Source organism: Streptococcus huangxiaojuni (genome assembly GCF_040930515.1).
Classification (GTDB): domain Bacteria; phylum Bacillota; class Bacilli; order Lactobacillales; family Streptococcaceae; genus Streptococcus; species Streptococcus huangxiaojuni.
This window is the reverse complement of the sequence record NZ_JBFQEG010000015.1, coordinates 1-51,246: the sequence shown is the minus strand read 5'-3', so window position 1 is coordinate 51,246 and position 51,246 is coordinate 1. Positions and strand designations below refer to the sequence as shown.

48 protein-coding genes, 1 pseudogene and 1 riboswitch are annotated in these 51,246 nt (G+C 42.2%); of the genes and pseudogenes, 29 read left to right on the top strand and 20 right to left on the bottom strand.

Annotated elements, in window-relative coordinates; translation table 11 throughout:
* Positions 1–194: 194 nt before the first annotated feature.
* The 3 genes from AB3329_RS08540 to AB3329_RS08530 all read right to left on the bottom strand — a co-directional run bounded on the left by AB3329_RS08540 (position 195) and on the right by AB3329_RS08530 (position 2,172).
* Positions 195–1,010 carry a TIGR03943 family putative permease subunit gene (locus AB3329_RS08540; protein ID WP_368395513.1) on the bottom strand — a complete coding sequence of 272 codons (816 nt, stop codon included), beginning with the start codon at positions 1,008–1,010 and terminating at the stop codon, positions 195–197.
* Complete coding sequence (locus AB3329_RS08535; protein WP_368395512.1) at positions 1,010–1,912, bottom strand: permease; 903 nt, start codon at positions 1,910–1,912, stop codon at positions 1,010–1,012. Before AB3329_RS08535 ends, AB3329_RS08540 begins: the two co-directional genes overlap by 1 nt.
* A 110-nt stretch (positions 1,913–2,022) precedes the next feature.
* Complete coding sequence (locus AB3329_RS08530; RefSeq protein WP_368395510.1) at positions 2,023–2,172, bottom strand: SPJ_0845 family protein; 150 nt, start codon at positions 2,170–2,172, stop codon at positions 2,023–2,025.
* 245 nt (positions 2,173–2,417) lie between these two features.
* Here AB3329_RS08530 and AB3329_RS08525 point away from each other — a divergent pair, with 245 nt between their 5' ends.
* From AB3329_RS08525 to AB3329_RS08495, 7 genes are all read left to right on the top strand, one after another.
* On the top strand, positions 2,418–4,550 hold the full coding sequence (locus AB3329_RS08525) for a Tex family protein (RefSeq protein ID WP_368395508.1): 2,133 nt from the start codon (positions 2,418–2,420) through the stop codon (positions 4,548–4,550).
* Entirely contained in the window at positions 4,537–4,968 is a 432-nt protein-coding gene (locus AB3329_RS08520; RefSeq protein WP_368395507.1) for a SprT family protein, read from the top strand. The genes AB3329_RS08525 and AB3329_RS08520 overlap by 14 nt, the downstream gene beginning before the upstream one ends.
* 358 nt (positions 4,969–5,326) lie before the next feature.
* Positions 5,327–5,599, top strand: a complete 273-nt coding sequence (locus tag AB3329_RS08515; RefSeq protein ID WP_368395505.1) for a PspC domain-containing protein — start codon at positions 5,327–5,329, stop codon at positions 5,597–5,599.
* A 251-nt stretch (positions 5,600–5,850) separates the two neighbouring features.
* Complete coding sequence (gene hprK, locus AB3329_RS08510; protein ID WP_368395503.1) at positions 5,851–6,786, top strand: HPr(Ser) kinase/phosphatase; 936 nt, start codon at positions 5,851–5,853, stop codon at positions 6,784–6,786.
* On the top strand, positions 6,779–7,564 hold the full coding sequence (gene lgt / locus AB3329_RS08505; protein ID WP_368395501.1) for a prolipoprotein diacylglyceryl transferase: 786 nt from the start codon (positions 6,779–6,781) through the stop codon (positions 7,562–7,564). The genes hprK and lgt overlap by 8 nt, the downstream gene beginning before the upstream one ends.
* Before the next feature lie 23 nt (positions 7,565–7,587).
* Positions 7,588–8,019: a DUF948 domain-containing protein gene (locus tag AB3329_RS08500; protein WP_368395500.1), complete on the top strand. Its 432-nt coding sequence runs from the start codon at positions 7,588–7,590 to the stop codon at positions 8,017–8,019.
* Between the two features lie 2 nt (positions 8,020–8,021).
* The gene (locus AB3329_RS08495; RefSeq protein ID WP_368395499.1) at positions 8,022–8,492 is read left to right on the top strand and encodes a YtxH domain-containing protein; all 471 of its coding nucleotides are present in this window, start codon (positions 8,022–8,024) and stop codon (positions 8,490–8,492) included.
* Positions 8,493–8,520: 28 nt separating this feature from the next.
* Here AB3329_RS08495 and AB3329_RS08490 read toward each other — a convergent pair whose 3' ends face one another.
* A complete protein-coding gene (locus AB3329_RS08490) occupies positions 8,521–8,805 on the bottom strand; it encodes a DUF3270 domain-containing protein (RefSeq protein WP_368395498.1) in 285 nt (94 codons plus the stop codon).
* 971 nt (positions 8,806–9,776) lie between these two features.
* Between AB3329_RS08490 and AB3329_RS08485 the strand changes: the two genes are divergently transcribed.
* Positions 9,777–10,703, top strand: coding sequence for a peptidase U32 family protein (locus AB3329_RS08485; RefSeq protein WP_368395496.1), 927 nt, complete (start codon positions 9,777–9,779; stop codon positions 10,701–10,703).
* A 110-nt stretch (positions 10,704–10,813) separates the two neighbouring features.
* Positions 10,814–12,100: a peptidase U32 family protein gene (locus AB3329_RS08480; RefSeq protein ID WP_368395494.1), complete on the top strand. Its 1,287-nt coding sequence runs from the start codon at positions 10,814–10,816 to the stop codon at positions 12,098–12,100.
* Between the two features lie 74 nt (positions 12,101–12,174).
* Here AB3329_RS08480 and AB3329_RS08475 read toward each other — a convergent pair whose 3' ends face one another.
* Complete coding sequence (locus AB3329_RS08475) at positions 12,175–12,501, bottom strand: hypothetical protein (RefSeq protein WP_368395492.1); 327 nt, start codon at positions 12,499–12,501, stop codon at positions 12,175–12,177.
* A 120-nt stretch (positions 12,502–12,621) separates the two neighbouring features.
* Here AB3329_RS08475 and AB3329_RS08470 point away from each other — a divergent pair, with 120 nt between their 5' ends.
* On the top strand, positions 12,622–12,840 hold the full coding sequence (locus tag AB3329_RS08470; RefSeq protein WP_368395491.1) for a YdbC family protein: 219 nt from the start codon (positions 12,622–12,624) through the stop codon (positions 12,838–12,840).
* 3 nt (positions 12,841–12,843) lie between these two features.
* Here the strand turns inward: AB3329_RS08470 and AB3329_RS08465 are convergent, their stop codons facing one another.
* The 3 genes from AB3329_RS08465 to lysS form a co-directional block, all read right to left on the bottom strand.
* Positions 12,844–13,380, bottom strand: a complete 537-nt coding sequence (locus AB3329_RS08465; protein ID WP_368395490.1) for a biotin transporter BioY — start codon at positions 13,378–13,380, stop codon at positions 12,844–12,846.
* A gap of 534 nt (positions 13,381–13,914) precedes the next feature.
* Entirely contained in the window at positions 13,915–14,049 is a 135-nt protein-coding gene (locus AB3329_RS08460; protein ID WP_368395489.1) for a hypothetical protein, read from the bottom strand.
* 3 nt (positions 14,050–14,052) lie between these two features.
* Positions 14,053–15,543 (bottom strand): lysine--tRNA ligase, encoded by a 1,491-nt coding sequence (gene lysS, locus AB3329_RS08455; protein WP_368395488.1) that lies wholly within the window; start codon positions 15,541–15,543, stop codon positions 14,053–14,055.
* 175 nt (positions 15,544–15,718) lie between these two features.
* On the opposite strand from lysS, the gene AB3329_RS08450 reads away from it, so the two are divergent.
* On the top strand, positions 15,719–16,627 hold the full coding sequence (locus AB3329_RS08450; protein WP_368395487.1) for an HAD family hydrolase: 909 nt from the start codon (positions 15,719–15,721) through the stop codon (positions 16,625–16,627).
* A 169-nt stretch (positions 16,628–16,796) separates the two neighbouring features.
* Here the strand turns inward: AB3329_RS08450 and AB3329_RS08445 are convergent, their stop codons facing one another.
* The 4 genes from AB3329_RS08445 to AB3329_RS08430 all read right to left on the bottom strand — a co-directional run bounded on the left by AB3329_RS08445 (position 16,797) and on the right by AB3329_RS08430 (position 19,761).
* On the bottom strand, positions 16,797–17,453 hold the full coding sequence (locus AB3329_RS08445) for a histidine phosphatase family protein (protein ID WP_368395485.1): 657 nt from the start codon (positions 17,451–17,453) through the stop codon (positions 16,797–16,799).
* 22 nt (positions 17,454–17,475) lie between these two features.
* A complete protein-coding gene (locus AB3329_RS08440; RefSeq protein ID WP_368395484.1) occupies positions 17,476–17,949 on the bottom strand; it encodes an aminoacyl-tRNA deacylase in 474 nt (157 codons plus the stop codon).
* A 177-nt stretch (positions 17,950–18,126) separates the two neighbouring features.
* Entirely contained in the window at positions 18,127–18,684 is a 558-nt protein-coding gene (thiT, locus tag AB3329_RS08435; protein WP_368395483.1) for an energy-coupled thiamine transporter ThiT, read from the bottom strand.
* 47 nt (positions 18,685–18,731) lie between these two features.
* A riboswitch (TPP riboswitch) is annotated at positions 18,732–18,828 on the bottom strand.
* A gap of 81 nt (positions 18,829–18,909) precedes the next feature.
* Complete coding sequence (locus tag AB3329_RS08430) at positions 18,910–19,761, bottom strand: glycoside hydrolase family 25 protein (protein ID WP_368395482.1); 852 nt, start codon at positions 19,759–19,761, stop codon at positions 18,910–18,912.
* A 214-nt stretch (positions 19,762–19,975) separates the two neighbouring features.
* Between AB3329_RS08430 and AB3329_RS08425 the strand changes: the two genes are divergently transcribed.
* From AB3329_RS08425 to AB3329_RS08415, 3 genes are all read left to right on the top strand, one after another.
* Positions 19,976–21,109, top strand: a complete 1,134-nt coding sequence (locus tag AB3329_RS08425; protein ID WP_368395481.1) for a 5-methyltetrahydropteroyltriglutamate--homocysteine S-methyltransferase — start codon at positions 19,976–19,978, stop codon at positions 21,107–21,109.
* Positions 21,110–21,422: 313 nt separating this feature from the next.
* Positions 21,423–21,956, top strand: coding sequence for an ECF transporter S component (locus tag AB3329_RS08420; protein WP_368395480.1), 534 nt, complete (start codon positions 21,423–21,425; stop codon positions 21,954–21,956).
* A complete protein-coding gene (locus AB3329_RS08415; protein ID WP_368395479.1) occupies positions 21,940–22,326 on the top strand; it encodes a DUF4430 domain-containing protein in 387 nt (128 codons plus the stop codon). Before AB3329_RS08420 ends, AB3329_RS08415 begins: the two co-directional genes overlap by 17 nt.
* 335 nt (positions 22,327–22,661) lie before the next feature.
* Here the strand turns inward: AB3329_RS08415 and AB3329_RS08410 are convergent, their stop codons facing one another.
* Positions 22,662–23,138 (bottom strand): glutathione peroxidase, encoded by a 477-nt coding sequence (locus tag AB3329_RS08410; RefSeq protein WP_368395514.1) that lies wholly within the window; start codon positions 23,136–23,138, stop codon positions 22,662–22,664.
* A 375-nt stretch (positions 23,139–23,513) separates the two neighbouring features.
* Here AB3329_RS08410 and ppc point away from each other — a divergent pair, with 375 nt between their 5' ends.
* The 3 genes from ppc to tuf all read left to right on the top strand — a co-directional run bounded on the left by ppc (position 23,514) and on the right by tuf (position 29,284).
* A complete protein-coding gene (gene ppc / locus AB3329_RS08405; RefSeq protein ID WP_368395478.1) occupies positions 23,514–26,339 on the top strand; it encodes a phosphoenolpyruvate carboxylase in 2,826 nt (941 codons plus the stop codon).
* A 196-nt stretch (positions 26,340–26,535) separates the two neighbouring features.
* Positions 26,536–27,786 (top strand): cell division peptidoglycan polymerase FtsW, encoded by a 1,251-nt coding sequence (ftsW, locus tag AB3329_RS08400; protein ID WP_368395477.1) that lies wholly within the window; start codon positions 26,536–26,538, stop codon positions 27,784–27,786.
* 301 nt (positions 27,787–28,087) lie between these two features.
* Positions 28,088–29,284, top strand: coding sequence for an elongation factor Tu (gene tuf, locus AB3329_RS08395; protein WP_368395476.1), 1,197 nt, complete (start codon positions 28,088–28,090; stop codon positions 29,282–29,284).
* Positions 29,285–29,406: 122 nt separating this feature from the next.
* Here the strand turns inward: tuf and AB3329_RS08390 are convergent, their stop codons facing one another.
* Positions 29,407–30,441, bottom strand: coding sequence for an acyl-CoA thioester hydrolase/BAAT C-terminal domain-containing protein (locus AB3329_RS08390; protein ID WP_368395475.1), 1,035 nt, complete (start codon positions 30,439–30,441; stop codon positions 29,407–29,409).
* A 614-nt stretch (positions 30,442–31,055) separates the two neighbouring features.
* On the opposite strand from AB3329_RS08390, the gene tpiA reads away from it, so the two are divergent.
* The 3 genes from tpiA (at position 31,056) to AB3329_RS08375 (ending at position 33,946) form a co-directional block, all read left to right on the top strand.
* Positions 31,056–31,814 (top strand): triose-phosphate isomerase, encoded by a 759-nt coding sequence (gene tpiA / locus AB3329_RS08385; protein WP_368395474.1) that lies wholly within the window; start codon positions 31,056–31,058, stop codon positions 31,812–31,814.
* A gap of 616 nt (positions 31,815–32,430) precedes the next feature.
* The gene (locus AB3329_RS08380; RefSeq protein ID WP_368395473.1) at positions 32,431–33,264 is read left to right on the top strand and encodes an ABC transporter ATP-binding protein; all 834 of its coding nucleotides are present in this window, start codon (positions 32,431–32,433) and stop codon (positions 33,262–33,264) included.
* Positions 33,254–33,946 (top strand): ABC transporter permease, encoded by a 693-nt coding sequence (locus AB3329_RS08375; protein ID WP_368395471.1) that lies wholly within the window; start codon positions 33,254–33,256, stop codon positions 33,944–33,946. The genes AB3329_RS08380 and AB3329_RS08375 overlap by 11 nt, the downstream gene beginning before the upstream one ends.
* A gap of 156 nt (positions 33,947–34,102) precedes the next feature.
* On the opposite strand, the gene AB3329_RS08370 is transcribed toward AB3329_RS08375, so the two are convergent.
* The 4 genes from AB3329_RS08370 to AB3329_RS08355 form a co-directional block, all read right to left on the bottom strand.
* A complete protein-coding gene (locus tag AB3329_RS08370) occupies positions 34,103–35,335 on the bottom strand; it encodes an aminoacyltransferase (protein WP_368395470.1) in 1,233 nt (410 codons plus the stop codon).
* Positions 35,335–36,546 carry an aminoacyltransferase gene (locus AB3329_RS08365; RefSeq protein WP_368395469.1) on the bottom strand — a complete coding sequence of 404 codons (1,212 nt, stop codon included), beginning with the start codon at positions 36,544–36,546 and terminating at the stop codon, positions 35,335–35,337. The genes AB3329_RS08370 and AB3329_RS08365 overlap by 1 nt, the downstream gene beginning before the upstream one ends.
* Complete coding sequence (yidA, locus tag AB3329_RS08360; RefSeq protein ID WP_368395467.1) at positions 36,546–37,355, bottom strand: sugar-phosphatase; 810 nt, start codon at positions 37,353–37,355, stop codon at positions 36,546–36,548. The genes AB3329_RS08365 and yidA overlap by 1 nt, the downstream gene beginning before the upstream one ends.
* Before the next feature lie 212 nt (positions 37,356–37,567).
* Positions 37,568–38,872 carry an HD domain-containing protein gene (locus AB3329_RS08355; protein ID WP_368395465.1) on the bottom strand — a complete coding sequence of 435 codons (1,305 nt, stop codon included), beginning with the start codon at positions 38,870–38,872 and terminating at the stop codon, positions 37,568–37,570.
* 83 nt (positions 38,873–38,955) lie between these two features.
* Here AB3329_RS08355 and AB3329_RS08350 point away from each other — a divergent pair, with 83 nt between their 5' ends.
* The 3 genes from AB3329_RS08350 to AB3329_RS08340 all read left to right on the top strand — a co-directional run bounded on the left by AB3329_RS08350 (position 38,956) and on the right by AB3329_RS08340 (position 41,211).
* The gene (locus tag AB3329_RS08350; RefSeq protein ID WP_368395464.1) at positions 38,956–39,342 is read left to right on the top strand and encodes a YwiB family protein; all 387 of its coding nucleotides are present in this window, start codon (positions 38,956–38,958) and stop codon (positions 39,340–39,342) included.
* A 51-nt stretch (positions 39,343–39,393) separates the two neighbouring features.
* The gene (locus AB3329_RS08345; RefSeq protein WP_368395463.1) at positions 39,394–39,693 is read left to right on the top strand and encodes a PTS sugar transporter subunit IIB; all 300 of its coding nucleotides are present in this window, start codon (positions 39,394–39,396) and stop codon (positions 39,691–39,693) included.
* Positions 39,694–39,933: 240 nt separating this feature from the next.
* Positions 39,934–41,211 (top strand): SLC13 family permease, encoded by a 1,278-nt coding sequence (locus AB3329_RS08340; RefSeq protein WP_368395462.1) that lies wholly within the window; start codon positions 39,934–39,936, stop codon positions 41,209–41,211.
* Positions 41,212–41,297: 86 nt separating this feature from the next.
* Here AB3329_RS08340 and AB3329_RS08335 read toward each other — a convergent pair whose 3' ends face one another.
* Positions 41,298–43,076 carry a PrpR N-terminal domain-containing protein gene (locus tag AB3329_RS08335; protein WP_368395460.1) on the bottom strand — a complete coding sequence of 593 codons (1,779 nt, stop codon included), beginning with the start codon at positions 43,074–43,076 and terminating at the stop codon, positions 41,298–41,300.
* Between the two features lie 173 nt (positions 43,077–43,249).
* Here AB3329_RS08335 and AB3329_RS08330 point away from each other — a divergent pair, with 173 nt between their 5' ends.
* The 6 genes from AB3329_RS08330 (at position 43,250) to AB3329_RS08305 (ending at position 50,312) form a co-directional block, all read left to right on the top strand.
* On the top strand, positions 43,250–44,506 hold the full coding sequence (locus AB3329_RS08330; protein WP_368395459.1) for a four-carbon acid sugar kinase family protein: 1,257 nt from the start codon (positions 43,250–43,252) through the stop codon (positions 44,504–44,506).
* The gene (locus AB3329_RS08325; RefSeq protein ID WP_368395458.1) at positions 44,507–45,664 is read left to right on the top strand and encodes an iron-containing alcohol dehydrogenase; all 1,158 of its coding nucleotides are present in this window, start codon (positions 44,507–44,509) and stop codon (positions 45,662–45,664) included.
* Between the two features lie 593 nt (positions 45,665–46,257).
* Positions 46,258–47,157 carry a 4-hydroxy-tetrahydrodipicolinate synthase gene (gene dapA, locus AB3329_RS08320; RefSeq protein WP_368395457.1) on the top strand — a complete coding sequence of 300 codons (900 nt, stop codon included), beginning with the start codon at positions 46,258–46,260 and terminating at the stop codon, positions 47,155–47,157.
* A gap of 180 nt (positions 47,158–47,337) precedes the next feature.
* On the top strand, positions 47,338–48,363 hold the full coding sequence (gene pdxA / locus AB3329_RS08315) for a 4-hydroxythreonine-4-phosphate dehydrogenase PdxA (protein WP_368395455.1): 1,026 nt from the start codon (positions 47,338–47,340) through the stop codon (positions 48,361–48,363).
* Between the two features lie 315 nt (positions 48,364–48,678).
* Positions 48,679–49,143 carry a NanQ anomerase/TabA/YiaL family protein gene (locus AB3329_RS08310; protein WP_368395454.1) on the top strand — a complete coding sequence of 155 codons (465 nt, stop codon included), beginning with the start codon at positions 48,679–48,681 and terminating at the stop codon, positions 49,141–49,143.
* Positions 49,140–50,312 (top strand): sialidase family protein, encoded by a 1,173-nt coding sequence (locus tag AB3329_RS08305; protein ID WP_368395453.1) that lies wholly within the window; start codon positions 49,140–49,142, stop codon positions 50,310–50,312. Before AB3329_RS08310 ends, AB3329_RS08305 begins: the two co-directional genes overlap by 4 nt.
* 692 nt (positions 50,313–51,004) lie before the next feature.
* On the opposite strand, the pseudogene AB3329_RS08300 reads toward AB3329_RS08305, so the two are convergent.
* Positions 51,005–51,246 (bottom strand): annotated as a pseudogene (locus AB3329_RS08300) (IS110 family transposase); the annotation flags it as partial.

The following is a 51,246-nucleotide window of genomic DNA, read 5'->3' as shown; positions in this document are numbered from 1 at the left end:
AATACTATCAAGTAAGTGAGATTTAATCTGATGTAGCATGATTTTTCCCTTTTTATTTTTAGTCTAGCATAGAAAAAAGTAACCTACCACAAAATATGATAGGTTACTTATCTTAATGACATTGGACACAGATCCTGCCTGATTTTTTAGCAAATTGTGCTAATTAAAATAAACTCATCCGTATTTTTGCTGCTTTAAAAAACTCGGTAAACATAGGGATTATCCGGATCCTTGCTCTCTGTGGATTCAGTGATATGCAAAACAGGCAGACTTTGCTCCAGAGCTTTATTGTATTCAATAGATAGGGTCCCCTTTACTGTGACCCAGGTATTGTCGGCATAGGACTGCTCATTTCCTGTCGTCAGCAGCCCGTATACTCCCGAATCAGCTATGCAGTGGATAATTCCAAAACGAAACAAAAATTGATAGCCCTGGTGCTTTGGTTCATTGTAAACAAAACCGGTATACTGAATTTCCCGATTCATAAATTCATCGGGATAAAGGTAAATCAGTTCCATCACTTCCATATAATTTTCTGTAGTGATTTTTAGCTCATTCTGCCCTCGATATTTTTTAAGCTCCTTTTGCATTTCCCTTTCATAAGCGGTCTCTGTAAAGTAAAGGCTGGTATCAGGTTTTAAATACTGAATAGCAGTCCCGTCTTCACTCTGTCCGCTTTTTGATGTTCCGGCTGCTAAGGGGAAGGTATAGCCCTTGGCAGAAACGGTAGTGGAATCAAGAGTAGCAGTCGGAACAAGGAGCCCAACTAAAACAGGAAAAAGCAGAATAAGGGGGCTGCTCAGTTTAGCCAGTTTTCCGGATAAGTGGCTGGGGGATTCCCACCTTTTCATCCAGATAGTCAGTTGAATAAGGGCTAAAATAAAGGACAGCAGCATAGAAAGATAAGCCAGATAAGAATAATGGATGTTGATGTATTGATCCAATTTTCCCGATAGCTGCAGATACATGGACAGTTCAAAATAACCTGCCAGAATTAAAAAACGACTCATTACAGCACCCCCACAAGCAGACAATAAGCAATAATGATCAGCGCCGATACGGTAATAAACTGTAGGATAAAGCGCCCCTTAAAGGATTTAGCCATCATCATCAAATTTTTAATATCAATCATCGGCCCGAACAAAAGAAAGGCAAGAACCGGCGCTAGGCCAAATGTCGAAAGCAGAGAAGCACCGATAAAAGCATCCGCTTCACTGCATAAGGATAAAATAAAGGCCAGCAGCATCATGACTAAAATAGCTGTCAGCGGATTTCCGCCAATTGTTGTTAAAATACGTGTCGGAATATAAATCTGCATGCCTGAAGCAACCAGGGTTCCAAAGACCAGATAACGCCCGGTGTCAAAAAATTCGTCAATAGCATGAGCTAAAGACAGAAATACCTTTTTTCCGGCTTTTTCACCTGAATAATCATGACTGTGGACTGGCTGGGCTGCAGGCTTTAGAATATTGTCGTCAACAAAGTAGGCCAGCATAATTCCTAAAACAAGTGCAGTCAGAACGGCTCCTGCAAGACGCAGGGCCAGAAAGCGCAGCGAATTGCCGAAGGCAGAATAGGTTGCAAATAAAACAATAGGGTTAATGATGGGAGCCGTTGCCAAAAAGGGAACAGCAGTGTAGCTGGGAACCTTCTTTTCTAAAAAACGGTTGATGATTGGAACAATTCCGCATTCACAAGATGGAAAGACAAAACCGATAAAGGTCCCGAAAACAATGCGCAAAAACTTATTTTTCGGGAGATAGCGCTGTACCAAATCAGGCGTGACATACACCTCTATAAAACCAGCTAAGATAGCACCTAAAAAAACAAAAGGCAGAGCCTCAATGATAATGGATAAAAAAATAGCCAGCCACTGAAGGACGCTGTCCGGCAGCTGATTAAAAATCGCCATTCATTATTCTCCTTTTTCAACTAAAACAAAAGAACTGCTTTTCCTGAAGGTCACAAGGCAGAAAAAATATTGATCCACACTTGAAGCTTTGCACTGCTTCGGCGCATTTCTTAATCCGCTTCGTCTGACTCAGACTGCTCAGCTTTCTTTTTGTTCTTATCTTTAGAGTCTTTTGCCTCAGCTTTATCTGAATCCGGCAGAGTAGCGAAGTTTTCCAGCATTTTTTCTAAGGTATCTTCACGTTTATATGTTATTGCCATAAAAGTAAACCAACTTTCTACAAAATTCTATTACCATTATACTATCAAATCAAAAAATAGTGTGATTTTAACTGACGATGGTCCTATTTAATCACTGAGCCTGCAGCTCCGCTGTCTTCAAATCCTAAAAAAATGATGAACTCGCTTTTTTTTGACTCTTAATTTCGTTTTTCTGCGGAAATAAGGGAAAAATCTTGATAATTTGCGTGACTTTTTGCGAACTTGTATGCTAAAATAGTAGCGTTATGGAAAATTCAAATACGACAACAATCGCTCAGGATTTGGACGTCAAAGACGATCAAGTTAAAAAAGTTTTGGAACTGACACTGGAAGGTAATACTATCCCTTTTATTGCCCGCTACCGTAAAGAAATGACAGGTAATCTGGACGAAATCCAAATTAAAGCCATTTTGGATTTGGATAAAAGCTTAACGGCTCTGTCAGAACGAAAAGCAAAAGTTCTCGCTAAGATTTCTGAAGCTGGTAAGCTCACTCCTGAACTGCAGCAGGCTATTGAGGATGCAGCCAGACTGGCTGATGTGGAAGAGCTGTATTTGCCTTATAAGGAGAAGCGCCGGACCAAAGCAACTGTTGCGCGTGAAGCCGGTCTTTTCCCGCTCGCCCGGCTTATTCTGCAAAATACGGATAAGCTTGAAAGTGAGGCTGAAAAATTTGTTACAGAAGGTTTTGCTGACGCTGAGGCCGCTCTTGCCGGAGCTGTTGATATACTGGTAGAAGCGCTGTCAGAAGATGCTAAGCTTCGGTCATGGACCTACAATGAAATTTGGTCCTACAGCTCGCTTGCTTCTCAGCTTAAAGATGAGGCTGCTGACAAAGATAAAATCTACCAGATTTACTATGATTTTTCAGAAAAAATTGCAAAGCTGCAGGGATATCGTGTTTTGGCACTAAACCGCGGTGAAAAACAAGGGGCTCTGAAGATTCATTTTGTCCATAATATTGACAAAATGCTTCGTTTTTTTGCGGCTCGTTTCAAAGAAAGAAATATCTATATTGATCAGGTTATCACGCAGGCTGTCAAGAAAAAGATTGTTCCGGCAATGGAACGGCGGGTTCGGTCAGAATTAACAGAAGCGGCGGAGGATGGGGCTATCACGCTTTTTTCAAATAATCTGCGCCATCTGCTGTTGGTTTCACCGCTCAAAGGTAAAACTGTTTTAGGCTTTGATCCGGCTTTTCGAACGGGAGCAAAGCTGGCAGTTGTTGATCCAACTGGAAAACTTTTAAGCACACAAGTGATTTATCCTGTCCCGCCTGCCGGTTCTGCTAAGATCGCACAGGCTAAACTGGACTTGGCTGCTCTTCTTAAAGAATTTGCTGTGGAGATTATTGCTATCGGCAATGGAACAGCCAGCCGTGAAAGTGAGGCTTTCGTCGCAGATGTCCTTAAGGATTTCCCTGATGTTAGCTATGTGATTGTCAATGAGAGCGGTGCCTCAGTATATTCTGCTTCAGACCTGGCCAGACAGGAATTCCCTGATTTGACTGTTGAAAAGCGCTCGGCTGTCTCAATTGCCCGGCGTTTGCAGGATCCTTTAGCCGAATTAGTCAAAATTGAACCTAAAGCCATAGGTGTTGGTCAGTATCAGCATGATGTCAGTCAAAAGAAACTGGCAGAAAATCTGGATTTTGTTGTTGAAACTGTCGTCAATCAGGTAGGTGTTAATATTAACACTGCCAGTCCCGCTCTTTTGTCTCATGTTGCTGGGCTCAATAAATCTATTTCAGAGAATATCGTAGCCTACCGGGAAGAGCAGGGAAGAATTAAATCGCGTGATGAAATCAAGCAAGTTCCCCGTTTAGGTGCTAAAGCATTTGAACAGGCAGCCGGCTTTTTGCGTATTCCGGAAGCAGAAAATATTTTAGATAATACCGGAGTGCATCCGGAAGCTTATGAGGCTGTTGAGAAGCTCTTCTCCATGCTTGATATTCAGGTACTGGATGAAGCGGCTCAGCTGAAATTAAAAGACATCGATGTTTCAGCTATGGCGCAGGAATTGGCTTTAGGACAGGAAACGCTTAAAGATATTCTTGCAGATCTCCTTAAGCCGGGCCGTGACCTGCGTGATGATTTTGACGCTCCTGTTTTACGGCAGGATATCCTTACTATTTCGGATTTAGAAATCGGCCAGCAATTGGAAGGTACGGTGCGTAATGTCGTTGATTTCGGTGCCTTTGTCGATATTGGCCTGCATGATGATGGACTTATTCATATTTCTGAGATGAGCAAGAACTTTGTCAAACACCCCAGCCAGCTTGTTTCTGTCGGGGATATTGTCACAGTATGGGTTTCCAAAATTGATCAGGAACGGGAGAAGATTAACCTCTCCTTGGTAAATATCAATGAATTTAACTGATTATGTACAAGAAGTTTCTCAGGAAGACTTTGGTAAAGATTTTAAACATCAAGCTCTATGGAATAGGCGGCTGCGGACAACCGGCGGCCGTTTTTTTCCATCAGACGGCCATTTAGAATTTAATTACCGCCTTTATCAGGAGTTAGGCCCAACTGTTTTCCGAAAGATTGTCCGGCATGAACTTTGCCACTATCACCTTTTCTATGCTAATAAAGGCTACCGACACAGAGATGCCGATTTTAAAAAACTTTTAGAAAAAGTCGGTGGTCTTCGCTATACACCGCCTCTTCCCTCGCAAGCAGCTGTTTACTGCTATGCCTGCAGGCAATGCGGCCATATTTACCAGCGGCGCCGCCGAATCAATCCTCAAAACTATGTCTGCGGACAGTGCCGCGGCAAATTAATCTCCCTTAACTGAACACGGCCTAAACGCTTCGGGAAAAAGATGTCCTGACTTAGAATCTGGTGATTCGTCAGTCAGTCCCCTATTTTCCTTTTGCGTTTTTAACGGCCTTTGTAACTTGTGAATCGAACACGGCCTAAGCTCTGTGCAAAAAAGAGACGCAGTCGTAGGAAGCGAATGCTGACGTACGAATGTGGCTGCTCTGTGAGTGCAGCCCTCTCTTGAGTCATTAGTGACTCATCGGTCAGTCTCCTATTTTTGCCTTGCTCTTTTGCCGGGCTTTGTATCTTATTTATCAGTCTTAGGGCTGATTTTATTTTTTCCAAAAATGGTATACTGGAGTAGTAAAGAAATGTTTAAAGGGGGAAGAAGGATGAAATCCATTTTTTATAAACAAAGGAAAAATAAATTAGTCTGCGGGGTTTTTGCCGGCCTTGCAGATAAATTTGGCTGGGATCTCCCTCTGACCCGTGTTTTAGGGGCATTGGCCATGTACTTTACCGGTTTTGGTTTCCTGCTCTATATTTTATTGGGCATTTTTCTGCCTTATAAAGAAGATTTGTTAGATGATAAGTACGGTCAAGGTCCCCGTAAACGTAAAGATGCTGATGTTGTGGATGAAGATAATGACGGCTGGTTTTGGTAAACAGCAGTCCTCAAATGATGAAGCTTTTTAACTATTAAACGCTGATCTTTCCTTTTAGCCATGTGCTGAAAGGAAATTTTTATTATTGTCTCGAGATTAGCTCAGCTCTGTCTTAAATTAAACTGCCAGCCTGCAATAACAGTTATTTAGCTGCAGACCAAAGTCTCAAACTGTTCAGGTTTTTCTAAAAGCCGGATTGCCCTTGCTTTTATTTCTGTGTTATTATGTTATAATACTTAAAAGGAGAAAATATGTCAGTTACAGTAGGTATGCTGGTTGACCGCGTTAAGCTGGATGTGGTTTACGGCACTGATCAGCTTTTGGCTAAGAAAATCACGACATCAGACATTTCTCGGCCGGGTCTTGAGATGACAGGATATTTTGATTACTACTCGCCTGAGCGGATTCAGCTGTTGGGGATGAAAGAGTGGTCATATTTGACTCAAATGACATCTCATAACCGCTATTCAGTATTAAAAGGAATGTTTCTGCCTCAGACCCCTGCCATTATTGTTGCCAGAAATCTGGCAATCCCTGAGGAAATGATTCAGGCTGCTAAAGAAGAAGGGATTGCTGTTTTGCAGAGCCATGTGCCGACCAGCCGCCTTTCGGGGGAAATGTCCTGGTACTTGGATTCCTGTTTGGCTGAGAGGACCAGTGTCCATGGTGTTTTAATGGATATTTACGGTATGGGAGTGCTTATACAGGGAGATTCTGGTATCGGTAAAAGTGAGACAGGTCTTGAACTGGTTAAGCGGGGTCATCGGCTGGTTGCTGATGACCGTGTGGATGTCTACGCCAAAGATGAAGAAACACTTTGGGGAGAGCCGGCTGAGATTCTTCGCCATCTGTTAGAAATCCGCGGTGTCGGTATTATTGATGTGATGAGTCTTTACGGAGCCAGCGCCGTAAAGGATTCTTCCCAGGTTCAGCTGGCTATTTATTTAGAAAATTTTGAGAGGGATAAGGTCTTTGACCGTCTGGGCAACGGCAATGAGGAAATTGAACTCTCTGGGGTCAAACTTCCTCGCATTCGAATACCGGTCAAAACCGGCCGTAATGTGTCTGTAGTGATCGAGGCAGCTGCTATGAATTATCGTGCTAAGCAGATGGGCTATGATGCTACACAGACCTTTGAGGACCGTTTAACTAATTTAATCAGCCGAAATGAGGTAAGCGATGATTGATCCGATTGCTTTTGAATTTGGCCCTATCACGATTCGCTGGTATTCTCTTTGTATCATGACAGGTTTGGTTTTAGCTGTTTATTTAGCTATGTGGGAAGGCCCCAAAAAAGGGATACGGACTGATGATGTTCTCGATTTTATCCTCATTGCTTTTCCTCTGTCCATTATCGGGGCGCGTCTCTATTATGTATTCTTCCAGTGGCCCTACTCGGATTATGCCCAGCACCCCGGAGAGATTTTAGCTGTTTGGCATGGCGGTTTGGCTATATATGGCGGCCTTATAACAGGTGCTGCAGTTCTTCTTATTTTTTCTTACTACCGCGCGCTCAACCCTTTTAACTTTTTGGATATTGCTGCACCTGGCGTTCTTTTAGCCCAAGCTGTCGGACGCTGGGGCAACTTTTTCAATCAAGAGGCTTACGGCCAAGCGGTGGAGCATTTAAATTATTTGCCGGCATTTATACAGAGGCAGATGTTTATTGAAGGGTCCTACCGTCTTCCGACATTTTTATTTGAGTCACTTTGGAATTTGCTGGGATTTATCATCATCATGCTGATCAGACACCGTCCCCATTTTCTAAAAGAAGGAGAAGCAGCCTTCTTTTACCTGATTTGGTACGGAAGCGGCCGTTTCATCATTGAAGGCCTGCGGACAGACAGTTTGCTCTTTTTCGGCTTTCGTGTTTCACAGTGGCTGTCTCTGCTGCTGGTTGTTCTGGGGATTGGCCTTATTGTTTGGCGGAGAAAACAGAAAAATATTCCTTATTATCAGGAATAGCGCTAAAAAGACAGGAGAAAAAAATGGATTTAGTTGGAATTGCCCTTTTGATTATTGGAGTTGCTTTTGCCGTTTTAGTCGGTGTTATTGTGCCGACAGCCTTAAAATTAAATAAAACAGTTGATGAGGTTAACGAGACGATTGCAGCAATGAAAAACGAAGTCAGTGAAACGATTGCTGTGCTGCGAAGTGACGCTGATATTACTTTCCACCAGACTAATGAGCTTTTAGCTAAGACAAATGTTCTTGTGGAAGACGTTAACGGCAAAGTTGCTACGATTGATCCCCTTTTTACAGCGATTGCCGACTTATCCGAAAGTGTCTCTGACTTAAACAGTCAGGCCAGACAGTTCGGCCATAAGGCGACAAATACAGCTTCGGCAGTCAGTAAAGCGGGCACAGCTTTTACAATCGGCAAGTTTGCTTCTAAATTATTCCGCAGAAAAGGAGATTAACGATGGATAAATTTTTAAAAACAGTTATTATTGGAGCTGCTTCTGGAGCAGCCGCAGCTTATTTTTTATCAACTGAAAAAGGCAAGGAGTTCAAGGCTAAGTTAAACAAAGCCTATCAGGCCTATAAGCAGGAACCTGAATACTATCATCAAACAGCCAAGGAGAAAGCAGCAGAATATTCTCAGCTTGCAGTAGATACTTTTAATGATTATAAAGAAAAATGGCAGACCGGCGAGCTGACTAAGGAAGACCTTTTTTCAGCTGCTAAGGAAAAAGCCAGTCAGGCAGCCCAATTTGCCAGTGAAAAAGTCAATGAAGTCAAAGAAAAATACGATAATGCCGAAACTACCGATTCACCATCAGAAGATGTGACAGCAGAAGTAGATGACATTATCATTGATTATCCTGAAACTGATGATGACACTGATTTTTCTGATACTGAGCAAAATCAGTCTGAAACAGAAGAAAAATAATGAAAACAAAAAAATAACTCAGTTTGAGTTATTTTTTTAAAGACATAATAAAGACTGACAAAGTTGAGGTCGTTGCTGCACTGATTAGAAGAGCAAAGACAAAGGACCAAATTGGCGATAGATTAAGAGCAAGTAAGGTAAAAGCGGCTAATACAGTAGTGACTGCAAAAACAGCCACTCGTGTAAAAAACATCAATTCCCGTAATTTAGCATTGTTGCTGTTGATTTCTTGAAATTCTTGAAATTTTGGAGAAGGTGTTTCCTGCAGTTTTTCTTGTTCAAACTGTTCAGTTTTCTTTAATGGCGCTGCCATAAACCGTCCCTCCTTTAAATAAGATATAAAGCCCGTTAAAAACGCAAAGTAAAAATAGGAGACTGACCGCTGAGTCATTAAAGACTCAAGGGAAGTCTATCTTTTTTACACAGCGTTTAGGGCGTGTTCAGTTCATAAGATATAAAGCCCGTTAAAAACGCAATGGGAAAATGGCGGTAAGCCAGAAATCTTCGATTTCGTCTGCGCACCTCTGCCAAGACGACTAGAAGGGTGCAGTCGGCTGTTAAGACGGCAAAGCCTTCAGACGACTACGGCTGGCGGTAAGTCAGAAATCTTCGATTTCGTCTGCGCACCCCTGCCAAGACGACTAGAAGGGTGCAGTCGGCTGTTAAGACGGCAAAGCCTTCAGACGACTACGGCTGGCGGTAAGTCAGAAATCTTCGATTTCGTCTGCGCACCCCTGCCAGAACGACTAGAAAGGTGCGGTCGGCTGTTAAGACGGCAAAGCCTTCAGACGACTACGGCTGGCGGTAAGTCAGAAATCTTCGATTTCGTCTGCGCACCCCTGCCAAGACGACTAGAAGGGTGCAGTCGGCTGTTAAGACGGCAAAGCCTTCAGACGACTACGGCTGGCGGTAAGTCAGAAATCTTCGATTTCGTCTGCGCACCCCTGCCAGAACGACTAGAAAGGTGCGGTCGGCTGTTAAGACGGCAAAGCCAAAACCTTCAGACATCTATGGCTACCTAACAGTGAAATCAGTTCAATACTTAATCATGCTTTTTCCTGCAGATCTCAGGGCGACTTAAATTCATAAGATACAAAAACTGTGAAAAGGGCAAAGAGCAAAGGATTAGATAATCGGTTTTCGCCCTTAAGCAGACTGTTTTTTCTTCAGTCTGACCTTCATCAATTTAAAATACTGAATTATAATAACATAAAAGGATCGTTTTGTCACTATTTTTTCAAGAAAATGTTCAAAGGTATAAAGTTTTGGTATAATGGTTCTGTTATGGAAAAAATAATGATTACAGCAACTGCTGAGTCTGTTCAGCAGGCAGAGGAACTTTTAGAAGCAGGGATTGACCGGATCTACGTCGGAGAGGCGGACTATGGTTTACGGCTTCCGCATACCTTTTCTTATGCCGAACTGGAACAGATTGCAGAAAAGGTTCACCGGGCCGGCAAAGAACTGACAGTAGCCTGCAATGCCCTCATGCACCAAGACATGATGGACAGCATCAGACCTTTTTTGGACTTTTTGAAAAAAATTAAGGCAGACTACCTCGTTGCTGGTGATGCTGGTGTTTTTTATGTCAATAAGCATGACGGCTATCATTTTAAACTGATCTATGATGCCTCTGTGTTTGTGACCTCCAGCCGTCAAGTAAATTTTTGGGGACAGCATGGAGCAGTTGAAACGGTTTTGGCTAGAGAAATTCCGTCTGAAGAGTTGTTTAAAATAGCCGAAAATTTAGAATTTCCTGCAGAAATTTTAGTTTACGGAGCTTCAGTTATTCATCACTCCAAACGTCCGCTTTTGCAAAATTACTATAATTTTACGCATATTGATGACGAAAAGACCCGTGAGCGCGGTCTCTTTCTCGCTGAACCGAAAGACCCTGACAGCCATTATTCTATTTATGAAGATAGGCATGGAACACATATTTTTGTCAATAATGATATTGATATGATGACTAAGCTGACAGAGCTGACCGCACATAATTTCACACATTGGAAATTGGATGGTATTTACTGCCCGGGTCGAAATTTTGTTGAAATAGCTAAAATTTTTGTTGAAGCTAAGAAGAGGCTGGAAGCAGGGACCTTTTCTCAGGAGCAGGCTTACCTTTTAGATGAAAAAATCAGAAGTTGGCATCCGGCAGGTCGCGGCCTTGATACAGGCTTTTACGATTTTGATCCGGACTTGGTCAAATGACAAGGAGTTTTTGCATTTTACTCACTCAGTCGCAAAAAGACAATCAAGAAAAATGCTAGTAGGTTTATTGACTAAAAAATATTTTAGACTTTATAGAAAGAATGAATCGAATGACAAAGAAATTGAAACGTCCGGAGGTTTTATCGCCTGCCGGAACTTTGGAAAAATTAAAGGTTGCCATTGATTACGGCGCAGATGCTGTTTTTGTCGGCGGACAGGCTTACGGTTTGCGCAGCCGGGCTGGCAATTTTTCAATGGAAGAAATGCAGGAAGGAATCGACTACGCTCATGAACGCGGTGCGAAAGTCTATGTTGCAGCCAACATGGTTACCCATGAGGGCAATGAGATAGGAGCCGGTGTCTGGTTTCGTGAATTAAGGGATATGGGGCTTGATGCCGTCATTGTTTCGGATCCGGCTCTCATTGTGATTTGTGCCACGGAAGCGCCCGGCTTGGAAATTCATCTATCAACTCAGGCTTCTTCAACAAATTATGAAACCTTTGAATTTTGGAAGGAACTTGGCTTGACCCGGGTTGTTTTAGCACGTGAAGTGTCTATGGCTGAATTGGCTGAAATACGCCGGCGGACAGCAGTCGAGATTGAAGCTTTTGTCCATGGGGCTATGTGTATTTCTTATTCCGGCCGCTGTGTGCTTTCAAATCATATGAGCCATCGTGATGCTAACCGTGGAGGCTGCTCCCAATCCTGCCGTTGGAAGTACGATTTGTTTGATATGCCCTTTGGTCAGGAAAGGCGGTCTCTCAAAGGTGAGATCCCTGAAGAATTTTCGATGTCGGCAGTTGATATGTGCATGATTGAACATATTCCGGATATGATTGAAAATGGCGTTGACAGTCTGAAAATCGAGGGCCGTATGAAGTCTATTCATTATGTATCTACTGTCACCAACTGCTATAAGGCGGCTGTGGATGCTTATATGGAAAGTCCGGAAAAGTTTGCTGCTATTAAAGATGACCTCATTGATGAGTTGTGGAAAGTAGCACAGCGAGAGCTGGCAACAGGTTTTTATTATAAAACACCAAGTGAAAAAGAGCAGCTCTTTGGTGCACGTCGGAAAATTCCGCAGTACAAGTTTGTTGGAGAAGTAGTAGCTTTTGATGAAAAAAATAAAACAGCTACGATTCGCCAGCGCAATGTCATCAAAGAAGGGGATGCCGTCGAATTTTACGGCCCCGGTTTCCGTCATTTTGATTGCTATATCAGAGATCTGCATGATTCAGAGGGTAAGAAAATTGACCGGGCTCCTAATCCGATGGAATTGCTGACAATCACTGTACCAAAGCCTGTGAAGCCAGGAGACATGATTCGAACCTGTAAAGAAGGCTTAGTTAACTTATACAGAGAAGATGGAACAAGCCGAACGGTTCGGGTATGAACAGCGACTCAATCCTAAACCCTTAATCATTTTAAATAAAAAATGAACAGGAAGTCTTTTCTAAAACGTCTTGTTCATTTCTTTTTGTTTGTTAGTGTTTGGGAATAACGGACTGTTTTGGGGACAAGCGACAGGCGGTCGATATCTTTTACAGAGATAATGGTTGAAATATTTTTAGAAAAATTTTTAAGAACTAATTTTCCTTCTTTTTTATCATATTTGACCAAATCGCCGGTAAAACTTTTTTCGTCATAGATAGCATGAAGAGCCAGATGCTTTTCTTGGGCCTGCTTAATGGTGTAAGCAACCTGGTTAGCTTTGAGAGTCACCTCTTTTGGCTTAGCGCTTGGTTCAATAAATTCATATAAATAAGATTTCAGCAGTTGAAAAAATTTTTTCATCGTTATTTCCCTAAAAAATTGATAGAATGATTATACACCATTTTTGTCTAAAAAAAAATATTTTTCTCAAAAAAGGTGTCATTTTATCAGAATTTCCGAATAGACTTAATAGGAGGATATATGTCAGAATTTACATTTGAAATTGAAGAAAAACTTTTGGTTCTATCTGAAAATGACAAGGGCTGGACTAAGGAACTTAACCGTGTCAGTTTTAACGGAGCCCCCGCAAAATATGACATCCGTTCTTGGAGCCCGGATCACACAAAGATGGGCAAAGGAATCACTCTGACAAATGAAGAATTTCAGGTGATGGTGGATGCTTTTAGCAACAAAAAATGAGGGTTACTTGAAGTAACCCTCATTTTTTAAGGCATTAGATAAGGCTTTTGCTAAGAAAGTGATAATAGCCAGTTTTCCTAAATCCGGGAGAATAAAAGGTAAAACGCCGGATAAAAAAGCAGCTGTTGCAGACATTTTCGCTAGAAACATCAGCCCCAGCATACCCAATATAAAAGTCAGGCTGTCTCCCAGCAGATTGGCAAAGAAAATTGCTAAAGCGGAACTTCTAGGAGAAACAAGAGCAGAAGTCAGCGCTGCATAAGCAAGGAATCCCCATAAAAAACCAGCTGCCGGTCCTATCAGAGCAGCTAAGCCAGCTGTTCCTCCGGAAAAGACCGGCAGGCCGACAGCTCCCAAAAAGAGATAGAGCAGGAGACTCAAAACAGCCTCACGTTTTTGAAAAAGTGTTGCAACCAGACCGACAGCTAATGTTTGCAAAGTAAAAGGGATACTGCCTAAAGGGATTGTCAGCTGTGAGGCAGCAGCAATTATTGCAGCACCTAAGGCCGGCAGAACCAATCCTAGGGTTTTGGATGTCATTAAATTTTCCTCCACGATAAAAGTTAACCTTTTATTATTTATGGTTAACTAAATCATAAACTGTTTTTGAAAATCTGTCAAGCTGGACTTTATGTCTGATCTTTAAACCATCATACAGTTAAAGGCAGAATGATATTTTTACTTTCTCATTAAAAATCTGCAGAATCAGTGTTTTTGAAACTTTTTGTCTGAATTCATTATAGAGACCCGCAGACCTTGCCTGCTGTTAGCCAGCGGCTGTCTGCAAGCTTTGTCGCCTTAACAGTCGACTGCACCTTACTAGTTGTTCTGGCAGGGGTGCGCAGACGAAATCGAAGATTTCTGGCTTACCGCCAGCCGTAAACAACTGCAAGCTTTGTCGCCTTAACAGTCGACTGCACCTTACTAGTCGTTCTGGCAGAGGTGCGCAGACGAAATCATAGATTTCTGGCTTACCGCCATTTCATACGGATTTTTAACATTCATTGTATTCTAAAATAAAAAGTCCTCTTAAACAGACCCAGTTTAAGAGGACTTTTTACTGAGAAAATTCAGTTATTTTTTGAATCTATCGGCAAGGCCGATAAGGATAAAGACGGCCCCCAGTCCGATAAAACTGTACTTAGCCGCAAAAGTGCCATAAGTGATAAAGATAGCAGCAGATATAAAGGATATATAACTCTTGTTCATAGCTTATTTCATTGTCGGGAAGAGCAGCACATCGCGAATAGTTGTTGTGTCAGTAAGGAGCATTACCAGACGGTCAATCCCAATTCCCAGTCCGCCGGTAGGAGGCATACCATATTCGAGAGCTTCAATAAAGTCATAATCAATACCGGTAGCTTCTTCATCGCCCAGCGCTTTTGCCTGAGCTTGGGCCTCAAAGCGTTTTAGCTGATCAATAGGATCGTTTAATTCGGTGAAAGCATTAGCATATTCCTTTGTCACGATAAAAAGCTCAAAGCGGTCGGTAAAGCGCGGGTCTTCAGCATTTTTCTTAGCCAGAGGCGAAACTTCTACCGGATGTCCGTAAACAAAGGTGGGCTGAACCAAGGTTGGCTCGACACATTCTTCAAAGAAAGCATTAATAATATGACCGACCGAGGTAAAATGTTTCTCGATTGGGATATTATTTTCTTCGGCCAAGGTTTTAGCCTGCTCAAATGACATAGCCTGCCAGAAATCAATGCCGGTAACGTCCTTTATCAAATCGACAATATGAGCGCGTTTAAACGGTTCGTTGATTTTAATTTCCTGCCCTTGGTAATTGATTGGGCCGTCTCCTTTAACCGTTTTTGCAGCATGCTGGACAATGCCTTCTGTCAAATCCATAATATCATGATAATCAGCGTAAGCCTGATATACTTCAATTGAAGTAAATTCAGGATTATGAGTAGCATCCATGCCTTCATTACGGAAGATACGGCCTATTTCATAAACGCGTTCCATCCCTCCGACAATCAGTCGCTTGAGGTGCAGTTCAGTTGCAATACGCAGAACCATATCCATATTCTGAGCATTATGATGTGTCACAAAGGGTTTGGCTGCAGCACCGCCTGCTTCATTGTGCAAAACTGGTGTTTCAACTTCCAAAAAACCTAGCCCGTCAAGGTAATGGCGAATATCGGAAATAATCTGACTGCGGGTAACAAAACGCTCGAAACTCTCGCGGTTGGAAATCAAATCCAGATAGCGTTTGCGGTAAATGGTCTCCACATCGGTTAAACCATGGAATTTTTCGGGAAGTGGGCGCAGAGCCTTGGAAAGGTGGGTGATGTGAGTTGCTTTGATAGATAGCTCTCCCATATTTGTGCGCATGACTTGACCTGTTACACCAAGGAAATCACCAAGGTCAGCTTTTTTGAAAATGTCATAATTTTCTTCTCCGACTGTGTCTTTGCGGACATAAATCTGAATTTGCCCTTGTCTGTCCTGCAGATGAGCAAAGCCCACCTTGCCTTTGCCTCGTTTGGTCATCAGCCGGCCGGCAATAACCGCCGTTTCATTGAGAGCATCCAGCTCTTCTTTTGTTTTCTTACCGTATTTTTCTATCAACTGGCCGGAAACAGCTGTTCGCTCAAAACGTTTGCCAAATGGATCGATTCCCTGTTCAAGCAGAGCAGACATCTTCTCACGGCGGACAAGCTGCTGGTCATTGAGTTCTTCTGTATGTTGGTTAGACATAGTTTCCTCCCCTAAGTAGTACATCTTATTGTACCACAAAAGCTGACAGATAACATCTTTATTTTTAGTGAAAAAAGAGGGAGGTTTAAGCTGCAGCAAAGGGACTGCGTTGAAATCGCTGTTAAAAAATAGTATAATGGGGTAGCTTATGAAATTTTAAGAAAGAATAAATCACATGATTACTTCAATTGTTTTTGATGTTGACGACACTATTTATGATCAGCAGGCCCCTTATCGGCTGGCTATGGAGCAGTCTTTCCCTGATTTTGATATGGCAGTGATTAATCAAGCCTATATTCGCTTTCGCCACTATTCTGACCAAGGGTTTCCGCGTGTCATGTCAGGTGAATGGACAACGTCCTATTTTCGTTTTTGGCGCTGCAAAGAAACACTGAAGGATTTTTCTTACCGCGAAATCAGCCCTGAGGAAGGGGCCCGTTTTCAGGCAATGTATGAAGATGAACTGGAAAACATCACCATGCTTGATGAAATGCGGCTGACTCTGGACTTTTTAAAGGAAAAAAATGTGCCTATAGGTATCATTACCAATGGTCCGACTGAACACCAGCTCAAGAAAATTAAAAAGTTAGGTCTGTATGATTATGTTGATCCAAAACGTGTACTGGTCAGTCAGGCCACAGGTTTTCAGAAGCCTGAAAAAGAACTGTTTAATCTGGCAGCAGAGCAGTTTGATATGAATCCTGCTACAACGCTTTATGTTGGTGACTCATATGATAATGATGTTATGGGGGCTTTTAACAGCGGCTGGCATTCCATGTGGTTTAACCACCGCGACCGAGTTTTAGCGCCTGGGGTCAGACCGGTTTTTGACTTAGAAATTGACAGTTTTGAACAGCTCTACGGAGCTGTTAAAGTGCTCTTTGACCTGCCGGATAATAAATTTATTTTTGATGCCAATGATAAAAAGAATCCTATCCTGCAGCTGGGGATTAATAACGGCCTGATGATGGCAGCAGAGCGCCTTCTGGCCAGCAATATGAGCGTGGATAAGGTGGTTATCCTGCTGCGCTTAAATAAAAATCAGGAAAAAGTCCTGCGTATGAAGTATACAAAACTATCCTAGTTTACTCCCTGCAGCTAACCGCTGCCTTCACTGATTCTTAGAAAAACCCTTGTTTCTAAAAAGGGTTTTTATTATGGCTTTAAGACGTTTTTTAAAAAGAGAAAAATAAAAAACCACCTACAAGGTGGTAGCTATATGATTTTTAGCTTTCATTTACTTATTGCTTGCTTTAGGATTTCTGCTGTGCTGTGGCTTCCTCGGGTATTTCCGCCAGGTAGGACCGATCATTCCATAATAGACAGCTGTATTCCTCAAAATTGTTTGTCTCTAAGACAGTGAGACTGAGATTGTCCAAACCGCCTAGCCGGCGCAGATTAGCAGGTGTAAAGCCTAAAAGCGAACGGATAGAAGCTGTTAGGTTGGCGCCGTGTCCGATAAATAAGACATTATCAAACGGTTTATGCCTGAGAGAAAAAACAAGGTCTCTGACGCGCTGGGTTGTTTGATAAACGGACTCAGCTTCAAACATACTGGCATTAAACTTAGCTAAGTTGTGTCTGAATGCTTTCATTTGCTGAGGATAGATAGAAGTCATAGTACTGATTTTGCTGCCCTCTAATTTTCCCAGCTGCCATTCACGCAGAGCCGGCGTATAGTGAATGATTTTTGGTTTTTTATTTTGATGATTGATAATTCGAACGGTCTCTTTGGCGCGTTTTAAATCGCTGGAATAGACCGCATCAAAAGGGATATGTGCAAGATAACGCCCTAAGGCCTCACATTCCTCTATACTTTCTTCTAACAGCGGAGAGTCGCCTCCAGCTCCTTGGAAGCGCCCCTCCATATTCCACAGTGTTTTGCCGTGTCTGACAAAATAAAGTTTCATTACTTGTCTATCCTTCCTAATTTTATTCAATAATATCAGCGAATTCTGCCTGAACAAAAGAGGCTAAATCTTGACTGTCTATTCTGACTGAGCGGCCGATTTCGCCGGCAGAGACAATAACAGTTCCTTTTTCAGCAGCCGTATTGTCTATAAATATAGGGAAACGGTGTTTTTGGCGGATACCGACAGGATTGTTAGCGCCATGGACATAGCCGGTTGTTTTTTGCAGGTTTTTCTGAGGAATCATTGTTACTTTTTTATTGGCAGAGACCTTAGCCAATTTTTTCTCAGACAGGTGCTCTGTGATAGGGACGATACCGATAATCGGCCCGCTTTTATCGCCGGAAAGTGCTAGTGTTTTAAAAATATCAGAATGTTCAATTTCCTGAGGCAGCTCACCGGTCAAAGCATTCACTGTCAAACTGTCATAAGGAATGCCGGCTTTATCAAGGATTTGTTCCACCAGCGTCTTTTTCTTTCTTTTTTTCTTGCTCATTTTTTATCCTTGCCTGATAACCATAAAAAATAGTATAACAATCTTATCATTATTATACCATTTTCTTTTTATTTTTGATATTTGCATGCTCTGTCATCATAAAGCAGCTTTTTTGAAAAAGTGCTGCCTAAGCGTTAGAAATTGCCATTGAGCCCAATTTTATTCGGACTGAGGAAGCTAATGTTCCGGCAGAAAAAAGCGGTTCTGCACTGTCAGCAGGATCAGCACCGAAATGATGACAAACAGCAAGGTGATGATGCCTGCACTGCCGTTAACCAGCAAAGAATAGTAAAAAGGGGACATTCCTTTTGGAGCGTAAGACGACCAAAAGATGATACCGGCAAGAAAGTGCCAGAAATACCGAACTGAGACGGCCAAAAAAGCAGCAGCAAAAGCCAGTGAAAAAACTTTTTGACTTTGCTTTTGCCTGAGTGCTTTCTGCAAAGGGGCAGCTAAAACTCCGGCCAGTCCCATTGAGGCAAAGGCCAGAATATATTCCAATAAAACCTGACTGAGGCTTAAATAATAGACTCTTCCCAAAATAAAATGCAGCAGTCCCCAGATTAATCCGGCAAGTATTCCGTATTTGCTGCCTCTGCGCAGAGAAAACAAAACGAGGGGAACAGCGCCGAAAGAAGGAGTGAACCAACTGGCAAAATCAGGGATAAGCGACAGAGCCATGGCTAAAGCTGCGATAACAGCAGCTTCAATAAGGGCATTAACTTTACTGGACATAAAAAAACTCCTTTGCATTTTCAAAGAAGTCTGTCAGGCCACCAAATATTTCAAATGGTCACAATCCCTACGCTCGTTCTAACGAGATCAGGTTTTGAGGATTTCGCAGATGCGATCTCAGCCGAAGCACTCCTTTGTGATGTTCAACTCTCTATTTACTTGTTTACACTATAGCATAAAAAGAATTCTCTTGTCAATAAGAAAACCGTTTGACTAAGCAAACGGTTATTCTTCTATTTTGCCGAAAAGCTTCTCATAAGTTTCTTTAGTGTCCTTGGTGACAGCAATTTGGTTTAAGTCTAAAGGACTGCTGAAGCCGTTGAGATAGCCCTGCGATGTATATTGATGAAGATCGTAATCTAAGTCAGTCTCGGGGGCACTGTTGTAATAACCTGAATCAGAACCATAGGTCGGAATCCAGACAGCATCAAAACCGTCTACGGAAATCCCTTGTTCTTCCATGAAATAGGTGCCGATATAGATACCGATATTCTCGGCTCCTAAACGCTCAAGCTCTTCTCGGAAAGCTTTGACCCCTTTATTCATGTTTGACATGGTTTCTTCTTCAACGTCAATCCAATAAAAAGTAGGATTATAAGGAGAAGCATTTTCGTAAAATGTTTTCGCCTCTTCCTTCATTTCCTTAATGCTGGTTCCTAAAGCATAGCTGTAAACAGCAACGGGAACATCGCGTTTTTGGAATTCTTCAATATGTGTCTTAAACGATTTATCAATACCTGTCGTATAGGCGGCATTGCTATCTTTGCTGATTTGTGATCCTCCATAAACACGCACGATAGCTCCGGATATATTTTGTGATAAAGTATCATAGTCAATCTCACTCGGAAGCTGCCATCCTGATACATCGATAATCGGATTAAGAACAAATGTGTCTTCCTCTGGATCTGTTGTTGTCGTTTCTTGATCTCCCTGACTGCTGGTAGAAGGAATCGTCTTCTCTGCAGTCACTATCCGATTTTTTAAGATATTATCGGTGTGAACCTTACTGGCAATAAGTAAGATGCTGAGGAGACTGAAAAAAACGAAAACAACAATTGGCTTAATTCTTCTTCTCATTGTTTTTATTGTAACCTAAAACTATGAAAAAATCAAAATTCTTACCGCTTTTATCCTTATTTGCAGAATTTTTTTCAAAAATAAGCAAAGCGCTTACAATAACTGGCTTAGATATAATTAATAGCTATAACAAATCATAATATAAATATAATTTACAGCTATAGCGTTCTTTGTTAAAATAAAGCCATTAAGGTGATACAGGGAGGACAGTGTAATGGTAAAAAAGTATTTTGAACATGTCGGCTCTTTTCTTCGGCCGCAGGAGCTTCTCGAGGCGCGTGAAGCATTTGCCCGTGGGGAGCTGTCTGAGCAAGAACTGAAGGCGGTTGAAGATAAGTGCATCAGAGAATTGGTTGATAAGCAGCTGGCTGCTGGGCTGGAGAAGGTTACTGATGGAGAATTCAGACGCAGTTACTGGCATCTTGATTTCTTCTGGGGATTCGGCGGAGTTGAGCATGTTCAGGCAGCAGAAGGCTATCATTTTCATGATGAAACGACACGGCCAGATTCTGCCTTGCTGACCGGTAAAATATCAGGAGATAATCATCCCTTTGTTGAAGCCTACCAATTTTTAAAGGAATATGTTGACACCAAGGGCGGAAGTGCTGAAGCTAAGTACACTATTCCAGCTCCGGCCCAGTTCTACTTTGAACTGATTCGAGATGCTGAGCATGTGGCGCAGCTGAAAGCTATTTATCCGGATTTCGAGGATTTGCGCCGCGATATCCAAGCGGCTTATTTACAGGTTATTAGCGATTTGGTGGCTGCTGGTCTAAAAACCCTTCAAGTCGATGATTGTACTTGGGGAACCTTAGTCGATAATCAGTTCCTGACGGCTTGGGGTGCTGCCGGCGGGCAGACGGCAGAAGATGTCCGCAAAGAACTAGGCGGTATCTTTTTGACTTTAAACAATGATGTCTATCAAAATGTGCCGGAGGGTCTGCAGGTCAACACCCATGTCTGCCGCGGCAATTATCATTCAACTTGGGCTTCTTCCGGAGGATATGAGTCTGTAGCCGCTGACCTTTTTGGCAAAGAAAAGGTTACCAGCTATTTCTTAGAATTTGATACAGAGCGCTCTGGCGGTTTTGCTCCTTTGGCAGAAATAAGCGATAATAAAGTAGCTGTTCTTGGTTTGATTACAAGTAAAAAAGCAGAACTCGAGGATAAGGCCGCTATTATAGCCAGAATTCGGGAAGCTGCTGACTACCTTCCGCTTGATCAGCTCTGGCTGTCTACACAATGCGGCTTTGCTTCAACTGAAGAAGGAAATATTTTAACAGAGGCTGATCAATGGAAAAAATTGGCGCTTGTCAAAGAAATTATCGATGAAGTTTGGACAGACTAAGCGAAAAGAGCTTTGTTACAGCATTTCAGCTGTAATTTCTTTCACTCTCCCTTTCCAGCTTCGGGCAGATTCTATTTGCCTGTTCTTGTGATTCCTGCTCATCTGACTGACCTGATTATTAGAAAGCTTAATCAGCAGCTGTGTGTTAGGAATATAAGAAAGTGTCGTAAGAGTTTGGGATATTGTTTGTTCCAAGCTTTTTTTGCTGAGCAGCAGAAGCTATGTTCAGAGAAGAAGTCAGCTGTTTAGAACATGGGTCAGTATTTTTCTCTGACCTTGACAGGTTAAAAGCTTTAGGCTAAACTAAAACCATATGGAAAGAAAAGGACTCTCGTCAGCTTTGCAGCAAATCAGCCGAATTGCTGTATTATCGGCTTTATGTGTTGCTTTGCGTTATGTCTTTGCTGGTTTGCCTAACATACAGCCGATAACAGCCATTTTTTTACTGGTTTCTGTTATCTGGGGCTACCGTCAAAGCTTTTGGGTTATGGCAGTGACCATGTTGGTTTCGTCTTTTCTCTTAGGTTTTGGTCCTTGGGTATTATGGCAGATTATTGCTTTTGCTCTCATCATTCTGATATGGCGCGACCTGCTTTACCCGCTGACAGAAAGGCTGTGGTCCGGACGGATGGTAAGGCTTGTCTTGCAGTCTTTTTTTGCTGGTCTGCTCGGGGCACTCTACGGTTGTATCATTGACTTCTGCTATGCTCTTCTTTACAGCATGCCTTGGTGGACTTATGTTCTGGCAGGGCTCAGCTTCAATTTAGCTCACGCATTGTCGACAGTCTTTTTTTACCCGCTGTTAGTAACTAGTTTTAGGAGATTAATCTATGAAAAAAATCAGTAAGCTTATCATGACAGCTCTTTCGTTTATTGTGCTAACGGCCTGCAGTACCGACAGCACGGCCACTTCATCAAACTCGGCATCGTCAGATACTGGGACAGTTCAGTTGATTGTTCAGGAAGACAGTAATACGATTGATGAAAATGTCACCTTTGAAAAAGGCGATACTGTGATGGATGTCCTGCAGGATAATTATGAAGTTGAAGAGACGGACGGCTTTATCACGGCCATCGATGGTATAAAACAAGATGAAGAGGCCGGTAAATACTGGATGTTTACAATCAATAATGAGCTGGCGCCTAAGGCTGCTGACCAAATAAAAGTTAAAAACGGCGATAAAATTGAATTTTACCAAGATGTTTATGACAATTAAAAAAAAAGACTTTCTTCTGATTCAGCCTGACAGCTGGCTTCCGAAGAGAGTCTTTTTATTAAAGTTAGCAGACCCGTTTAAAAATCCGTGAAAAAAGACGGTAAGTCCGAAATCTTCGATTTCGTAGACGCCCCTCTGCCAAGATGGCTAGAAAGGTGCGGTCGGCTGTAAAGACGACAAAGCCTTCAGACATCTACGGCTTTCTTATCAAGAACTAGTAGACCAAGATTGCCTACTGCGGTATTTTCACTTGGATTTTAGGTTGGGGCCTGTTAGGGTTCATCGGGATGCCAAATTTTTAAGGCAAAGAGGGTATCTTGCCTGCATAGAATGTTCTACAGCAGTTGCTCAATAGCAGGAGCAATCTTACGGGGGTCAGTTTTAGATGAAAATCTCTTGACAACATTGCCTTGCCGGTCAATTAAAAATTTAGCGAAATTCCATTCAATTTTTTGGCCCAACGGCCCCTTTTTTTCAGATTTCAGCCAATCATAAAGCTTAATAGCATTTTTACCGTTAACATCGACCTTAGCAAAACGCGGGAAGCTTGTTTGATAATTCAAGGTGCAAAAAGCATTGATTTCCTCAGCTGTTCCCGGTGCTTGACCTTTAAACTGATTGCAGGGAAAGTCAAGGATAGTGAAGCCTTGTGTCCGGTAAGTATCATAGAGCTGCTGAAGTCCTTCATACTGGGGAGTTAGGCCGCAGCCTGTTGCAGTGTTAACTACTAATACAACTGAATCCTGGTATTCCCTTAGGGAAATCTCTTCCTCATTTTGAGCTTTAACTGTAAAGTCATAAAGATTTGCCATTTCTGCCATTTCCTCCTTTTTCCATTTATCTGCTGCGGGGTAGATTAGTTAACATATTTCTAAGGAGAAGCGAGTGTGTTGTTCTGTTTTTCAGATAATGATAGCAAAACAACGGCTGCGCTTTCTCTGTAATTTTTATTACAGTATATCAGAATTTTAGGGTTCTTGCATCATTTTGAGGGAGGAGAGTGACTGCAGGAGGGCAAAATATGGGTTACTTTTGAGCTGAAAAATGGTATGATAGGAAGGTATATAAAATCTAGTCCGCCATAAGATAAGTTATCAGGCTTCGTGCTTAAGAAGAATGGTTTTTGGCGGGAGTTTATTTGCCTGTACTTGTACGCAGGCCGGCTAAAGCTAAAGGAGAGAAAAGCATTGTCCATAAAAAAATTAGAAAGTAACAGCAATCAAGCCATTATTACTGAAGAAGTCAATATTTTAAAGGATTTGCTTGAAGAAACAACTCGCCAAATGATTGGCGATGAAGCCTTTGCTAAAATTGAGAGAATTTTGGTATTGTCGGCCAAAGAAGACTATTTTGAGCTGGAAAAAATTGTCGCTCAGATGACAAATGAAGAGATGGTCGTTGTTTCTCGTTATTTTTCAATTCTTCCCCTTTTAATCAATATTTCCGAAGATGTTGATTTAGCTTATGAAATCAACTATCAAAATAATACTGGTAGGGACTATTTGGGGAAACTTTCTGCGACAATTAGTATGGTGGCGGAAAATGAAAAAGCCGAAGAAATTCTTGAACAGGTTAATGTCGTTCCTGTTCTGACGGCCCATCCGACACAAGTTCAGCGCAAAACAGTCCTTGAGCTGACCAATAAAATTCATGATTTGCTTCGGAAGTACCGTGATGTTAAGGCGGGTGTTGTCAACCAAGAAAAATGGTATGCTGATCTGCGGCGTTATGTCGAAATTATTATGCAGACGGATATTATCCGAGAAAAAAAACTGAAGGTAAAAAATGAAATCACCAATGTCATGGAGTATTATAATTCATCGTTAATTCAGGCCATTACAAAATTAACAGCTGAGTATAAAAAGTTAGCAGCAGCAAAAGGACTGCAGCTGGATAATCCTAAGCCGATTACGATGGGAATGTGGATTGGCGGAGACCGTGACGGTAACCCTTATGTAACAGCCGAAACATTGGCCTTGTCTGCAACTGTGCAAAGTGAAGTTATTATCAACTATTATATTGAAAAACTTTCAGAGCTCTATCGTACCTTTTCACTCTCAACAAGCTTGACGCAAATCAGTCCAGCCGTTGAAAAACTGGCTCAACTGTCTGAGGATAAGTCTATTTACCGTGAGAATGAGCCCTACCGCAAGGCTTTTAACTATATTCAGTCTCGTTTGGTTCAAACCCTAATCAGCTTAAATGTAAATCAGCCTCCTTTTGCTGAAAGTGCAGAGAGGCAGAGTGTGTACAGCGATATCAACACTGGAAGCAGCAATGCTTCTGTTCTGGCTAAATTTTTACAGGGCCGAATGCAGACAGTCAGCTCTGAGCTGAAGGATTCTGAAATTCCTAGTTATCAAACGGCTCTAGATTTTAAAGCAGATTTGCTGCTTATCAAGGATTCTCTCTTGCAGAATGGTGATGCAGCTTTATTATCGGGAGATTTTGATGATCTACTGCAGGCCGTTGATGTTTTTGGTTTTTATCTGGCCAGTATTGACTTAAGGCAGGATTCCAGTGTGCAGGAGGCCTGTGTTGCCGAACTCCTTAAATCAGCCAATATTTGCAGTGACTACAGTGCCTTGTCCGAAGCGGAAAAATGCCGGCTTTTGTCTAAACAGCTTCTTGAGGATCCGCGCACACTCGCATCAGCCCATGCGGAAAAATCAGAAGGGCTTCAAAAAGAGCTGGCTATTTATCAAACAGCACGTCACCTAAAAGATAAACTGGGTGAGGATGTTATCAAACAGCATATCATTTCGCATACTGAAAGCGTCTCTGATATGTTTGAATTGGCTATTATGCTTAAAGAAGCTGGTCTGATTAATAAAGACGGAGCCCGGGTTCAGATTGTTCCGCTTTTTGAGACAATTGAAGACCTGGACAATGCCTGCGCTATCATGGAAGATTATCTTAGCTATGAGCTTGTTCAAAACTGGATTGCAGCCAATCACAACTATCAGGAAATTATGCTCGGTTATTCTGACAGCAACAAGGACGGCGGCTACCTGTCTTCAGGCTGGACACTGTACAAGGCTCAAAACGAGCTGACCCGGATAGGAGAAAAGTACGGGGTGAAAATTACCTTTTTCCATGGCCGAGGCGGGACAGTCGGCCGCGGCGGCGGCCCATCCTACGAAGCGATTACTTCTCAGCCCTTCGGCTCTATTAAAGACCGTATCCGTCTGACAGAACAAGGGGAGATTATCGAAAATAAATACGGCAATAAAGACGTTGCTTACTACAATTTGGAAATGCTGATATCAGCTGCTGTTGACCGCATGGTTACCCGAATGATTACCAATCCGGACGAGATTGATGATTTTCGGGCAACTATGGACGGTATCGTGGCAGACAGCAACCGCATATATCGCCGTCTAGTTTTTGAAAATCCGCATTTCTATGATTATTTCTTCGAAGCCAGTCCGATTAAAGAGGTCTCCAGTCTCAATATCGGTTCTCGTCCGGCAGCCCGTAAGACAATTACAGAAATTTCGGGTCTGCGAGCCATTCCTTGGGTTTTCTCTTGGTCTCAAAACCGCGTTATGTTCCCCGGCTGGTATGGTGTCGGATCAGCCTTTAAGCACTTTATAGACCAAGCACCGGAGAATTTGGCAAAGCTGCAGCATATGTATGAAACATGGCCGTTTTTCCATTCCTTACTATCCAATGTTGATATGGTACTGTCCAAATCCAACATGAATATTGCCTTTCAGTACGCACAGTTAGCTGAAAAGCAAGAAGTCCGCGAAGTTTTTAATACTATTCTGGACGAATGGCAGTTGACTAAGGATACGATTTTGGCGATCGAAAAACATGAGGAGCTGCTGGAAGAAAACCCTTCCTTACGTGCCAGTCTGGATTATCGGCTTCCTTATTTCAATGTTCTCAACTATTTACAGATTGAACTGATAAAACGCCTGCGGCACAATGAATTGGATGAAGATTATGAAAAGCTTATCCATACCACAATTAACGGGATTGCTACCGGGCTGAGGAATTCCGGTTGATACAGTCTTTTTACTAAAATCTACGGCAGGACTAAAGTTGATTTCTCAACAGTCAGCTTAATCCTGCTTTTGCCTTATATCAGGACATTCTGCTGGATTTTAGGCTGCTCTGTGACCTATCAGGCATCTCTCTGCTTTTTTTTGCTGGTGAAAGATGATATAATGCTTTATGATAACGTCACATTTAGAGGAAAACATGAAAATTGATAAAAAGCATTTATTAAATTATTCTATTTTACTGCCCTACTTAGTTCTTTCGGTACTGGGTCTCATTATCGTTTATTCCACAACCAGTGCGACTTTGATCCAATACGGCGGCAACCCTTTTCGCTCTGTTTTAAATCAAGGTATCTTTTGGATAATCAGCTTGTTAGCTATCTGGTTTATTTACCGACTGAAATTAAATTTCTTAAAAAATTCAAGAGTACTGACTACTGCAATGCTGATTGAGGTTGTTCTGCTCCTAATTGCCCGCTTTTTTACTCAGGAAGTGAACGGTGCTCACGGCTGGATTGTTATCGGCCCGATCAGTTTTCAGCCGGCTGAATATTTAAAGATTATCATGGTTTGGTTTCTGGCTTTTACATTTGCCAGAAAGCAAAAACTGATTGAAACCTATGATTATCAGGCCCTGACCAGACGGCGCTGGTTTCCAAGAAATTGGAGCGATTTAAGGGACTGGCGCCTGTATTCTTTACTGATGATAGCATTAGTAGCAGCACAGCCTGACCTTGGGAATGCGGCCATTATTGTTTTGACTGTTATTATTATGTACTCTGTCAGCGGTGTTGCTTATAAATGGTTTTCGACCATTCTGACGGTTATTGTCGGCCTTTCTTCACTGTTTTTAGGAACAATTGCTGTTGTCGGAGTAAAAAACATGGCTAAAATACCAGTTTTTGGCTATGTTGCCAAGCGTTTCAGCGCTTATTTCAATCCCTTTAAGGATTTGACAGACTCGGGGCATCAGCTGGCTAATTCTTATTATGCGATGAGCAATGGCGGCTGGTTTGGTATGGGACTGGGAAATTCTATCGAAAAGCGCGGCTATTTGCCGGAGGCTCATACCGATTTTGTCTTTTCAATTGTAATTGAGGAACTCGGTCTAATCGGTGCCATTATGATTTTGGCCTTAGTTTTCTTCTTGATTCTGAGGATTATGAATGTTGGCTTAAAAGCCAGGGATCCCTTTAATTCTATGATTGCTCTCGGGGTCGGCGGTATGATTCTGATGCAGGTTTTTGTCAATATCGGAGGAATATCCGGCTTGATTCCATCTACCGGGGTTACCTTTCCCTTCTTATCGCAGGGGGGGAACAGTTTACTGGTTTTATCAGTTGCCATCGGTTTTGTCCTAAATATTGATGCTAATGAAAAAAGAGAAAGTATTTTAGAAGAAGCAGAGGAGCAGTATCAGTCACAGATCAATCCTGCAGCTGAAATCTGATTGTTTCTTTATTATCTTTCAGAAAAGTTAAAGAAAGGACTTAGGAGAAAGTTATAGCTCAGTTTTTGTCTCTCCGGCCGGCACATTTAGCTTGTGCCGGCTTTTTAAGTCCAATTCTGTCCTTTTATCTGAAATAAAAATGCTTATTTATCTTAGCTTTTTTTAGCAGAGAAAGAATTAGTTAAAATAGGCATAAAATACTTGCATTTTCATTGTAATTTGTTAAAATAGTAGGGTAAAGTTAGACTGTATTGCCTACCGTCTATCTATAAAATATATTTTATTGGAGGCTTTTCCTAAAATGGCAAAAGAAAAATACGATCGTAGTAAACCACACGTTAACATTGGTACAATCGGCCACGTTGACCATGGTAAAACGACATTGACTGCAGCGATTACAACTGTTTTGGCACGCCGTCTTCCAACAGCTGTTAACCAGCCGAAAGACTATGCCTCAATCGATGCTGCTCCGGAAGAACGTGAACGCGGTATCACTATCAATACAGCTCACGTTGAATATGAAACTGAAAAACGTCACTATGCTCACATCGATGCACCTGGACACGCGGACTACGTTAAAAACATGATTACCGGTGCTGCCCAAATGGATGGTGCTATCCTTGTAGTTGCTTCAACTGACGGTCCTATGCCGCAAACACGTGAACACATCCTTCTTTCACGTCAGGTTGGTGTTAAAAACCTTATCGTCTTCATGAATAAGGTTGACTTGGTTGACGACGAAGAATTGCTTGAATTGGTTGAAATGGAAATCCGTGATCTTCTTACAGAATACGATTTCCCAGGAGATGACCTGCCTGTTATCCAAGGTTCAGCTCTTAAAGCTCTTGAAGGTGACACTGCTCAGGAAGATATCATCATGGAATTGATGGATACAGTTGACAGCTATATTCCAGAACCAGAACGTGACACTGACAAACCATTGCTTCTTCCAGTCGAAGATGTCTTCTCAATTACTGGACGTGGTACTGTTGCTTCAGGTCGTATTGACCGCGGTACTGTTCGTGTTAACGACGAAGTTGAAATTGTTGGTATCAGAGATGATATCCAAAAAGCTGTTGTTACCGGTGTAGAAATGTTCCGCAAACAGCTTGATGAAGGTTTGGCCGGCGATAATGTCGGTGTGCTTCTGCGCGGTATCCAACGTGATGAAATTGAACGCGGTCAAGTGCTTGCTAAACCAGGTTCAATCAATCCGCATACGAAATTTAAAGGTGAAGTTTATATCCTTACTAAAGAAGAAGGCGGACGTCACACACCATTCTTCAACAACTACCGTCCACAGTTCTACTTCCGTACAACTGACGTGACAGGTTCAATCGAACTGCCTGCAGGTACAGAAATGGTTATGCCTGGTGATAACGTGACTATCGATGTTGAGTTGATTCACCCAATCGCGGTTGAACAAGGAACAACCTTCTCTATTCGTGAAGGCGGACGTACAGTTGGTTCAGGTATCGTTTCAGAAATTGAAGCTTAATGACCTGCTTTCCCAAACGATATAAGCGTCAGACATTTATTTATAAAAACTCACTGCCTTAAGGCAGTGAGTTTTTTTCTATATTCTATTGATAGAAAAACAGTCGTTTTTCCTTGTTTTATTCACTGGTGCCATTGGTTTAAGCGCTCCATCAAAAGCTCACGGTAAGCTTGGCCGGCAGCTTCATTTTCTTTTTTGCTGCCGCCGGTTGCTATAAGTCCGTAGGGACTTGCAAGATAGCCTCCCTCTGCAAAGATATGGCCGGCTTTATCATAAATGTGGAGTTCAGCTCGTTCTCCTTGAGTTTTCTTGATTACTTTTGCCATACTGGCACTGGGCCACATACGATCATCGCCTCCTGCAAAAATCAAGATATCGGCATCAGCAGCTTCTTGGAGGATCTCATAATCAGCAGCCTTGTCAGTATTGGCAATTGCTGTGCGGTAAAGAGGCTCATAGGAGGTCGGTGCTCCGCTTACCATACCAAATAAGAAAGCGATATACTCTGGAAAACCGGCATGCATGGTTGAGATATAGGGGAGCTCTTTTCCTTTATAAGTCCATGATGAGCTGATGTTTTCATAATCCAGACCGTTGAAATTATAAGCACTTGGTGCCATGAGAATGATATGGTCAATCTCTGAATAATAGTTAACAAGATTGAGGCAGAGTTCAGCCCCTTTAGAAGCCCCATACAGTGTAAGTGGAGCAGGATCAGTTACGTTTTTCTCAATATAAGCCAGTACTTCATCAAAGAAATCAATTGGAATTTTTGAAAGGGAGGGCTGCTGATTTGGCATACCGTAGCTAAAGAGTGACAGCACTTCATAGCCTTGAAGGGCAAAACTGACTCCTTCATAATAACCGGGAGATCCTTCAGAACCGCCGAAAGTAACGACAACTCCTTTTTTAGTTTTTTTGCTGGGTCTAAGATGAAAGCCATTCAGATAATCACCCTTAATATGCTCTATCTGCACTCCTTCATACTCAGAAGGGTAAAGATCAAGGTTCGTCGGATCTGAATAAATAGAACTACTGTCAACCTGTTTATATTTATTGTAGACAGAATGATTATACAAGCGCAAAACGACAATAATGGCGATGAAAAGAACGATTAAGACAGCAGCATATTTTAATAGCCTTAAAAAGATTTTCATCAGACAACCTCCTTTTAAATAAGATACAAAGGCCGTTAAGAACGCAAAAGGAAAATAGGAGACTGACCGCTGAGTCACTAAAGACTCAAGGGAAGTCTATCTTTTTCCCGCAGCGTTTAGGCCGTGTTCAATTCACCAAGATACAAAGGCCGTATAAAGCTCACAGCAAAAATAGGAAAACTGACGAAGAAACCTCAGTTTCTAGGAAGTTTTGTACTCACAAGAGCAGCCACATTCGTACGTCAGCTTATGATTCCTACGACTGCGTCTCTTTTTTGCAAAGAGCTTAGGCCGTGTTCAATTAGGGTAATTCAAGAAAAACTATGATTGATGTATGTGAGGTTTTTAAAAGCAGATTTTATTTAGCTGCTGGTTTTTAATGCCAAAGGATATTATGATGCCTGTAATTGCAGCAGCATTTTTGACTGTGATTAGTGATAAATTTATAACATTTTCTACTATCAGTATAGCACCCCTGGTTTTATTAGTCAATAAAAAAGTGAATTATTTTTAACATATTACCGATCAGTGACCTGACTGAGAGCAGCCTTTAATATTTCCAGAAAATATGCTACAATAGGAAACGTAAAATAAAATAAGAAGAGGTAAGTGAAATGTCACGTAAACCAATTATTGCAGGTAACTGGAAGATGAATAAAACAGCTGCTGAAGCGCGTGAGTTCATTGATGCAGTGAAAAATCAGATACCAGCAAATACGCTTGTTGATACTGTTGTTGGTGCACCCGCTCTTTTCCTCGAAGGGATTAAAAAAGGCGTTCGGGATACTGAACTGAAAGTGGCAGCGCAAAATTGCTATTTTGAAGATTACGGTGCCTTCACTGGGGAAAACAGTCCGGCGACTCTTGCTGCACTGAATGTTGACTATGTTATTATCGGACATTCAGAACGCCGGGATTACTTCCATGAAACAGATGATGATATCAATAAAAAAGCCCATGCTATTTTCAGAAACGGCATGATTCCGATTATTTGCTGCGGGGAATCACTTGAAACTTATGAGGCAGGTAAGGCTGTTGAATTTGTCGGTGCTCAGGTTTCTGCAGCCCTTAAAGGTTTAACAGCTGATCAGGTAGCTTCCTTAGTGCTGGCATATGAACCTATCTGGGCTATCGGTACTGGTAAATCAGCTACACAAGATGATGCCCAAAAAATGTGTAAGGCTGTCCGTGATGTTGTAGCAGCTGATTTTGGTCAAGAAGTTGCCGATAAGGTACGGGTTCAGTACGGCGGTTCTGTTAAACCTGAGAATATTGCTGATTACATGGCTTGTCCTGATGTTGACGGTGCTCTGGTCGGCGGTGCTTCTCTTCAGCCGGACAGTTTCCTTGCCCTGCTTGACTTCGTAAACTAAGATTTTTTAGGTACTGGCGAAAACTGACAATATAAAAAGGCATTCTTTTAGGCTGAGGCTGGTTAGCAATCAGCGTAAAAGAAGGCCTTTTAGTATTTTGCAGTCCATTTTGTCAAAGCAGCAAAAAGGTTTCAAATTCAGCTTTAAGCTGTGATTTGAAACCTTTTCTCTTCGTATAGACGATTCATTCAGTGTTGCCAAGCAGACTAACTAACGGTGTGTGTAGTAATAAGCGTAAGTCCATGCAGCAACATTAGGAACAACAACCAAACCAATTACAGCAGCTGTAGCCATAAGCTCACCTCCTTTCAAAAAGATACAAAGGCCGTTAAAAGAGCAAAGCAAAAATAGGAGACTGGACGAAGAGCCTCAAGGCTCTAGGACAGGCTATCTTTTTTGCACAGCTCTTAGGGCGTGTTCAGTTCACCAAGATACAAAGGCCGTTCGAACTCACAGCAATAGCGGGAGATTAGACGAAGCTGGGACAGACTATGTTTCTTAAAATAATGATAATAGTATTCGTTTTATTTCAAAAGGACATGTGTGTCCTGTTGAAGAAGAACTGTGACTTGATACAATGCTAAAATAAGAAATGAAGTACAGTGAGAGGCAAGGAATGGATAAAATTAAGGCTGTCGGTCTGTCAAAAAGGTTTAACAAGCATGTGGCTTTAAATCAGATTTCTTTTTCTGTGAAAGAAGGAGAAATTTTTGGTTTTCTTGGTCCATCGGGTGCTGGCAAGACAACTGCCATCAATATCGTAACGAATCAGCTGAAAGCTGATAGCGGGCAAGCTGAGATACTGGGGAAAAATGCCCAGCATCTTCAGGCGGCCGACTATATGAAGATGGGCATTATGAGTGATACGGTCGGTTTTTATGAAAAATTGACCGTATATAAAAATCTTGAATTTTTTGCTCGTTTTCACAGAGTTCCAATGGGAAGAGTCGATGAACTGCTGAAGAGTCTGGATTTATATGATGACCGCCATAAGAAAGCTGACAAACTTTCAACCGGAATGCGGCAGAGACTGTTACTCATCAGGGCGATTCTCCATGATCCGGAAGTGATTTTCTTAGATGAGCCGACATCGGGTATGGATCCGACTTTGGCACAAAAAGTACATAATGTTCTGCTGGCATTAAAGTCTAAAGGTCTGGCTATTTTTTTAACAACGCATAATATGCAGGAGGCGAGCAGGCTGTGCGATAATATAGCCCTGCTGCATCACGGAAAGATTTTAGAGTACGGCAGTCCGGCCTCTATCATTGAGAAATATCGTACTGATGACCATGTCTACCTGCGATACCGCAACGGCCGGGAAAAAATGGTTCCTAAAGATGAAGTGGACAGTCACTGGGGTCCAGAAGTTATCAGTATGCATACTCTTGAACCGGATTTAGAAACGGTCTTTATCAAATTAACGGGAGAAAAATGGCATGATGAATAAATTGAGAAGTTTGCTCTGGCTGCGCTGGCAGTTTTTATTGAGCAATAAACTGTTTATGTTTATGGTACTGACGCCGCCCTTTTATGTTTTGCTCCTGTCAACCATCGGGGATTCATCGGTTACGGCGGCTTACATCGGTACTGGAATTAACACAGTATACAGCATAACTGCTGGATCTTTTATCTCTATGATGATAGCAGAAGAAAAGGAAAAAAAGAACCTTAAAACCTTAATCTTAACTGGAGTTAACCAGAAAGAATACATTCTCAGTGTTATTCTGTTTCCGATTTGTTTTTCTTTGGCGGCCAGTATTCTGCTCCCTTTATTACTCCATGTCCGGAACATGGACTGGGGAAAGTTTTTACTTGTTGTTGGTTTGACAATTGTTATTTTTGTCCTGCTTAATTTATTAATTGCTTTTTTAGCTAAAAATCAAATGCAGGCCAGTTTGTTTAGTCTGAGCCTGTATTTGCTGGCTAACTTTTTACCGATTTTAGCTACAGAGATTAAGTGGTTAAAAAATGTGTTGGACTGGTCCTTTATCGGTGCTAATTCCAAATATTTTTCACAGCTGGCTGATTTTGAACTGACTGATTCATCCTTGCTGGCTTTAGTCCTGTGGATTCTTTTAGCTGGTACAGCCCTATATTTTGCCTACAAGCGCAACGGGAAACTGACATAAAGACAGACAAAAATATAACTTCAAATACATTGGTTTGCTTTACTTTTTTAGCTTTAGGGGCTTGTCAATTCAAACAAAGAAAGCTGAGACATCTTGTCTCAGCTTTCTTTTGGGTTATGGGGTGGTTTAGGAGCAGTCACAGCTGTATTTTTTATTCTACTGCCGTCCTAAAATTTTTTTAAGTCCCTGAAGAAATTTGGCTTTCAAGGGATGGGGATAGTAGCGGAAGGTGCCTGTTTTTCGTGTGATATAGCCATTGAAATTTTGTTTGAACCGAAGAACACCGTCGGAACCATCAAACTCACCGGTAATACCGAGTAAATTATAGGTTTTAATACCGCGTTTCATGGCTTCCAGCATGACATATTCCTGCAGCAGGGCCGGAGCATAGAATTTGTTGAACTCCGGATAAGAGCCGCTAAATAAATAAACAGCTTCCTGCGCTGTATAAATGAAGAGGCTGGCTGCCAAAACGACATCTTCAGAACCATGTTTGGCAATCAGCTCCTCTGCTTCGGCAATGCGAACAGAAAAAGTCTCAAACTGGCTTGTGATTTCCCGCAGTTGATTTTGTTTTTTTTCAGATGGCTTGGCAGCTAAATTAGCTTTCAGTTTGCTTATTTTTTGTCCAAGTTTGTTTTGGTCTTTTTGCAGATTAGCGAGATAATCTTGGAAATTAAGACTGGCAATCATAAATTCACAGTCGGGGCCAAAGCTGTCATAGAAGTCCTGATAATAATCAAGCGGTTTGTCTTGATAATCACGGCGGTTAGATGTAGCGGCAGTGACATCTTTGAAAATAGTCAATTCATCTCGTTTTAAAGGGCGCAATTTGATACCGAAAGTCTTGGCTTTTTTAATCAGCGGGCGGCCTTTTTTGCTGAACGACTTGATGAGACTGGCCGGTTCAAGTTCAGTTAAATCCTTAACATAATGCCAATCGGGCTCGCCTCCCGGATAGCCGGTCAGCAGACCATCATGCTCATAGCCTGCATTCAGCAGATTGTCAATCAGTTCCGGACGATTCTGATCAATCGGCTGGCCGTTAGTATCAAAGGTTTGGTAGGTGTCGTAAGGTTTAACGATAAGTTCTAAGGCCCCCTTCTTTTTAGCATAATCTCGAAGTTCCTCATAGAAAACGTTCAGATAGCGACGGTCAGCGGCCGCCGGTCCGGAATTGATTTCCATATGAAGCCCTCCGGTCATAGGCATGCTGTAAAGAACGGCTCCGACCAGGACAGTGTCTTCTTTGCTGTAGGCGACAAATTCGACAGCAGCACCGCGTTTTTTCAGCAAGTCAGCCATCTGGACAGACTGCATAAAGGATTTATAAGAGAGTGATTGGCAGAAATCAATGAATTGTTCTTGGCTTAAAGTTGTTAAAGGCATCAGTGATTATTCCTCTTTTTTCTGGTCTCATAGGCGTAATTTGCTAAAGGATAGAGCCATTTATTGACAGGGATATTGAATTCGCCGATAAATTCTTCAATTGTCGGGTTGAAATTGGCTTTAAATTTGGTCAGGCCGTCATCCAGACTGCCTTCCACTCCTCCCATATTAGCCCAAATGATGCCATCGTTATAGGCATCTTCAAAAACTTTGGGGTAAAGAGAGTACTGCGGGTAGAATTTTTTGAAAGCATCATTCATGCCGGCATAGAGCATTTCCATCACATTGCCAAAGCGGACGGAAAGAATGCCGGCAATAATCAGCTCATCAGGATATTGGCTGACATAGTCTTCGAATTCGGTGATATATTTGCTGACTGAGGCTTCTTGCTGCTTGAGCTTGGTCAAACGTTTTTTCTGATGTTCTCCGGTCTCAGACAGATCTTTTTGAATCTGAGTTAGCTGTTCTTTGTACTCTTGCAGGCGTTTAGACAGATTGACTTTAGCAAGGTGCAGATAGGCATTGTCGCCGTATATGGTCATCATTTTTTTGAAATAATCTTCATTACGTAAGGCTACCCCTTTGCGGTTTTCAGTTAAAGCCACCACATCTGCGAAAGCTTTGACATCTGTAATGTCACCGCGGCTGGTTTCCACTCCTCGTTTCTGGGCATCCTTCATCAATCGTTTCGTATGTTTGGGGAAAGTTGCTGTCAGATTATTGTCTGTATAGACATTAGCCTGGAAACGCGGCTGGATGCTCTCTGCAATTGCCTTAGTCCGGCCTGTCCAGCAGGCTCCGGCCTCCTGAAGGTGAGCCAGCTGGGCAAGCGTTTCAGTATTTTCCTCTGCTTCCTGCCCTATCTTGTACTGTTTAAGAAGCAGAGCAGGGTCAAACTTAATAAAAAGTGCCTGTTTTGTTTTTCCGTAGGCTTTCAAAGCAGTTATCACTTCTTTAACCAGAGCAGAATCATTATAATCCATAACGGGTCCGCGCGGGATATAGAGCATGGTCATTCCGAGCAGCAAAGGCCTGATGAGAACAGAAGCTGAGGCCACCAGCACACCGTCCCGATAAAAGCCTAAGCGTTCGTTGCCCCAGTTATCCTTGACTTGTGCCCAGTCAGCGCTTTGCAGGAGGTTGGTCTGCTTGCTGGCTTTGACAAACTCATCATGTTCTATCTTTGAAATCCCAATTTTGTATGTAACCATTATTTTAGTACCCATTGGCGAATCGCATAGGCTACGCCGCTTTCTTCATTTGATTTTGTGATAAAATGAGCCAGATTTTTTATTTCTTCTACAGCATTGGCCATGGCTACTGGTGTTCCAGCCGCCTCCAGCATTGCCCGATCATTGGCTTCATCGCCGATTGCCATTGTTTCATCGGCCCTCAGTCCCAGTTGCTCAGCTAAATGAGTGAGAGCCTTGCCTTTGCTGGCCTCTTTATTGATAATTTCCAGATAAAAGGGGGTTGATTTGACAATGGTGTATTTATCATAGAGTTCCTGAGGGAATTTAGCAATGGCTGCGTCTAAAATCTCTGGCTCGTCAATCATCATAACCTTAACAATTTCATGACCTGCCATTTCTTCCGGTGTGCGGTAAAAGACCGGCATATCAACGAGTGTTGCTTCATGAACGGTATATTTGCCGATATCTCTGTTAGCGGTATAAATGCCTTTTTTAGTGATAGCATGGAGGTGAACATTGAGTTTGCGGCTCCAAAACTCAAGATCCAGATAGTCTTCATAGGTCAGCGTTTTTTTAATCACATCAGCGCCTTTAGCTGTATCCTGCACCAAACTGCCATTGAAAGTAATGACATAGTCTCCTTCATCCTTCAGTTTCAGTTCTGTCAGCAGATTTTGAACGCCGGCAAGCGGACGGCCTGTGGCTAAAACAATTTTAGTTCCCTGATTCTTAGCAGCCTGAATCGCTTCATAAACTTCAGGCGTAATTTTCCGGTCATTAGTAATAAGAGTGCCGTCAATATCAACAGCAACAAGTTTGATCGACATGATATTCTCCATAATCTGAAAATTTCTATATACTATATTACTAAAAAATGCGTTTTTTGTCATGACAGATTTTGCAGAAGCGCCAAAGGCAGTCCAATTAAAAAGTCTGCCTTACACCTTTGCAAATACAAAACAGCCAGTTATGCTTAAATAACGATGAGGCATTCAGACTGGCTGTTTTGATTTAGAAGCAAAAAGAAGGCGGATTTCAATTAATTTACGGGCGGTGTAAAATGGTCATTAGCTGTATAGCTGATAAAAATTTCTTTATTAGCAGCAAAAAGATCGTTTAAACGCAGCATTTCTTTCGGGAAGTAGAAGCGCTGATCGCCATAACTGGTTCCGGTCAGGGTTTTTACAATAGGCGATAAGGTGGATAATTCTGCTAATTTTTGGTCTTTCTGAATGATTTCAATCTGTGTCCTGGGATTTTCTTTTTCCGGGCGGTAAATATCATAGGGAAGATCAAAACTGGCTTGAATGCCGGTATAATATTCGGGGTCAAAGCCGACAGATTGTACTAAATCTTCCAGACGGTAAAGCTGAGATTGGGATTCTTCATCAAATGTTACGGATTTAAAAAGTTTGCGGTTGATGAAGCGGCTGGATAAATCAGCCAAAATCTTATCTTCAGCGGTCATCCAGGACTGAAAATAGGCATTCATCACCCCATCATCCAAAGCTAAATAATCGTCGAGTTCAAAGTTTTCCTGCAGAAAGGGGAGCAGATTTGGCGCTGTTTTTTCAAAGAAATAGCGGTCCTGTTTAAAAAGCCACTTAGCCCGTTTCAGCAATTTTTCCAGCAGGACTTCAACTGACCGGCTGGCCGGATGGAAATAGACCTGCATATACATTTGAAAACGGCTGACAATATAATCTTCTACAGCATGCATACCGTTGCGCTCAAAGGCAATCCCTTCTGCAGTCGGACGGATAACACGCAGGATCCGCATCAAATCAAACTGACCGTAGTTGGCTGCAGAATAATAGGAATCTCTGAGAAGATAGTCCATGCGGTCACAGTCCACTTGACTGGATATTAGCTGAACGACCTGTTGATTAGGGTAAGTATGGTTAATCACGCTGGCCACTTTTTCCGGAAAATCAGGAGAAATCTGGCTGAGAACACTGTAAATTTCTGTCTCGGGACTGGTGATAATCTCCCGACTAAAGGCTTCATGGTCAGTAGCAAACAGCCGCTCAAAGGTATGGGAATAGGCTCCGTGGCCGATATCGTGGAGCAAAGCTGCTGCCATAGTCAAAAGCGATTCATCGGCATTCCAAATGCCCGCGTATTTCTGCTCAAAGATTTCGGTAACCCTGCGAGCAATTTCATAGACGCCCAGGCAGTGTGAAAAGCGGCTGTGCTCAGCACCGTGAAAGGTAAAAGCAGTAGTCGGAACTTGCTTAATGCGCCGAAGCCGCTGAAATTCTTTCGTATTAATCAAATCGTAAATCAGCTGGCTGCTGACATGGATGTAGTTGTGAACAGGATCACGAAAAACTTTTTCATTCATGGCTTCATTATAACAAAAATTGCAACTTTATTCAGAAATTGATAGAATAAATCTGGCAATATCAATTAATAGAAAGTTTTGGCATGCAAGTAGAAATCAAAAATATTATTCAGATAGATAACCAGACAGAGACAATCCGCGAAGTTCATGACTGTCAGCTGGGCCAAAAAAATGGGATGGCTTATATTTTGTATCAAAACACAGATAAAGAGCGGGTTTTACTGAAGTACAAAGAACAAGAACTGCTAATGGTTCGTTATTCAGAGCCCAGAACGATTATGAGCTTTCAAGAAGACCGTCTAACGGCTGCTCAAATACCGACTCCCTTGGGACTACAGAAATTGACAGTCGAAACGACTCGTCTCTTCATTCAGCCTGAAAATCAGTATATTGCTGCTGATTATGTTCTGAAACAGGCAGAAACGGAAGATGTTTTTGCTCGTTATCAGCTGACTGTCAGCTGGTATTAAGTTTTTTAGAAGCTGACGCATGATTAAAAGTGAGAAAGAAAGAGGAAAGAAATGACTGCAAACTCAACTGAAAAATTGGCAGAGGCTCTCTTAGACTGCCTGGGCGGTTCCGCTAATATTAAGGATGTCCGCTACTGCAGCACCCGCCTGCGTTTTCGGCTGAAAAAAACGAGCAGAGCTGACAGCGACCGTCTTAAGATGACATCAGGTATTGCAGCTGCGGTAGAGAGTAACGGCCAGTACCAGCTTGTTCTTGTTCATTACAAAACAAAGGACGTTTATGATGCCCTAACAGGCAATGGTCTTAAAGGTGTTGGTATGGTAGATGCACAGGATGCTTGGATAAATTAGATTTTTTGAATAGATTGAATCGGACCGCTCGAAAAAGACAGTTCAGCTGACCTGTTTTCGAGCGGTTTTTGCATTTGTTTATTTTTGAAACAAAAGCAGTCTGTTTAAGAATAAGAAAAGAGAAAACTGTTTCAAATCAAGACAGTTTATTTTTTATTTGGCTTACCTAAAAAGGGCGAAAATATTATGATTAATTTGTTAAGCGCTTACATATCAAAATAAATAACTCGAGGTGTCCTTATGACAATACAAATGATTCTTGCTCTGGGGATTTTGCTTCTGATGATTGTGATGATCATGTCAGATAAATTCGCCTTTGGAGCGCCGCCCGTTTTCGCCTGTCTCCTTCTGGTTGTAACCGGTCTGGCTACTGTTCAGGAGGCTTTTGCAGGTTTTATTAACTCGACGGTTGTTATGATTGCCGGCTTTATGGTTGTCATGGCCGGACTGATGAAAACCAGTTTAATCAGCAGAGTGCAGGCTACTATATTGAATTTAGTGAGTAAGGGAGGGTATAAGAGCTATGTTCTCCTGGTTCTGGTTGTTATGCTGGGAGCCAGTCTGGTGGGGACCGGAGCAACCGGCTACTATGTTCTGATTTTATCTTTAGTAGCTACTATTCCTTACAGTAAAAAACTGCCGACTTCTAAACTGATGATGCCCCTAGGATTTGCTACCAATCACCCGCTGTTTCCTCTTAATGTCGCTTTGACTTACGGTGTAACGGTGAGCGTTTTACAGGCAGCCGGTTACAACGAAACCCTGTCAACCGGTCGCTTTGCTCTTGCCAATGCCTTTCTTTCTCTTGGCTATCTGCTCTGGGCTGTGATAGGCTACCGCTTTCTGCCGGATCATCCGGTAAGAGAAGTTGCCACTGAGGACGAGCAGGAGCAGTCTATCAGCCAAAATGATCTCCCTGCCTGGAAAGAGTATGTCACAATTCTTGCTTTTGCGGTCAGTGTTGTTGGTATGATGATGCTCAACACTCTAGGAGAAGTTGCCTATATTGTTCCTGCTTTGGCGGCCTCTGTTTTGCTCTTCATCGATGTCCTTGATTTTAAAGAAGTCCGAGATAATATGGCAGGGCCGATTGTTCTGATGACTGCCGGTGTTATCGGTGTGGCTGATGCTTTGGGTAATACGGGCTTTACCGCTATGATCGGTGAGGCAGTAGCAAAAGCAGTAGGCGGACAGATTAATCCTTTTATCTTCATTTTCCTTTTTGCCTTGTTAACCAGTACCAGCGCGACTTTTACAGGTTCTAACATGGGCTCTGTTTATATTTTTGCCCCAATCGCCATTGCTTCCGGTATCAGTCTGGGAATCAATCCGGCTGCGGTCGCAACAGCTGTTGTTGTCTCCGGCTGGAATGGCGGCTATATGCCAATTGATGGGATGCCGGCTATGATTTTAGGTATGGGTAGTTATAAACTGACTGATTTTTGGAAATTTTCCGTTCCTATGTACTTTGTCCGGCTGGTTGCCCTGTGTATCGGTGCAATGATTATGTTCCCTTAGCCGCAGACAGCTGACGCTCTTCCATCTGTCTTAAAAAATAAATCGGCCGCCAGTTTAAAGTCAGTCCCTTTAGTCAGCCTGATACCTTAATCCATTTTTAAGTAGCGCCAAAGAGTTGTCCGGCTGATCCCCAGTTCTTTAGCTGTTTTTGACTGGTTGTGATTATTTTTTTCTAAGGTTGCAAGGATAATCTCCTTATCATAGTCAAATAAGGTCTTGCTTGGCTGCTTTGCTGATTCGATCAGCTTGCTGCCGCTGGAGCTTCTGCTTCGCCTTTTTTCCTGCCGAAGAATCTCCAGAACCTGATGCTCAGAAATATAGTAGTGGTGAGTGCTTAAGATTAATTTTTTTAGGACCTGTTCCAGCTGGTTAAAGTTTCTTGGCCAGTCATAGGCCAGCAGCGCCTCCATTGCTCGAGGCTGAAAACCGATAACTTCCCTGTTGCATTTAATATTGAGCTTATTCAGTAAGAGAGTAAGAAGACTTGAGAGTTCATTTCTTCTTTCGCTGACCGATGGGGAATAGAGACTGCTGCAGTCCAAGTGTGTCATAATTCGGTTGAAGATGTATTCGTTATGATCGTTGCTCTTTGTGTTATAGGTAAATAGCAGATTGTTTCTCTGCAGCAGTTTTGTGCTGTCAATAACTGTTAACAGCTTTTCGAGATTGGTGGCAGTAAGCTGCTCGACATTTTTGAAGAGCAGCGTGTTTTCTTCCTCCACCAGGGGGCCGTTAGCGGAATTGAGCAGATATTTCCAAGTTCTTTCATCAATCAGTTTGGAATTGATAACAATCAGATGCTGGTTGAACTGTCTTTGCTGCAGGAAAGCCGTATAAGCAAGACTGGTTTTAGCTGTTCCGTTCTCTCCAAAAATAATCATGACGCTGTAATGGGCCGTCAGTGTATCAATCAGCTGCCGTGATTTTTCTTGGATAAATGATGTGAAAAGCAGATGGCTGTTTATCTCTTTTTCAATATCTTCTTTATCAAAATACTGGACGCCAAAGCTATTTCGGATAATCGGCGGTGTGCTTTTTCTGATATCACAGAAATAATAGGTCTCATTTTCAAGTTCAAACGGCTGCATTCCAATACGGTAGAGGTTGTTGTTAAATGTATGATAAAAAATTTTTGATGGGCTGTCTTTGCTTTTTGACCGTAAAAAATCGCGTATAGAATCAGCCAGTGTCTGATTAATGTTGGAGTAAACCGTCTGCAGGTCATCATCAACAATCAGAGCTTTAGCTGTTTGCTCTTTGAAATAAGCCGTCAGCAGTTTATTTTGCTTTTTGATATGCTGGGTATCTCTGAGAGTCATAAGAGCCTGCTGGAAGGCATGTTTAATACTTTCTGTACCGGATGTCACCAGTATAGTGTTCAGTGATTTTTGGATAGCTGTTTTATTGGTGATGGCATCACACAATATCATGCTGTAACCCTGAGCTTTTAAATCTTCCAAAATGGCGGAGGTATCCGCTGAATCTGTTAAGGTGATGATTTTGATATGGTACTGCAGGATATCGCAAATCAGATGAGCAGGTTCTGTAATACTGGCATAGCCGACAATAGCGAGATGATCCGTATAATTTTTGGCTAATTCAATGGCGCCTAGAATATCATAGAGAGAAATAGCGATATCAAAGACAGGAATAGGGACGGTATCGCGGATTAAATGGGCTGTTCCACCGCGGGAAATAACGGCATCATAGTCCTTGGGATAAAGTTTTTGCGCTAATTCCTTTCCCTGCAGCAAATCCGCAGTAAATACATCGATTTCCAAGTCGGTAAATTCTTTGCTGACAGCTTCCATCGCATGTTTGAGTTCTTCATAGGGGGCTATCCCCAGTAGTTTAAATTTAGGCATGGCGCGACCTCTCTTTTGTTTCATATACAAACGATTTTAACGCATTTTTGTCTGTGATTCAGGCCTTTTTGAGAAAACGTTTCAAAATTAAACACTTTCCTGCTTTTCTCGGCTTATGGATTTTTATCATTGTTTATAGAATAAAAAATAACAATAGGGAAGGAGACAGCCGAATGCTGAAACTATTAATCATTGCTGATGATTTTACAGGTGCTTTAGATACTGGAGTCCAATTTTCTGATCAAGGGATTGAAACCTTAGTGACTACTAACAAAGATATTGATTTTCATTCACTGGCGCCGGATTTGGAAGTTTTGGTGATTGACAGTGAAAGCCGCTACCTCTCCTTTGAAGCCTCTTATACACTTATCAGCTCTATCATTCAAAAAGCTAAAAGTCATGGGGTAGCTTATATATACAAAAAAGTGGATTCCGCACTAAGAGGGAATATCAGCAGTGAACTTAAAGCTTTGGCCGACCAGTTCCCAGATGAAAAAATTGCCTTTGTGCCGGCTTTTCCTGCTATCGACCGAATCGTCAAAAATGGGGAGCTTTTAATAGACGGAAGGCCGGTAGCAGAAAGTGTCTTTGCCAGTGACCCTTACGAGCCGGTCACTGAAAGCAATATTGCTAAAAGACTGCAGGAGGAAGCCTCACTTGCTTCTGTTCTGTGCAGCAAAGAAAGCCCTTCTTTCGGTGCAGCGGCAGAACAGATTCTTCTTTTTGACAGCGAAACCGATGATGACTTACGAGTTATTGCGCAGCATTTGGCTCAGCAGACATTATTAAAACTAAGTGTCGGCTGTGCCGGTTTTGCCAAATATCTGCCGGCTCAGTTATTCCCGCAGAAAAAAAGGCAAAGATACACAATAGACTTTCCTTTGCTCGTTATTTCCGGATCGGTTAATCCCATCACCCACAGGCAGATTGACTATGCAGAAAAACAGCAGGCTGCCCGTTTTTCCTTACAGACTGCCCAGCTGACTGCTGAGGACTTTTGGGACAGTCGGCAGGGACAGGATTTGTTAGGGCGCTACTTAGTAGCAATCAAAAAGCATGATTTAGCCGTTTTTGAGACGCTGAATGCGGCAGCATTGTCAGACTTTTCGGATAAGGATGAAAAAGAAAAAATTCAGCCCGCCTTTCGATTCCAAATTGGTCGTTCATTAGGAAAAATTGCTAAATATTTTTTAGAAAAAAAGCTGGAACGCACCTTATTTTTTATCGGAGGGGATACCTTATTTCAGTCGATGCAGGTTTTGGGTTTGGATGAGATTCAGCCTTTATCCGAGCTTTACCCTGGTGTGGTGCTGTCCCTCATTGTCTGGCAGGGACAAAAAATTCAGCTCATTACAAAATCCGGAGGTTTTGGTCAGCCGGATTTATTAGAAAAACTTAACCAATCAATTATTGATAAGGAGGAGATGTAAGTGTTAACGGATTATAGTTTGAAAATGCCTAAAAATATTTATGCAGGATCGCATGCCTTGGAGCAGATAGCTACTATTCTTCCGACCGGTCTGAAAAAGGTTGCTTTTTTTACAGATAAAGGAATTTTACAAGCTAACCTGCTGACAATTCCTCAGGCTGTTTTGGACGAAGCCGGTCTGGCCTATGAAATTTTTGCCGACATTCCTGCAGAACCTGACTACCATCAAGCACAGGCGATAGTTGATCAATTTAAAGCAGCAGATGCAGATTTTATCATCGCTATTGGAGGCGGAAGTGTCATGGATGTGGCTAAACTTGCCTCAATTTTGGCAGCAGGTGATTATCAGGTAAAAGATTTGCTGGATAATCCTTTGCTGGCAAAAAAACAGCTGCCTGTTCTGATGATACCGACGACCGCAGGGACCGGTTCGGAAGCAACACCCAACAGTATTGTGGGAGTACCTGAGCAGGAATTAAAAATTGGGATTGTCAATCCTGAAATGATTGCTGACTATGTTATTTTAGACGGCCGTCTGCTTAAAAATCTGCCGCAGCCGATTGCTGCTGCAACAGGGGTAGATGCCTTATGCCATGCCATTGAATGCTTTACATCAACAAAACGCAATCCATTCAGCAATACTTTTGCTTTGGAAGCTTTTGATTTGATATTTAATAACATTATTGAAGCCTGCACCAATCCCGAAGCGCTGCCGGCTAAAAACAAGATGCTTTTAGGCTCCTTTTATGCCGGTGTCGCTATCACTGCCTCCGGGACAACAGGTATTCATGCCTTATCTTATCCTTTAGGAGGCAAATATCATATCGCTCACGGTGTCTCAAATGCGATTTTACTGATGCCTGTTATGCGTTTTAATGAACCCGTTATTAAAGACTACTTTGCTCAGGCTTATGATCGGGCCGTTCATGATGGCCAGCAGCATTTATCTGTGGATGAGAAATCTCAGTATATTTTAGCGCAGTTTGAACAGATTGTGACGGAGCTGAACATTCCGACCAGTTTAAAAACCTTCAATGTTCCTGAAACGGATTTGGAAGATTTAGTGGCTGCAGGTATGCAGGTTAAACGGTTGTTGGTCAATAATATGCGGGAAATCAAACCTGAAGATGCCCGTGCTATTTACAAGCAAGTTCTTTGAAGTGAATTGAACACGGCCTAAGCTCTTTGCAAAAAAGACAAAACTTCCTAGAAACTGAAGTTTCTTCGTCAGTTTTCCTATTTTTACTTTGCGTTCTTAACGGCCTTTGTATCTTGTTAATTGAACACGGCCTAAATGCTGCGTAAAAAAGATAAAATTTCCTAGAGTCTTAGCGACTCTTCGCCAATTTTCCTATTTTTACTTTGCGTTCTTAACGGCCTTTGTATCTTGTTAATTGAACACGGCCTAAGAGCTGTGCAAAAAAGATAGACTTCCCTTGAGTCTTTGGTGACTCAGCGGTCAGTCTCCTATTTTTGCTTTGCTCTTTTAACGGCCTTTGTATCTTGTTAATTGAACTTGGCCTAAAATCCTAGTGAAAAAGATGGCTGTCATCGTGATGCAAGCATCACTTGCCATCCCCTATTTTCATACGGATTTTTAACCGGCCTTTGTATCTTGGTGGAACTGAACACGGCCTAAGAGCTGTGCAAAAAAGATAGACTTCCCTTGAGTCTTTGGTGACTCAGCGGTCAGTCTCCTATTTTTGCTTTGCTCTTTTAACGGCCTTTGTATCTTGTTATAAGGAGGAAGTTATGGTTGCGATTAAGGGAATTATTACTCCAATTATTACCCCGATGCTGGCTGATGAAAGTGTCAACTATGATGAGCTGCGCAGGCAGATTGACCGTTTGATTGCTCAAGGGATTCATGGCATCTTTGTTTTTGGAACAAACGGTGAGGGTTATATTTTATCAGAAGAGGAAAAGATAGAGATTATGCAGATTGCTGTTGAGCAGACTGCCGGACGTGTCCCTGTCTATGCCGGAACCGGCTTGATTGGCACAAAAGATACGATTCGTCTGTCTCAAAAAGCAGAGGAAATCGGTGTAGACGTTTTGTCCGTCATCACTCCGTCCTTTGCAGCAGCATCTCAAAATGAACTGTATGATCATTATAAAGCAGTTGCCGAAAGTGTTCGCTTGCCCATTGTTCTCTATAATATTCCGGCACGTACAGGAAATGCTTTAGCACCGGCTACTGTTGAGCGTCTCAGTCATATTGAAAATATTGTTGGTGTTAAAGATTCCAGCGGTAATTTTGATACTATTTTGCAGTATATTGAGAGAACCCGCTGGCGGGAAGAATTTGCTGTTCTATCGGGTAACGATTCATTGATTCTTTGGACCTTGATGGCAGGAGGAGTAGGTGGGATTGCCGGCTGCTCAAACATTTATCCTTTTACAATGGCAGAAATTTATAATGCTTATACAACAGGGGATTTCGAGCAAGCCAGATTCCATCAGGATTCTATTCGATCATTTAGAAACTGTTTCCGCTTTGGCAACCCTAATACCATTGTTAAATATGCGGCAGCCGAATTAGGCTATCCGGTAGGAAAGTGCCGTGCTCCTTTCAATCAGCTGTCAGAAGAAGGACTTACGGCTTTGCGTCAGGTTCTAGATGAAAATAAGGCTAAGGGCATGGAAAGCTGAACATGACTCAATTTTCATGCTGAGTTTTAACCGGCCTTTGTATCTTGGTGGAACTGAACACGGCCTAAGCTCTTTGCAAAAAAGACAAAACTTCCTAGAAACTGAAGTTTCTTCGTCAGTTTTCCTATTTTTGCTGTGAACTTTATACGGCCTTTGTATCTTGGTGAAGGAGTGGAGTGGATGAAAAAAATTATTGGAATTACTTTAGGTGATCCTGCTGGAATTGGTCCGGAGATTTCTTTAAAAGCATTTGGCAAAGCAGAACTTTATGAGCGCTGCTGTCCTTTGCTTGTTGGTGATAAGTCGGTACTTGATTATTATTTAGAAAAGCATCCTGAGCTGGATTTAAAGGTTCATGTTGTTAATGATCCAAAAGATGGGATTTATCAGCTTGGGACCGTTGATTTGATTGATTTGGATAAGATTGATATGTCTGAATTCAAAATCGGTCATGTTTCAGCAAGTGGGGGCGATGCAGCATTTTGCTATGTCAAAAAAGTTATTGAATTGGCTCTTGCAAAAGCAGTGGATGCTACAGTGACCAATCCTCTAAATAAGGAAGCCCTTAATCTAAGCGGGCATCATTATGCCGGGCATACCGAAATTTATGCTGATTTAACAGGAACAGATAAATATACTATGCTGCTTGCAGATGGTAATTTGCGTGTTGTCCATGTTTCTACTCATGTTTCTTTACGTGAGGCGTGTGACAGGGCGACAAAGGAGAGGGTGCTGGATGTTATCCGGATAGCAGACAAGGCCTGTCATGATTTAGGAATCTCTAACCCGCGTATTGCGGTAGCAGGTCTTAATCCGCATTGCGGTGAAAATGGATTGTTTGGACGCGAAGAAATTGAAGAAATTAATCCGGCTGTTGAAGCTGCACAAGCAGAAGGAATAAATGTTTACGGCTCATTGCCGGCCGATACCTTATTTTCCAAAGCAAATGGAGGCCTGTACGATATGGTCGTTGCTATGTATCATGACCAGGGCCATATTCCGCTGAAATTATTGGGTTTTGTATATGATCAGCAAAAAGCCGGTTGGAAAGCTGTTCAAGGGGTTAATATTACACTTGGTCTGCCGATTATCAGAACATCAGTTGATCATGGCACAGCTTTTGACCAAGCCGATAAGTGGACAGCCAGCGAATTGAGTCTGGAAAATGCCATTGATTATGCTATCCGTCTGGCAGAACATTCATAAAAAGGTTGGCGCTGCTGGAACAGATAACCATCGTGCTGGTATCACTTCAGCATAGCTTTTGTATCTTGCTAATTGAACACGGCCTAAACGCTGTGTAAAAAAGATAAAATTTCCTAGAGTCTTAGCGACTCTTCGTCAATTTTCCTATTTTTACTTTGCGTTCTTAACGGCCTTTGTATCTTGTTAATTGAACACGGCCTAAACGCTGCGGGAAAAAGATAGCCTGACCTTGAATCTTTTTGGATTCAGCGGTCAGTCTCCTATTTTCCTTTTGCGTTCTTAACGGCCTTTGTATCTTGTTGGAGGAGGGGAGTTATGATAATTGATCGTGCTGAACGTTTGGAATACTATCAGCCTATTTTACCTAAAATTAAAGACGCTTTAGCTGTGTTAGAAGCTCATAAAGATGATTGGGAAGCAGGAGTGTCCTATTCTTTTTCCGGAGGCAGGCTTTTTTTCCAAAAAGGCCGGACAAAACCGTTAGAACTTTCACAGTTTGAAGCCCATCGGAAATTTATCGATGTCCAGTTCGTTTTGGAGGGAGCCGAGTATGTTGCACTGGAAGACTTAACGGAGTTGTCTATCGCCCTTCCTTATCAGCAGGAAAAGGATGTTGAAAAATATGAGGGGTCAGTCCGCCATTACATGAAGATCACAGAGGGTATGGCCTACGTTTGTTTTCCATGGGACGCTCATCGGGCAGTTTTCCATACAGATGAGGAGCTGACATTTACTAAGGCTGTGGTTAAATTAGCAGTAGAAGAGAGGAGAGAAGAATGACAACTACATTACCTCAAATACGTGTTGATACCCCGGATGGTGTGCTTTATCATGATCGCTATTTAAATGTTGATTTTGCTTTGCTGCCGACTGGCGGTAAAGCAACTGCTCACGCCCCTACACTGATGGAAACAAAAGACGGAGGGCTTCTATGTGCTTGGTTCGCAGGAAGCTTTGAAGGAAGCGGTGATATTTCAATTGCCGTATCAAAATATCAGCCTGACCAACAACTATGGTCTTCACCGCAAATTGTTTCTCAAGGTCAAGGCCGCAGTGAACAGAATCCAGCTTTCTTTCGGGCACCAGATGGTCAAATATGGCTGATTTACACATCGCAGCTCAGCCGTCAGGAAGGTAAGGATAATATGCAGTTTACTTCAGTCATCATGGTGCAGAAATCTAGTGATGAAGGTCTTACTTGGGGAGATGCTCAGGTTCTTTTTCCAGAGCAGGGGACTTTTTCCCGACAAACGATTCAGATTTTAAGCAACGGCCGCTGGCTTTTTTCAACATGGCTTTGTGAAGATTCAGCAGATGGACTGACCAATGATCCGACTGAATTTCGACTATCAGAAGATGCCGGAAAAACATGGAAACGCGTACCAATGCCTGAAAGTAACGGTCGGGTTCATGCCAATGTTGTTGAGGACGAAAGAGGACACCTGCTGGCTTTTATGCGCAGCCGCTTTGCCGACAATATCTATGTCAGTGAATCTTATGACTATGGCGATTCTTGGAGCAGTCCGCACAAAACTGTCCTGCCCAATAATAATGCCAGCATCAGTGCTATCAAACTGCAGTCGGGAGAGATTGCTCTTGCTTACAATCCCAACAGTGCCGCTAATCCGGAATTTGGTAAAGTTGCCTGGCCGGGACTGCGGCATCCTGTTGCTGTGTCCTTGTCGGAAGATTTTGGCAAGACCTGGCCGCTGGGCAGAATTTTTGAACCAGCAGAAGGATATATTGGTGCAGAAAATAAGACCAATAATTCTCAGTATGAATATCCGACATTGTATCAAAGTCAAGATGGTATGCTGCATCTGGTTTATGCCTATAAAAACCGTTTGTGTATTAAATACCTCCGTTTTCACTTAAGCGATCTTTTAGGAGATAAGCGGGAGAGTGAAGGGCTTTACAACCCAACCTCGGGTCAGGGTGTTGAAAAATAAAATTTAAAATTTCGGTCTTTCTGTTTCATTTTTATTTTAAAGTAAGCACTTGCCAAGACGAAAGATTTTTTGCTATAATGAATTTACATCAAGGGAGTAGCAGACGGTTTTTACCGTGGATCCGGTCGTCATTACGAAAGAAATTTCCGGCTGGACCTTAAACAGCGAGACTTGTTTAGCAAACAGGTCTCTTTTTGTTTTAAAAAAAGCTTGGTGAACTGAACACGGCCTAAGAGCTGTGCAAAAAAGATAGCCTGTCCTAGAGTCTTGAGGCTCTTCGTCCAGTCTCCTATTTTTGCTTTGCTCTTTTAACGGCCTTTGTATCTTGGTGAACTGAACACGGCCTAAAATCCTAGTGAAAAAGATGCCTGCCATCGTGATGCCAGCATCACTTGTCAGTCCCTATTTTCATACGGATTTTTATACGGCCTTTGTATCTTGATGAATTGAACACGGCCTAAACGCTGTGTAAAAAAGATAGACTTCCCTAGAGTCTTTAATGACTCAGCGGTCAGTCTCCTATTTTTACTTTGCGTTCTTAACGGCCTTTGTATCTTAATTTAAGTCTAGTGGTAAAAAGTCAAGATAAAGTTGTCAAAACTTTAGTTAACTTTCAGTAAACTAGGGTGCACTAAAAACACCTAGCGAAAAATGACATTTTTCACTAGCTTGACCAAGGACATGTGCAGATACTAGCTATCTTGCATAGGCCTCCTTGGTGGCGTATAGAGTTGGCGGTTGCGTAGTAGCGCATCCACCAGACGCACAAATTTTCTAGCGGTTAAGACGATGGCTCGTTTGTGTTGGTGTTTAGGAACTTCTTGATACTTCTTCTTGTAAAAGGCTTTGTATTCGTCATCATAGCGCCTCACCGAGTTGGCGGCTTCAACTAAGTAATAACGGAGATAGCGATTGCCTCGTTTGACAAGGTCAG

What these genes read in the sequence shown, in the direction of transcription:
- AB3329_RS08540 (WP_368395513.1), bottom strand. Translation starts at nt 1,010, where the DNA reads ATGAGTCGTTTTTTAATTCTGGCAGGTTATTTTGAACTGTCCATGTAT.
- yidA (WP_368395467.1), bottom strand. Translation starts at nt 37,355, where the DNA reads ATGTCGATCAAACTTGTTGCTGTTGATATTGACGGCACTCTTATTACT.
- AB3329_RS08410 (WP_368395514.1), bottom strand. Translation starts at nt 23,138, where the DNA reads ATGGCAAATCTTTATGACTTTACAGTTAAAGCTCAAAATGAGGAAGAG.
- AB3329_RS08445 (WP_368395485.1), bottom strand. Translation starts at nt 17,453, where the DNA reads ATGAAACTTTATTTTGTCAGACACGGCAAAACACTGTGGAATATGGAG.
- AB3329_RS08430 (WP_368395482.1), bottom strand. Translation starts at nt 19,761, where the DNA reads ATGAGAAGAAGAATTAAGCCAATTGTTGTTTTCGTTTTTTTCAGTCTC.
- dapA (WP_368395457.1), top strand. Translation starts at nt 46,258, where the DNA reads ATGGTTGCGATTAAGGGAATTATTACTCCAATTATTACCCCGATGCTG.
- lgt (WP_368395501.1), top strand. Translation starts at nt 6,779, where the DNA reads ATGATTGATCCGATTGCTTTTGAATTTGGCCCTATCACGATTCGCTGG.
- AB3329_RS08535 (WP_368395512.1), bottom strand. Translation starts at nt 1,912, where the DNA reads ATGGCGATTTTTAATCAGCTGCCGGACAGCGTCCTTCAGTGGCTGGCT.
- AB3329_RS08520 (WP_368395507.1), top strand. Translation starts at nt 4,537, where the DNA reads ATGAATTTAACTGATTATGTACAAGAAGTTTCTCAGGAAGACTTTGGT.
- AB3329_RS08330 (WP_368395459.1), top strand. Translation starts at nt 43,250, where the DNA reads ATGCTGAAACTATTAATCATTGCTGATGATTTTACAGGTGCTTTAGAT.
- AB3329_RS08310 (WP_368395454.1), top strand. Translation starts at nt 48,679, where the DNA reads ATGATAATTGATCGTGCTGAACGTTTGGAATACTATCAGCCTATTTTA.
- AB3329_RS08475 (WP_368395492.1), bottom strand. Translation starts at nt 12,501, where the DNA reads ATGAAAAAATTTTTTCAACTGCTGAAATCTTATTTATATGAATTTATT.
- hprK (WP_368395503.1), top strand. Translation starts at nt 5,851, where the DNA reads ATGTCAGTTACAGTAGGTATGCTGGTTGACCGCGTTAAGCTGGATGTG.
- ftsW (WP_368395477.1), top strand. Translation starts at nt 26,536, where the DNA reads ATGAAAATTGATAAAAAGCATTTATTAAATTATTCTATTTTACTGCCC.
- AB3329_RS08340 (WP_368395462.1), top strand. Translation starts at nt 39,934, where the DNA reads ATGACAATACAAATGATTCTTGCTCTGGGGATTTTGCTTCTGATGATT.
- AB3329_RS08420 (WP_368395480.1), top strand. Translation starts at nt 21,423, where the DNA reads ATGGAAAGAAAAGGACTCTCGTCAGCTTTGCAGCAAATCAGCCGAATT.
- tpiA (WP_368395474.1), top strand. Translation starts at nt 31,056, where the DNA reads ATGTCACGTAAACCAATTATTGCAGGTAACTGGAAGATGAATAAAACA.
- AB3329_RS08375 (WP_368395471.1), top strand. Translation starts at nt 33,254, where the DNA reads ATGATGAATAAATTGAGAAGTTTGCTCTGGCTGCGCTGGCAGTTTTTA.
- AB3329_RS08465 (WP_368395490.1), bottom strand. Translation starts at nt 13,380, where the DNA reads ATGACATCCAAAACCCTAGGATTGGTTCTGCCGGCCTTAGGTGCTGCA.
- AB3329_RS08380 (WP_368395473.1), top strand. Translation starts at nt 32,431, where the DNA reads ATGGATAAAATTAAGGCTGTCGGTCTGTCAAAAAGGTTTAACAAGCAT.
- AB3329_RS08450 (WP_368395487.1), top strand. Translation starts at nt 15,719, where the DNA reads ATGATTACTTCAATTGTTTTTGATGTTGACGACACTATTTATGATCAG.
- AB3329_RS08365 (WP_368395469.1), bottom strand. Translation starts at nt 36,546, where the DNA reads ATGGTTACATACAAAATTGGGATTTCAAAGATAGAACATGATGAGTTT.
- AB3329_RS08490 (WP_368395498.1), bottom strand. Translation starts at nt 8,805, where the DNA reads ATGGCAGCGCCATTAAAGAAAACTGAACAGTTTGAACAAGAAAAACTG.
- pdxA (WP_368395455.1), top strand. Translation starts at nt 47,338, where the DNA reads ATGAAAAAAATTATTGGAATTACTTTAGGTGATCCTGCTGGAATTGGT.
- AB3329_RS08355 (WP_368395465.1), bottom strand. Translation starts at nt 38,872, where the DNA reads ATGAATGAAAAAGTTTTTCGTGATCCTGTTCACAACTACATCCATGTC.
- AB3329_RS08470 (WP_368395491.1), top strand. Translation starts at nt 12,622, where the DNA reads ATGTCAGAATTTACATTTGAAATTGAAGAAAAACTTTTGGTTCTATCT.
- AB3329_RS08460 (WP_368395489.1), bottom strand. Translation starts at nt 14,049, where the DNA reads ATGAACAAGAGTTATATATCCTTTATATCTGCTGCTATCTTTATCACT.
- AB3329_RS08515 (WP_368395505.1), top strand. Translation starts at nt 5,327, where the DNA reads ATGAAATCCATTTTTTATAAACAAAGGAAAAATAAATTAGTCTGCGGG.
- AB3329_RS08530 (WP_368395510.1), bottom strand. Translation starts at nt 2,172, where the DNA reads ATGGCAATAACATATAAACGTGAAGATACCTTAGAAAAAATGCTGGAA.
- AB3329_RS08390 (WP_368395475.1), bottom strand. Translation starts at nt 30,441, where the DNA reads ATGAAAATCTTTTTAAGGCTATTAAAATATGCTGCTGTCTTAATCGTT.
- AB3329_RS08350 (WP_368395464.1), top strand. Translation starts at nt 38,956, where the DNA reads ATGCAAGTAGAAATCAAAAATATTATTCAGATAGATAACCAGACAGAG.
- AB3329_RS08495 (WP_368395499.1), top strand. Translation starts at nt 8,022, where the DNA reads ATGGATAAATTTTTAAAAACAGTTATTATTGGAGCTGCTTCTGGAGCA.
- AB3329_RS08415 (WP_368395479.1), top strand. Translation starts at nt 21,940, where the DNA reads ATGAAAAAAATCAGTAAGCTTATCATGACAGCTCTTTCGTTTATTGTG.
- AB3329_RS08485 (WP_368395496.1), top strand. Translation starts at nt 9,777, where the DNA reads ATGGAAAAAATAATGATTACAGCAACTGCTGAGTCTGTTCAGCAGGCA.
- AB3329_RS08425 (WP_368395481.1), top strand. Translation starts at nt 19,976, where the DNA reads ATGGTAAAAAAGTATTTTGAACATGTCGGCTCTTTTCTTCGGCCGCAG.
- AB3329_RS08480 (WP_368395494.1), top strand. Translation starts at nt 10,814, where the DNA reads ATGACAAAGAAATTGAAACGTCCGGAGGTTTTATCGCCTGCCGGAACT.
- AB3329_RS08500 (WP_368395500.1), top strand. Translation starts at nt 7,588, where the DNA reads ATGGATTTAGTTGGAATTGCCCTTTTGATTATTGGAGTTGCTTTTGCC.
- AB3329_RS08345 (WP_368395463.1), top strand. Translation starts at nt 39,394, where the DNA reads ATGACTGCAAACTCAACTGAAAAATTGGCAGAGGCTCTCTTAGACTGC.
- AB3329_RS08440 (WP_368395484.1), bottom strand. Translation starts at nt 17,949, where the DNA reads ATGAGCAAGAAAAAAAGAAAGAAAAAGACGCTGGTGGAACAAATCCTT.
- AB3329_RS08305 (WP_368395453.1), top strand. Translation starts at nt 49,140, where the DNA reads ATGACAACTACATTACCTCAAATACGTGTTGATACCCCGGATGGTGTG.
- tuf (WP_368395476.1), top strand. Translation starts at nt 28,088, where the DNA reads ATGGCAAAAGAAAAATACGATCGTAGTAAACCACACGTTAACATTGGT.
- thiT (WP_368395483.1), bottom strand. Translation starts at nt 18,684, where the DNA reads ATGTCCAGTAAAGTTAATGCCCTTATTGAAGCTGCTGTTATCGCAGCT.
- AB3329_RS08370 (WP_368395470.1), bottom strand. Translation starts at nt 35,335, where the DNA reads ATGCCTTTAACAACTTTAAGCCAAGAACAATTCATTGATTTCTGCCAA.
- AB3329_RS08525 (WP_368395508.1), top strand. Translation starts at nt 2,418, where the DNA reads ATGGAAAATTCAAATACGACAACAATCGCTCAGGATTTGGACGTCAAA.
- lysS (WP_368395488.1), bottom strand. Translation starts at nt 15,543, where the DNA reads ATGTCTAACCAACATACAGAAGAACTCAATGACCAGCAGCTTGTCCGC.
- AB3329_RS08335 (WP_368395460.1), bottom strand. Translation starts at nt 43,076, where the DNA reads ATGCCTAAATTTAAACTACTGGGGATAGCCCCCTATGAAGAACTCAAA.